The sequence below is a fragment of the Streptomyces sp. NPDC002698 genome (assembly GCF_042888945.1).
In the GTDB taxonomy this organism is placed as follows: Bacteria; Actinomycetota; Actinomycetes; order Streptomycetales; family Streptomycetaceae; genus Streptomyces.
In genome coordinates, this window is record NZ_JBIAQM010000002.1 from 7,197 (window position 1) to 64,867 (window position 57,671).

The window sequence follows — 57,671 nt, forward strand, 5'->3', positions numbered from 1 at the left end:
GGTACCGCCGTCGAAGTAGGTGCCCATGTTCTTGCGAACAGCGACGTTGCCGTCGGTGCCATGAACGATGAGATCGGCCTTGCCGTCACCGGTGACGTCGGCGAAGTACAGGCGGCCCATGTCGGTACCGGTGAGGAAACGGCTCCAGCCGGCGGACATGACAGTGCCGACACCGAAGCTGGTTCCGAGGTTGCGGTGGACGACGACGGAACCGTCGATGCGCTGCAGGACCAGGTCGTCCTTGCCGTCGCCGTCGATGTCCGCCGGTGTGACCTTCTCGCGGCTGAAGACTTCCTTGACCCAGCTGCCCAGATCGTCGACACGGGTGTCGATGGCGCCGGTGCGGGTTTCGGCGGGATCGTTGCCGAGGCATCCGCCTTGCCAGGAGCGTGAGTTGACGGCGACGAGCTCGGTGGTGCCGTTGACGGTGCGCAGGGCGGGACCGCCGGCGTCGCCCTTGCAGACGGTCGCGGTGTCGGAGCCGTCGAGGTCCACTGTCGTATTCGTGGTGGAGGCGACGGTGAACGTGCCGGTGTGGAGCTTGTCGGGCACCCACTCGGTCTTGGTGCGCCCGAATCCGGCCTTCGTCAGTTTCTCGCCCGCGGCGGCGGGAGTGGTCGCCAGCGGCACGGGCTTGATCGCGGGATCGGTGATCCGGGCGGCGAGCCTGACGAGGACCAGGTCGCGGTCGGCGTGCGGGATGAGCCAGAGGGCCTGCTGGACGCTGCCGCCCGTCTGGGTCAGGTCGGTGCGGCCGACGGTGACGGTGGTGGTGACGGCGGGTTTGCCTGCGGGGGGCCTGCCGTCCGCGGCGAAACAGGTGGCCGCGGTCAGGACCCACTGCGGGTCGACGAGGGTACCGGTGCAGGCGGCCTGTTCACCGACGTTGATCTTCGTGACGTAGTTCAGCTGTGCCGGGGCATCGGCCCCGCCGAGCGCGGTGGCCGAGCTGGTCGCGGCCGGAACGGCGCCCAGCGCGAGGGGGGCCGCGAGCAGGGCAGTGGCTAACGCGGAGAGGCGGGGGCGTCTGGAGAGGCGCATGTACGTGTATTCCTTGGCACGAGGGCCGCACGTCCGGCGGGAACCGGACCGCGGAGCGGTGAGCATGTCGGCGTCGGCTGCGGTTACTTGGAAGACCTGATCTCGACGAGCAGGTGATCGCGGCCCTCTTCGTCCGCGGCCTCACCCACCGGGGTCCAGGAGTTCTTGTTGATGTCGAACGACTTTTCCTCGGTGCCTACGGTCATGTCGACCTCGGTCGTGTAGTCGTTGCCCTTGACCGCGTAGACCGCCGGGATCTCCAGGGTCAGCCAGCCGGAGTCGCCCACCACCTTGAAGCAGATCTTGTCCGCCTTGTCGCGGGCCAGGATCTCCAGGAGCCCGGTGCCACCCGCACAGTCGGCCAGGGTGATGTGCCCGTCGCCGCGCTTGAGGACGATGTTCTTCTCGGCCAGGATCTTGTCCGCCAGCGGGTAGCTGAAGTCCTCCACCGCGTAACCAGGGGTTTCCCCCGCGACCAGTGCGGTGGGGCTCGTCTGCTGCGACGCCCCGCCGGGGATGCCCGTGGTCGCCGTGATCCAAGCCAGGGCGCCGACCGCGGCCGCGCCCAGTGCGCGCAGCGCAATCCGCTTGCGCTGCGGCTTCACGGACATTCTGCTGTATTCCTTCATTGCATCCCTAAGTTCGTCGCTGACGGCCGGATGTTCGTCACCGGTCTCGGATTTTCGGGTGCACGGGAATGCGATATCGGCATCGCTCTGCCGGGTGCTCCCCAACTCCCTTGGGGAGAAGTTCCCTTGCCTATCAAGGCGAGAAGCCCCCGTCCCGGTGATCATCATCCGCTTCGCCATGCAAACACGAAGTGACCCTCAGGTCGAGCGCGAAAAACCACGCATACTACGACAATCCCTATGATCCATTCGTGACCTCCGTCACACTTCATAAAGGTTGCATGAGGATTGTGAAGGACATGTAAAGAATCTCTTGATGATTCGTCAGGGGCTGTATTTCCAAAGCCTGTTGAGGCATGCGACTCCCCAATTAGCCTCTTCTGCATGGACAGTTGATATGGTCACGCACTACAAGTAACTCCGACCGCACGCTACTTCGCGTCCGTTGGCATTCCATCTTGCGGGCACGCCGGAAACCGCCCTGCCGGTGAGATCCGGCATGTCCTGTCAACAGCTCACACGAGGACAACTCTCTGATGCAGACAATCTTCTGGAGCCGGCGCCGCGTGCTCGGCGCGCTCGCCGCCTCCACCGCCGTGGCCTTCACCCCCTTAGCGCTCCTCCCCACGGCCGCCGCCGCGACAGAAGGCGCGGCACCCGAACCGGTGCCGCTGCCGGACACCGAGCGCGCCAAGGTCGTCAGGGCGTGGCTGACCGGTGGCAAGGGCGTCAAGGCCGCCGCCGCCGCGGCCCTCTACGGGTCGGACGCCGACGTCCAGACCTTCCTCGCCGAGACGCTGCCGAGGCAGACCGTGGAGGACAACCGGGTCGCGATCGTCCGCGGCCTGGACCGTGCGGGCAAGGGCCTGCGCCGGGAGGCCGTCGCCGCCCTCGAGGGCGGCGACGCCGCGATCGCCGCGTTCCTGAAGGACGGCTTCAGACCGGCCATTCTCGAAGATCTCCGGGTCGCCACCACCATCGTCTCGTCCACCGGGGACAAGGCGGTGGTGCGCAGCGCCAACACCGCCCTCGACACCGCCACCAACCCGGCTCTCACCGTCTTCCTCACCGACAAGCAGTACGACGCGCGTCTGGAGGACACCCGGGTCCAGGTCAGCGCCATGCTGGTGACCGCCGGCCCGGAGGTGCAGAAGTACGCGAGCCGTGCGCTCGAGGGCTCCGCGGCCGATGTGGAGTGGTTCATCGAGACCGGCCAGCACATCGCGCGTGCCCGTGACCAGGAGTCGGCGACCATCGAGGAGCTGGTGGCCCTCGTCGAACGCGAGGGCAAGCGCGCCCAGAAGGAGACCAACCTGGCCGTGGAGGCCTCGGCCCGCGCCGAGACCGCCGCCGAAAAGGCCAAGCAAGCAGCCGAGAAGGCCGCCGCCGAGGCGTCCGCCGCCCAGAACGATGTGAAGAAGTCGGCGGCGGCGGCCCGGAAGGCGGCGAGCGCGGCGAAGGGCGCGGCGGACGCCGCGCGCAACGCCATCAACGCCTCCAATGCCGCGGTGAACGCGTCCCGCCGCGCCTCCTGGGCGGCCACCGGCGCCGCTCAGGCCGCCTCGAACGCGGGCAGCGCCGCGTCCCGTGCCTACCGGGCCGCGATAGCCGCCTCCAAGGACGCGAGCAAGACGCAGGAGGCCAAGAACGCCGCGGTCGCCGCCAAGAACGCGGCGGCCAAGGCCCGTAGCGCCGCCGCGGCCGCCGACAAGGCCGCCGTCGCCGGCGATGCGGCCGCGTCCGCCGGCAGCGCCGCCGCCTCCGCCGCACGCAACTCGGCCGCCGCCGCCACGGCCGCCGCCCAGGCCGCCGCCTCCGCCGGCGTCGCGCAGTCGGAGGCGGCCGAGGCCAAGCGTCAGGCCGCCATCGCCACCAGTGCCGCCAACCGTGCCACCAACGCGGCCTCCGCCGCCCAGGCCCTGGCCGGCGCCGCCGCCGCCGCGGCCCGCACCGCCCGCGACGCCGCCAACTCCGCCGCCACCCACGCCGACAAGGCGGCAGCAGCCGCCGAGGAGGCCGTGAAGTACGCGGGCCAGGCCATCGACTACGCCAACAAGTCGACCGCGCACGCCGACGAGGCCGTGAAGGCCGCGAACGTCGCCACCAAGGCCGTCGCCGACGCCCTCGAGGTGGAGAAGAACGCCCGCGCAGCCGAGGCCCAGACCCTGGAGCAGGACAAGCAGAAAGCGATCGAGGAGGCGCAGCTGCTCGCCTCCATCGAGGCGACCGATCTGTCCGACGTCCGCGGCAAGCGGCTCCTGGCGGAGCGCACCACCCAGGAGATCAAGGACCTCACCACCAGGGCCGAACAGGCCCTGTACTCCGGCGATCTGGCGCTCGCCGCGACCTTGGGACGCAAGGCCGCGATCGGCCTGATCGAGTCCCGGGGCGCCTGGACCCGGCAGGCCGCCCAGCACGCCCTGGCGGGCTCCGACGACGACGTCTTCGCCTGGATCGACATCGACCGGGCCGTAGCCCAGGGCCAGGATGATCGCGAGACCACCCTCCACGTGGCGACGATCGCTGCGCCGAAGATCGCCGAGGCTGCCCAGCTCGCCCTGGAGAGTTCCAGCTCCAAGGCCGTCGGCGACTTCCTCACCAGCGGCATGAAGAAGGCCTCCGACGAGGAGCTGCGCGTCGCGATCGGCAGGATCCTCTCCGAGGGCGCGGGCAAGGCCGTCACCGCCGCCGCCAACAAGGCACTCGACACCAACACCACCGAATCCCTCAACTACTTCTTCGACCACGACTACCCGCTGGCGCAGAAGGAGGACGACAAGGTCCTCGCCGGCAAGCTCATCAGCACCGGTGGCGCCTTCACCAAGGCCTACGCCGAGGTCGCCCTCGAGGGCCCGGCGTGGATGCTCCGCAACTTCATCACCGTGGTCCAGTTCCGGACGGCCCAGCTCGACCACGACACCGCCACCCATGTCGCCGCGATCCGCGGTGCCATCGCCGCCGCCGCGAAGATCGCCGAAAAGGCGCAGGAGAACGCCGCGCGGGCGACCCAGGCCGCCTGGGAGGCCCGCAACAACGCCGCCAAGGCCCAGGAGTGGGCGAACAAGGCGATCGCCTCGTCCAAGAAGGCCGACAGTTACGCGGCCGAGGCGCGAGCGAACGCGGACGCCGCCGACAAGTCGGCCGCTGACGCCCAGGCTTCCGCCAACACCGCGAAGGCGGCCGCCGCGACCGCCCGTGGCGCGGCCCGCTCGGCCAACTACTCGGCCAACAAGGCGATGGACTCGGCGCGTGCCGCCCTCAAGTCCTCCGCCGCCGCCCAGGCCTCGGCCAACGCCGCCCGTGCCTCCATGCTCGACGCTCAGGCGGACGCGAAGGAGGCCGCCGCCGCGTACTCCGACGCCAAGCGGATCACCGCCGAGAAGCACCGGGCCGAAGTGGCCGCCATGGCCAAGGCAGCAAAAGAGAAGGCCCAGGCGGACCGCGAGGCCAAGCGTGACCCCGCCGCCAACGACCGTAACGACCAGGTCAACCCCAACGGCACCAAGGACCCCGCCGACTCCGACGAGTGGTGGAACGACGCCCAGTTCTACGCCGACGCGGCCAACGTGGTCAGCATCGGCGCCGGCTTCCTGGCCGCCGGCTGCACTCTCGCAGGATTCGTCTTCCCGCCGGCCTTCGCCGCGGCCGGCTTCTTCGCCGGTGTCTCCACGGGTGCGAGCGCCATCGGCACCGTCTTCACCGGCATCGAACACGGCTTCACCAGCAGCGAGTTCTGGTGGTCCGCCGCAGGCACCGGCCTGAGCCTGGTCACCTACGGCCAGACCAAGGTGATCGGTGCAGTCGGCGGCAAGCTCCTCAAGCCCGTCGTGGGCAAGATCGCGGACGTTGTCGAGGACGGAGCCTCCGCCATCACCAGGGACCTCTACGAACTGATCGGCTGACGCGCCCCTCGAACCCCTCCCCTGAGGACTCTGCTGCGCAATTCGGGCGGGCAACAGCGACCGGCGGCAAAGGCTTCGATGGCCATGCCCATCGCCGCAGGTCGAAGTCCGAGCCTCGGAACTGCCCCGGAATTGCGCAGCAGGGTCTCTGAGCAACGCAAAGTTCGAAACAGGAGACACACTGTGAGAAGACCGTCCAGGCCAACGTTGCTGATAGCAGCCCTCCTCGCCGTCGCCTCGACCGGCACCACCGGAGCCGGCATCAGCCAGGCCACACCAGCCGTCACCGCCGTCACCGCCGTCACCGACACGGCGACACCCGCCGCCGACGGCGCCGACGAAACACCCACGCAGAGCACCTCCTTCACCGCCGACACCAGCTGCAGCCCGATACCCGCCGAGGACCGCGCGGACGCGGGCGGCGCGGTCAAGGCATGCACACGTGTACAGTCCGCATCCACCGCGAAGAGCGACACCTCGAGCCGCCGGCTCGCCGCACCCGCCTCGACAGCGTCGGGCATCACCGCGGCTGCCGACGACGACCCGTCCGGCGACGGCATCAGCACGGAGTTCGAGCCGGACGCCGATGATCCCGAGCCGCCCGCGCCCTCCTGCACACTCACCAACCCGGGCCAGTGGACCTGGAGTCGCACCGGTGGCATGTGCCTGCGCGGCGTCGTCGTCAAGTACACGCTCTACAACCAGCAGGGCGTCCCCATCGGCACCGGCGAGATCGAGGTGAACTCCACCCTCGCCACCTCCTACAAGTCGCTCGACCTCAAGGAGACGATCACCGCCAAGCTGGCCCGTGTCTCCGGTGACGTGAAGAGCCTCACGGTACGCATGAAGGTCAGCTGCGGAGCCGGCTGCAAGACGGTGACCCAGCAGCCCTGGTTCGCCACCACCCTGGTGCCGGAGCAGGAGGTCTCGGGTTCCACCAAGTACAGCGGCGACGCCTTCGCCGCCGACACGACCCGCTCCTCCTTCCGGACCAGCTACGCGATGTACGTGACGATGCCGGGCACCGCGCCGATCGACCCGAACGCCTCCTGGTCCAGCCCCGCCAACGGTGAGATCCGCTGCGACAGGGAGCAGCCCCGGCTGCGCGGCTGTGTCATCCCCACCGACGACCTTCCGGTCCTGAGCTACTCCCGCTCGCACGCGAAGTACGGGATCGTCGTGCCCATCTACGAAGAGATCATCCAGCGCCGGGGCACCGACATCCTGCACGCGGTCAACCAAGCCCAGGCGGACATCAACCGCGCCGCGACCTGCACGCCCTTCAGCAACCTGTACCCGGGCACGCGCGGCGCGGACAGTTGTGACGAGTTCCCGATGGCCAGCACCAGGGAGGGTGGCCAGGACGGAAGCCTGTGTGCCGAGCTGACCCCGCAGGTCGTGAACAACGTCTGGTCCGCCCCAGCGACCTGGCCGACCCGTCCGGCCACGGGCACCGAGACCTGCCTGCGGCTGCACATCACCCAGCGGGCCAACAGCTCGGCGGGCGGTGTCCTCGGCTCACTCCGCAAGTACCAGCGCCTGGTGGAGAACGACCCCTTCCGTATCGAGTTCACGGCCTGAACGGGCATCATGATCCGGTCTCCGCACCGCACATCACGGGCGGTGCGGAGACCGGCGGCACTCAGCGGCACAAATCACGGAGGCAGAACATGGCAGCAGACGCGGACGCGCCCTCGCTCGACTGGGCGACGGCCTGGATGTGCGTCACCTTCACCCGGGATCTGACCGTCGAGAAGGTGCTCGCCCGGTACGGGGCCGACCCGTCCCGCTCCCGTCTCCTCGACGCGGACCAGGCGTCGGAACTGCCCACGGGCCACTTCGCAGACGGGGCGGTCTCGCTGCTGCGGTCCGGCAAGCTCGGCGACTGGACCTTCTGCATCGAGGAGGACGGCGTCATCGGCTCCTGGGCCGAACCGCTCGCGGCACTGTCCCGGGCTACCGAGACGTACAGCGTGCTGACCACCGAGGGCCTCAACGTCTTCCAGTACTGGCGCGACGGCGAGTGTGTCGAGAACTTCGAGCCGGGCATGCCGGGCACGGAGCACACCGGGCCCTGGCGGGACCGGGTCGAGACGGCACTCGCCGCGCACGAGGGCGAGGACGCCGGGATGGCACCAGTGGTGGCCCTCGTACTCGACCACCTCGGCATCATCCTGGACGACACCGCCCTCGCCGGCCCCTGGCCCAGCCTGACTCTCTCCGAAGACGACGCACCGTCGGCCCCGCGCGGCCACACCTACGCGGGTGAGGGCCCGGTCCCACCCCAGTCACCGACCGGGAACTGAGCGCGGTGCGGGCCGCATGAAGCTGTCTTCCGGCATGCACGAGGTCGCCTCGGTGCTGAAGTTCCCCCACATCCACATCGCCCTGGCCAACACCGGCCTGCTCGATCTCGAAAACTGATCTCCACCAGCGCGCCGTCGGGAGCCGGCATGAGTTTCACCACCCCGCCGCGGCCGCTCGACGCGACCGCGCTCTTCCCTCAACTGGCCTCCATGGCAAACACGGCGACCTGGTCCCCCGGCCCGGGTCGCCGACCGAGCCGTGGCCCCACCGCGAAGAGCCGCACGACGGTGAAGCGGCGGACGAGATGCGCTCTCCGGACGACATCCGGCTCCTGCGTCGCATCCGTGCGGCAGCGGCCGAACGACGGCTCCGCGACCCCCAGGCACTCGCGATCACGCCCGAGGAACGGGAGACCGAGCAGCGGCTCAGCGCGGGCCGCCCGTGGTTCGACGGCCCGATTCCCCTGATTCCGTGGCCCAGCTCCACGCCCGCGACGTCCCCCTCCCGGGCAGCCCTCCCGGAGCCGATCTCCTCCAGGTCCTGTGGTCCCTGCGACCACGCGGAGTTCGCACACTCCGGAACCGCCCTCCGCCGGCGCTCCTCCGACACCGTCACCGACATCCTCGACGCCCCGCCCGAACCGCCCGTGCTCCAGTTCGACTGGTACCTACCGAAACCGTGCCTCCTGGCACCGGAACAGGTCACCGAGTACCCCAACCCCATGGAACTGAGCAAGGAACTGCAACCGCGCCGGGCCGAGCGTGCGGGTGTGCGCCCAGGACGTGAACGATCCACCGGCCGCCGCCGGGGTACGGACCGCGGCGGCCACGGCGCACAGGGCGGGAGGCAGACCGGTACGCCGCTCGCCGAGCGGGGGCGGTCACCGCCCAGCAGTTCGTCGAGCCACGATCCGGCCGTGGGGCTCCGGTGCAGCACCTGGTAGCCGGCGTCGAGAAGGAGCGGTCCCGGGGCTGAGGGCGAGGGGGACCGCCACGCCTGCCGGGTCACATGGAGCCGTCGCAACGCGTCCCCCAGAGGCTGCGCGAGCGTCGCCGCCGTCGCGAGATCGACGTCGTCGAAGGCCGGAGCGTCACGTCCGCGGCCCAGGACCAGCGCGCCCCACACGCCGTGCCGGTCGCGGAGGGCCACACGCAACTCGTCGCGGTAGCCCAGGGGACGGACGATGTCCTGGTATCGGGGGCTGTGCGCCAGCAGATCACCGGCTTCGCGGCTGAGCAGTCCGACGGGGGACGGGCGCCGCGCCAAGTCCGGCAGCAGGTTGACATCGCCTTCGCGGTACTCGATGTCCAGCATCCGCGGCATCAACGACTCGGGCACGGCGTTGCGGTAGTTGCCGCCGGTGTTCATCAGGGTCGCGGGGTCGACGGTGACACCGGCCCAGATATCGGATGGGAGCAGCGGGGCCAGCGCGGTCATGACCACGTCGAAGAACTCCTCGACACTCCGCGCGGCCGTCGCCGCGCGTACGGCCACCCTCCGGGCTCGCCCGACTCGCCCCCCGTCCTCGGACATGGGCTCAGGGTAACCACGGCCACGGCGCATCGACAGTGACACGCACACGTCCAACCGTTTCCTCGAGTGCGGTGCAGGCCGCCGTACGGTACGCACCACTGCGCCATGTCGGGAGGACGGTCTTCCCGGCGACGGCCGGTCCCGAGAGCGTTGCGTGGCGGGCGGCACGGTCCCGGATTCCCGCCCTCCGCGCCCGGCTCCCGGCTCCCGGCTCCCGGCAGCGGACGCCGTGCGCCGTGCCGGGGCAGTGGCGCGGCCTGGCCCTACGGACGAACGAACTCGCCATCACCTACCAGGCCGCACTCCACGTCGCGTCCATCTTGATCCGGGTCCGGTGCTGAGCAGGTCGCTGGACCCTGACATTCGGATCGTCAGTTGCCGAGTGCCAGCCTGATACCGAAGACGCCGATGACGGTGCCGGTGATCCGGTCGAGCAGTCGGCGAGCCTGGGGCTTGCGGAGCCACCCCTGCAGGACGCGAGCGAAGCCGATGAGGACGGCAGACCAGAGCAGACCGATCAAGATGTGCACCATGGCGAGCAGGAGGCCCATGGTGAAGTGGCCGGTGCCTGGGGGGATGAACTGAGCCAGGACGGCGGTGCGTTCGCTGTTGCCGGTGCAGGGCCGTAGGCAGGCCCACTCGTCGAGCAGGGTCCGGTTGAAGCGTTCGACCTTGCCATCGGTCTGCGGCCGGTGGGCGCGGGTGAGCTTGCCGGTCGCGCCGAGGTCGGCCGGTACGGCCTTCCAGGCCAGACTCTTGCGACAGGCCCAGGCGTTGTCGGTCATGACCCGCTCGATGCGGGTGATGCCGTGCTCGGCCTGGGACGGCGGGACCGACCGGGTGGGCCGGCCCGCAGCCCGACGGTGACGCCGCCGGGTACCGAGGGAATACTCGGGACATGGCATTCCTCGTCTTCATGACCTTGCCCGGACTGGTCATCCTGCTGACCGCTCTGTCGTTCGTCGATCAGCTTCTGCTGCGCGCGAGCAAGGCCGGACTGCTGCCGTGGCGCAACGCGGCACGGCAGGGTCAGATATCGGCGACCGGGTTCGAGCAGTTGCACGCGAGCCTGTCGCCGGGCAAGCAGACCGAGCTGAAGGAACGCCAGTCCGCCCTGCTGCTGCGCGACGACGAGGAGGACGGGGCACCGCCGAACCGGACGACGGTGGATCTGGACGGAGGAACGGCGGTCATCCGCATGCCGGGCACCGGCCGGCGGTAGCCCGCCCCTGGTGCCGACGTGGTCGGTCGGGCAACTCTCTCGTGGGGTGGACAGCCCGGTGCGCGGGACGCCCGGTCGGCGGGCGAGTCGGTCCGGTTCGGCGCCGGTGCCGGACGTCGCGGCGTACGTGCACGGGGCGTCGCGGCGTACGTGCATAGGATCGCCGGCATGGCACTGCGACCTGTTCACGTGAATATCAAGGCCGTCGACAGCTCGGCGGTCGGCCGGTTCTGGGCGGAGGCGCTCGGCTGGAGTACGTACAGCCCCGGCGTGACCACCTACGTCGGGCCTCCCGGCGGTCCGGTCTGGCCGGACCCGGTCGTCCTCGGCATCGACGTCGTTCCGGTGCCGGAGCCCAAGACGGCGACGAAGAACCGTGTGCACCTCGATCTCGCCACCACCTCCGCCGCCCATCAGGCGGAGCTGGTCGACCGCCTGCGGACGCTCGGCGCGACGCCCGTCGACGTGGGCCAGGGCGACGTACCGTGGACGGTCCTCGCCGATCCGGAAGGGAACGAGTTCTGCGTGCTGGAGCCCCGGGAGGTCTACCGGGACACCGGGCCGATCGCCACACTGGTGGTCGACTGCGTGGATCCGCGGGCCATGGCCAGGTTCTGGGGTGAGGCGACCGACTGGACCCTGCACGAGGTGACCGACGACCACGCGAGGCTGCGGTCCGCCAAGGATGTCGGCCCGTACCTGGAGTTCCTCCGCACGCCGGGCGAGAAGACCGTGCCGGACCGCGTCCACATCGACCTGCTGCCGTACCCCGGCGACGACGAGGAGGCGGAGGTGGCCCGGCTGCGGGCCCTCGGCGCCACCGATCTCGACATCGGCCAGGGCGACGTACCGTGGACGTGCCTCGCCGACCCGGAGGGCCACGAGTTCTGCGTGCTCGCCCTGCCCTGACGCGGCCCTTCGGCGCCCTCGACCACACCTCGTCCGGCTCGCCGAGCCGGGCCTCGACGACCTCGTCCGGCGGCGACAGCGCGGTCCCCCGGTGGCGCTTGGCTAATGTGAGCGGTTCCGCGGCTCGACGCGCGCTCCCGGCCGGTGAGCGCGGGCGTCACGTCGTACGGCCGAGGTACGTCCCGACGACCTGGTGAGAGCGCAGGAACTGGTGTGAACGAGGTGTCGCCCGCGATTCCCGCTTCGGGAGAGGACCGGCATGCCACGTGGCTGGAACTGTTCTTCGACCTGAGCGAACGGCTGGGCCTGTTCGTGATCATCGTGCTCGGCGAGGGTGTCGCGCAGGTGATCGAGGCCGCCTCGGAAGCCACCTGGGACAGACGGCTCTACGGCCTCGCCGGCGCCGCGTTCTTCCTTCTGGTCGCCCTGTGGTCGCTGTCCTTCCGGCACGGCTACGCAGGGGTTCCGTATCTCACCGCGCGCTCCCTTCCGGCCCGCGCGGCGCTCCCGCTGCACTGCTTCGTGTCCGGCTGCCTGGCGGCTCTCGCGGCCGGACTGGGCGCGGCGACGGGGCACCTGCACACGCTGCCCGACAGCACGAGATGGCTGTTGTGCTCGTCTCTGGCCGGGTACTTCCTTCTCACCGGGATCGCCGCGCTGCGGCAGCCCGAGGGCGGGCGCCGCTGGATGCTGTCCGTGGTTCTGCCCTGCTGCGCGCTGCCGCTGCTGCTCGCGGGGTTCGGCGGCGGGCTCGGGACCGTGGCCCTGGTCTGGCTGCTCGTCGCGGTCACGTTGTGGCCGATGTTCTACGAGAGCCGGCGCGCGGAGCGCCCCGAGGCGGCGGCCCGACCGGAGGCGTGAGCTCCGTGGTTCACACCGCGCTCGCCGTGGCGGCGGCCGACGGATCGGACGCGAGCGGGACTCGGGCGCCGGTGCTCGCCGGACGCCCACGCCCCACTCGCGTCTCGTCACCGGCCCGGACGCGGCCGACGACGATTCCTCACCAGGTGTGCGCGACGTCGATCACCAGGCGATCGGAGAGCTGCGTCACCCGGAACGGCAGCCGGGCCCGAACACCGAGTCCCACCTGCGTGACTCCCTCGAAGCTGGCTCCGAACTTCGCGTCCCGGAAGGTCCGGTAGCCGGTCAGGTTGACGCCCGGAAGGGGCTGACCGCCCCGGCCGGGGTAGGTCGCGGTGCCGGTCTCCAGGTCGTACGAGGGTGCGGACACCAGGATCTCGAGGATCGCCCCGCCGGAGACCGGAATGCGAATGCCGGACGGGTCCTGGATGAAGGCGTCGACGTAGTGCACGGTGTACCCGATCGGCGTGGTGCCGGCGGTGGGTACGTCGAAGACCATGCGGTCGTAGCAGTCGTGCCGACCGGTCCTGATGTCGGTCAGCGACCCGGTGTCGGCGTCCGCCGCGGTCTTCGACAGGCTGCCCCAGCCGGTCGGGCACGCGACCGCCGTGGCCGCGCCCGCCGGTGTGGGCGCGGCCACGACCGCACCCACCCCGGCCATCGTCAGGGCGGCCAACACCGCCATGGATCGTCTCGTACGCATGGTTCCCCCTTGCGGTTGGGGCTCTCGATTGCCTGCCATGTACGACATGACCGTCACGGTTTTGGTTGTACGGACCGCCCCGAAACGAGTGGATCGCTTTCGCGCCCGGAGCCGGTTTCACCGGCCGCCCGCCCCAACCGGCCTTTCAGAAGGCCGAGTTGTCGAACCAGAGGGTCAGCAGGCCCTCGTCCCCGTCGTAGGTGATGGCCTCCGCTTCATGGGGGAGGCGGCCGTAGACGAGGAGCAGCAGGTCGGCCGCGGTTCCCCGAACGGTCGCGTCGGCGGATCCGGCCGCCGCCCCGGACGCGTCGAGCCCGAAGCCGTCGGACCGCAGGCGCACCAGCCAGTCGCCGTCACCGTCGGTCGCCCGGAAGCGGATGGTCCTGTCGGGACCGCGCAGGTTGGCGACCTTGGGTGCGAAGAAAGCGGCGAACGGCAGGTTGACGAGGAATTCGTCGATGCCGTCGACCGCCGACGGGCGGTCGATCGCGGGCGGCAGGCCGAGTGCCAGTTCGGCGTCGATCCGGTGCATCAGGGTCTCGAAGAGCATCCGGCGCGCCCAGAAGCGAGCGTGCTGGTCCACGCCCCACGCCCACATGGGAAGGTCCGGGTCGGTGGCCGCGAAGGCCTCCGCGGCCACCGTCGCGCTCTCGGCCAGCCAGTCGGCACAGCCGTCCCACCGGTCGGGAAGTCGCAGGTCCACGTCGCGACTTCGCGGGGGCTCCTGGACGCGGGCGTGCAGGAGAGCCGAGAACCAGCGCTGCACGCTGCCGGTGTGCCGGACCAGGTCCGCCAGCGTCCAGCCGGGGCAACTCGGCACCTCGGTGGCCGGATCGGCGTTCTCGAGCGCCGCGACGAACCGGGCGGTCTCCGCCGCGATCGCGGCACGGTGGTCGACCGGAGTCGCCCCGCGTTCGCGGCTGTCCGAGGACATCATCACTGGAGTGCCTTTCTACGAGGGGAAGTTCGGTTCCGCCGAGCAGCCGGCGGCACGGTCGTGACCGTGTCCGAACCGGCTGATACGCGCGGGGCGTTGAGCGGCGAGGGGCCGATCACACGGACGTGGCCTCGGCCCCGGCCGCCGCGAGCTCCGGGGTCTCGGGGGTGACGGGCTCGCGCATCACGGGTGTGCGCGGCGCGTGTGCCGCCTTGAGGCCGACGAGGGCGACGACGACGACCAGGACGAACGCCCCTCCGGCGATGGCGAAGCTCAGCGTGAACTGGCTCTCCTGGGGCAGGGCGGGCATGCCGGCCGGCAGCGGCACGGACTTCGACGCCAGGAGCGATGTGATCACCGCGCTCGCGACGGCGCTGCCGACGGAGCGGGAGATGGAGTTGATGCCGTTGGCGATACCGGTCTGGTGGGCCGGGACGCCGGCGACGATGAGGGCGGGCATGGAGGCGTAACCGAAGCTGATCGCCAGACCGATGAGCATGCCCGCGCCGATGACCGAGGCGCTGGTGTCGTGCGCGGCGGTCAGCCAGGTGAAGCCGAGCACTCCGAAGCAGGCCCCGGCGGCCAGCGTGACGCGGGCGCCGAGCCTGCGCACCAGCACCCCGCCGAACTGGGCGCCGACCAGGGAGACGAGCGTGGTGGGCAGCAGATAGACGACGGACGCGGCGAGCACCGAGGCGCCGAAGCCGTAACCGACCAGGTCATCGGGCATCTGCACGAGGTAGGAGACGCCGATGAACTGGGTGAACATCGCGAATCCCAGCAGCAGCCCCGCCAGGTTGGTGAAGAGAACGGGCCGGTGGACGAACATCTTCATGTCCACCATCGGTTCCTCGACCCGGTTCTCGGTGAACACCCACACACCCGCCATGACGACCGCCGCGGCGAACGTGCCGAGCGTCCGGCCGGACGTCCAGCCCCACTCGTGCCCCTGCGAGATGGGCAGCAGGAGGAGCACCAGCAGCATGCCGAGAGTCAGCGCGCCCAGCCAGTCCGTCCGTCCACCCGCCTTCGTCCGGGAAGCGGGCACCATGAACAGCACGCCCACCAGCGCCACCACGGCGAGGACGACCGCCAGCCAGAAGGGCCGGTGGTAGTCGGGGTGGGAACCCTGGGTGAGGAGGCCCGCGCCGACCAGGGCGAGTCCGCTGCCGAACGCGAGCGTGCCGCTGACCAGGGCCATCGCTCCGTGCAGCTTCTCCGGCGCGATCTCCTCACGCAGTACGGAGAGGGCGAGCGGGAAGATCGCGGTGGCCGCCCCCTGCATCACCCGCCCGACGATCAGCCAGGTCAGCGAGGTCGTCGTGGCGGCGAGCACCGACCCGGCGATCATCACGACCAGCACACCGACGAGCGTGGGCTTCTTGCCGTGCTGGTCACCGAAGCGGCCGAGGAGCGGGGTGAACACGGCGGCGGACAGCAGCGTGGCGGTGGTCACCCAACTGACACTCGCCGTGCTGGCGTTCAGGTCGCTCTGGATCATCCCCAGGATCGGGACGACCAGGGTCTGCATCATCGAGACGACCATGGCGGCGAGCCCGAGCACCAGGACGATCCCGGTGTGCCCGGAGGACCTCGACGACGCCGCTTGCTGTGTGTGAGACACGGAAAGTCTGCCCTAACTACTTAACAACCTCGATGCTTGAGAACTTCAAGCAATAGCTGACCGTAGCCGTCAATATTTGAGATGGTCAAACTTCCTGGCGTAAGGTGACCCACATGACAGGAACCAGCGGTGTGGACACGGACCAGCTCATGGAGCTCCTGTCGGTGTCGCTCGGGGCCTACTACGGCGACTTCACGGTGGCCGCGGCGAGCGAGAACCTCACCGCCAGCCAGGGCAAGACACTCAACGTGCTGCGCCGGGGTCCGGCCGCGATGCGCGCCCTCGCCACCATCCTGACCTGCGACGCCTCCAACATGACGGGGATCATCGACCGGCTGGAGAAGCGCGGTCTGGTACGGCGCGAGCCCAGCGCCACCGACCGGCGGGTCAAGAACGTCGTCCTCACCGCCGAGGGCGAACGCGTCATCGACGTGATCCGCGCGAAGATGGACACCACGCGCGCCGGCCTGGACAGGCTCAGCGAGGAGGAGCGGGACACCCTCTACGCCCTCCTGGAACGCGCCTTCACCGCACAGCCCGCCCCGCTCCGACCGAGCGCCTGAGCGTCCGAGGTTTCTCGCACCGGTCGGGGTGAACCCGCCGGCGTTCCGGCAGCCTTCGTCGGCCGGTGAACGACCGACGCCCGTCGGGGACGCAACCCTGGGCCCACCACTCGAAAATCGCACGCGCGTGCGACGACCGGGCTCTATGATCACCCCACCCCAGCGACCGCTGCGCCGGCGCACCCACCTTCGAGACAGGCCCCACGGACATGACCAGTACCGCCCTCAAGGCTCCCCGGACGCTTGCCCGCTGCGCGCAGACGGCGATCGGGGTCGCCGCCGTGGCGGACGTGTTCCGGGCGGTGGCACTCCGGGAGCACCACCTGCACCCTTCGGACGCGTCTTCGGAGACGGTCTCCAGGGTCTTCGTCTATCTGATGACCCTCGCGATCGTGCCGTTCCTCGCGTGGCTCGCCCGGGCCCGGCGCAACGCCGAGTCGCTGTCCCCTTCGAGCCCGGTGCCGACCGCGGGCTGGACGATCGGCGCCTGGTTCGTCCCGGTGGCCAACCTCTTCGCACCGCGCCGGTCGGTCCTCGACATCGGGCGCGCGAGTTCCCCGGTCTGGGAGGAGAAGCGAGACGCCCGACTGGTGACTCTGTGGTGGGCCGCCTGGATCGGGCACGGACTGGCGGTCGTGACGGCGACCCAGGCGGCCCCGGGATCGATGGCCCTGCTCGTGACGGCCGAGGCCCTCATGATCGCGGCGGCCGTGCTGCTGGGACTCGTCATCGAGCGCATCACGGCACTCCAGAGCGCCGCACTCCGCACCACCGCTCCCGTCGAACCCCTCCCCCTGGGGTGACTCGGGCTTCGCGGGAGCGATAGGCGGCGGACCCGGCGGAAGCGCCGTTCCCGATGGTCGCGGCGCCGGCACTCCGTGCGGCTCGGCCCGTCGTGGAGGTGAGGCGAGAACGAGCACAGGCCGGGTCGAGCGATTCCCCCTGGGCGGGAACCGCCGGACGTCAGGGGTCGCATCCACCGTCGGGGCCAACCACCGCAGCCCTCGGGGCAGTTGGTCAGCCTCCGGACGCACGGCGGTTTTTCGCCAATCGCATCGGGTCCATTGGTCCATACCTTGACTGGTACAGACCAAAGCGGTTGAGTGTGGCTCCACACCCCCCCACCACGGTCGCCCCGGACTGCGCGGCGCCGGCCAACGTCGGCGCGCGCACAAGGCTCCGCCTTGCCCCCCGGTGCGGCCTTGCCCCGCGAAGGACTGATCCCGTGCCACAACGCCGCATGTCTTCCGTCTTGGCCGCGCTGCTGATCGGAACCGCCGCACCGGTACTGCTGCCGGCCACGAGCGCCTCCGCCGCCTCCTGTGCGAGCTACCCGAGTTGGGCCGCCGGCACGTCCTACGTCACCGGCAACGTCGTCCGGTACACCGACGGCAAGACCTACATAGCCGAACACGACAACCCTGGCTACGACCCCGTCATCAGCACCTGGTACTGGGAGCCGTACGCCTGCGACAGCGGCCCGACGAACCCGTCCGGCGGGTCCTGTTCGAGCTACCCGGCCTGGGTCGCCGGCAGGTCCTACGTCACCGGCAACATCGTCCGGTACACGGACGGAAAGGCCTACATCGCGGAGCACGACAACCCCGGGTACGACCCCGTCATCAGCACCTGGTTCTGGGAGCCGTACTCCTGTGACGGCGGCTCGACCAATCCCTCCGACGGCTTCGTCGTGAGCGAGGCGCAGTTCAACCAGATGTTCCCGAGCCGGAATTCCTTCTACACCTACAACGGCCTCAAGGCCGCCCTGAGTTCGTTCCCCGGGTTCGCCAACAGCGGCAGTGACACCGTCAAGAAGCAGGAAGCCGCGGCGTTCCTCGCCAACGTGAACCACGAGACCGGCGGTCTGGTCTACGTGGTGGAGCAGAACACCGCCAACTACTCGCACTACTGCGACTGGAGCCAGCCCTACGGCTGCCCGGCCGGCCAGTCGGCGTACTACGGGCGCGGGCCGATCCAGCTCAGCTGGAACTTCAACTACAAGGCCGCGGGTGACGCGCTCGGCATCGACCTGCTGGGCAACCCCAACCTCGTCCAGACCGACGCCGCCGTCGCCTGGAAGACCGGCCTCTGGTACTGGAACACGCAGTCGGGCCCCGGCACCATGACCCCCCACAACGCGATGGTCAACAGCGCCGGGTTCGGCCAGACCATCCGCAGCATCAACGGCTCGCTGGAGTGCGACGGCAGGAACCCCGCGCAGGTGCAGAGCCGCGTCGACGCCTACCAGCGCTTCACATCGATCCTCGGCGTCACGCCGGGAGCCAACCTCTACTGCTGACAGACCGAGGCAGGAGCACGTGGAACCGGAGGTGCGTCGCCGCCGCGGCGCACCTCCGGCCTGCCGGGCCCTTCCCGACCGCGGCGCCGCTCGGAAACCGGAAAGCCCCACGCCACACGCGCGGCGGATGAGCGAGTGCCCTCGCACCGGGTAGTCGTTCGGTATGAACGCATACGATCCGGACACTTCCCTGGACACTCGGACGATTTTGGCGTCGGAAGGCGTCTCGGCCCGATGGCTGACCGGACTGGCCCGCATCGAGCGGTCGGAGGCGGCGGACCCCGTGATCCAGAAGTTGCAGCGGGGGATCCGCTCGCTGCCGCTGGGCGCGGCCCGCGATCTGCTGCACGGCAGGCCACTGGGTCATCCCCTGCATCCGGTCCTGGTGCAGGTCCCGATCGGCTGCTGGCTGTCGGCCGCCGTCATGGACGTCATGCCGGCGGGGCAGCGCGCCGCGACGACTCTGACGGCCGTCGGACTGGCCGGGATCGCCCCGGCGGCGATCAGCGGGTGGGTCGACTGGGCGGACCTGCCGCCCGAGCAGGCGCGCGTCGGACTGGTCCACGCCGTCGCGAACGTGGCCACGGTGGTCCTCTTCACCACGTCCCTGACGGCACGGCTCCGCCGCCGCACGGCGAGGGGGAGGCTGTGGTCGCTGGGCGGACTGGCGGCGGTCGCCGTCACCGGCGCGCTGGGCGGGCACGTGGCCTACCGACAGGCCGTGGGTGCGTGGCCGGCGGCCTAGGGTGGGTGCGTGGCCGGCGGCCTAGAACCTGACGTTCGATCGTGCGGCGGGACGCGGGGCACCTCGACGCCGCCCGACCCTAACGACAGGCTCCGGCCGCCCCCGCTCAGTGGCGGAAGTCGTGCCGCCCCGGTGGTGACGGTTCGCCAGGACGCCCGTGGGCGACGGTTCACGGGCGGGGGGAATCTCCGGCCCCGGACGCGTCCGCGTCCGCGAGCACCTCCTCGCGCAGGGAGGCGCAGCAGCTGCTGAGCAGGCGCGAGACGTGCATCTGCGAGACGCCCAGCCGCTCGGCGATACAGGTCTGCGTCATGTCACGGAAGAACCGCAGGTACAGGATCTTCCGCTCGCGCTCGGGCAGCCTGGCCAGGGCGGGTTTCAGGGCCTCTCGGTCCACGACGAGGTCGAACCCGGTGTCGGGTTCCCCCAGCGCGTCCGCCAGGGAGTATCCGTGGTCGCCGTCGGTGAGCCGGGCGTCCAGTGACAGGGTCGCGAAACTGTCCAGGGCTTCCAGACCCGCGCGCACGTCGTCCTCGCTCAGCTGCGCGTACTCGGCTATCTCGGCGACGCCGGGCTGTCGGTCCGAGTTCGTCGGCGCCAGGTCCTTCACGGCCCCTCGGACCTTGTTGCGCGCCTCCTGGACCCGGCGTGGCACGTGCACGGCCCACATGTGGTCGCGGAAGTGGCGCTTGATCTCACCGACGATGGTCGGGACCGCGTAGCTCTCGAAGGCGTTGCCCCGCCCGGGGTCGTACCGGTCCACGGCCTTCACCAGGCCCAGAGCGGCGACCTGGGTCAGATCCTCGACGGATTCGCCCCTGCCGCGGTACTTGCCGGCGATACGCTCCGCCATCGGCATCCAGGCTTCGACGATCTCGTCGCGCAGTGCCTGCCGCTCGCGCCCGTCCGGGAGTCCCGAGAGGTGCGAGAAGGCCGCGTCGGTTTCGGGGGCGTCGTCGTGCCGACGACGCTGCGTGGTCACAGTGCAGGTCATGTGCTGACAGCTCCCTCAAGGGCCGCTGACCGGACAGAAACACCGTGGGGGCGCACACGAGTTCAAGACACAGCCGTGCGCTGGGGCGCGCGCTCTCACGGACGTGCCTTTTATCCGAAGCACTGTTCTTCCCGTCCCCTGCCACCGGAACGATAAACCCATATCGGGGCAATATGACACGAAGGAGCCGACTGATCGTGAAGCGTGACGGCGGGGTCCGCGCCGTCCGGGTGTTTCCCGCGCACATTCCGGATCGTCACGGGAACTGGAGGGCTCACCCGTCCGACTGCTTCATCACACGGCCACGACAGGCCGCTGGAGGGACGCCGCGGCTCGGTCGTCTGCCGGGCGCCCGCCGTCTCGGACCGAGGAGCGGCGTCGCGCGTGGTCGACACAGAACGAGGTGGGATTTTGTCCGTCAACTCCGATGCCCCCGACCTGCCCGCCCCGAGCGAGGAGGGCACCGACATACCCGAGAGCGAGGACACCGCGGCCGTTGTGCCGAGACCGGCGCGACAGCCCTCGGGCTTCGGGCCGTTGATGGCGCGACTGCATTTCTACGCCGGAGTCCTGGTGGCACCTTTCCTTCTGGTCGCGGCGGTGACCGGTCTGCTCTACACCTTCACCCCCCAACTGGACTCGTTCGTCTACGACAAGGAGCTCACCGTCGCGCACACGGCCGACGCCTCCCGGCCCCTGGCCGAGCAGGTGGACGCCGCGCGGGCCAGTCACCCGAAGGGCACGCTCGTCGCCGTCCGCCCGGGAGCCGGGGAGGAGACGACGCAGGTGGACTTCGCGCTGCCCGAACTGGGCGAGCGGGCGCACACCGTCTACGTCGACCCGTACACCGGCAAGGTCACCGGACAGCTGACCACCTGGTACGGATCCACGCCCCTGAAGACATGGCTGGACGACCTGCACCGCAACCTGCACCTCGGCACGGCCGGCCGGTACTACTCGGAGATCGCGGCGAGCTGGCTGTGGGTCCTCGTTCTCGGCGGCCTGATCCTCTGGTGGCGCCGACAGCGCCGCAACCGGACCGCGCGACGTCTGCTGCTGCCCGACCTCGCCGCCAAGAAGGGCGTGCGCCGCACCCGTAGCTGGCACGCGGCGACGGGTGTGTGGCTCGCCGTCGGTCTGCTGGCCCTCTCCGCGACCGGCCTGACCTGGTCCCGTTTCGCGGGGGCCCACTTCGGTGAGGCCCTGGACGCGCTGCGTTCCGGCACGCCCGGTGTGTCCACCGCCCTGCCCGGCGCGTCCGCCGACGAGCAGGGCGGCCACCACCACGGTGGCGAGACGGGTTCGCGCGCCACGCAGGGTGTGGACCCGAAGGCGATCGACGGGGTTCTTGCCGCGGCGCGGCGCGACGGGCTGTCGGGCCCCGTGGCCATCGGCGTGCCGCAGGACCACACCACCGCCTGGACCGTGTCGCAGACCCGCGATCTCTGGCCGGTCGGACGCGACAGCGTCGCCGTCGACGCCTCGAGCGAGAAGGTGGTCGACCGGGTGGACTTCGCCGACTGGCCTGTCCTGGCCAAGCTGACGCGTTGGGGCATCGGCGCCCACATGGGCACCCTGTTCGGCCTCGTCAACCAGATCCTGCTGGCGGTGCTGGCCATCGGCCTGACCTGCATGATCGTCTGGGGCTACCGCATGTGGTGGCAGCGCCGTCCCGTCCGCGACGGCCACCGTGCCCTGTTCGGCACCCCGCCGGCCCGGGGTGCCTGGCGCGCGATTCCGTACGGGGCCCTGGCGGCCGGCGTCGTGGCCGTCATCGCGCTCGGCTGGGCGCTCCCCCTCTTCGGCGTGCCCCTCGCCGCGTTCCTGGCCGCCGACCTCATCGCGGGTGCCGTGCGGCGCCGCCGGCCGGTGACGCCGCCCACGGCCGGATCCGGCGCCGAGGGCTGACCCGAACGACGGACATCGATCACCCCCTCCCCCACCCCCCGGACGGCCTCCACCGACGCCCGGACCTCGCTCCCGACCCGGGCGGCGTCCTCGTACCAGGGCCGTTCCGGGAGACGGGCGCGCCCGGACCGCTCACCGAGTCTGTCTCCGCCCGGCTTCCTGAACGGCGATACTGGACAGGTCCTGGCGACGGTTGCCCTTCCCTGCCGGGGGAAGGGCACGTATCGGGAGCGGGAGATCCGTCGTTGCCGTCAGCCGGTCGTCCTGACGTCCGCGAGAAAGCTTCGGGAGCGAACTGTGGCAACGGCGGGAGAGCCGTCCGGGGTCGTGACCGGGGGACGGCTGGCGGCTCTGCGGGAGACCGGGCTGTCGGCTGCGGCGGACGCGGGAATGGACCGGTTCGCCCGGCTCGTGGCCGGCGTGATCGGTGTGCCCATCGCGCTGGTGTCCCTGCTGGAGTCCTCGCGGCAGGTGTTGCCGGGCATGGTGGGGCTCTCCGAGCCGTGGGCGGACACCCGCCAGACACCCTTGTCCCATGTGCTGTGCCGGCACGTCGTGACCAGCGGCCGGCCGCTGGTCCTGACCGACGCCCGCCAGGATCCCCTGACCTGCGCGAGCCCGGCCGTCCCCGACCTCGGGGTCATCGGCTACGCGGGGATGCCGCTGACCGACGGGGCCGGACATGTGCTGGGCTCGCTGTGCGCGATCGACACCCGTCCGCGGAGGTGGACCGCGCGGGAACTGGAACTCCTCCAGGACCTGGCGGCGGCGTGCAGCGCGGAGCTGCGGCTGCGGATCGTCTCGCGCCACCGTGAACAGGCCCGCGCCGCCGAGGCCAGGGCGCGGGCCGAGGCGGACGAAGCGACCAGGCGGCACCGCGCCGCGCTGGAGCGTTCCCGGCTGCTGCTGCGGGCCGCGGACGCGCTGGCCGACACCACCGGCCTGGCCGACGTACGCGAGCAGGTGCGGGACCTGGTCAGCAGCGACCTCAAGCCCGTGTACGTAGGGCTGGTGCTGGTGGAGGGAGGCACCACGAAGCGGCTGCGGCGCATGGTCGACGTGCTGGGCAGCACGTCGATGGAGCGCACGTACGAGACGTACACGATCGATGACGCCTGGCCGACCGCGCGGGCGGCCCGGGAGAACCGGATGATCACCGTCACGGACACGGAGCAGCTGGAGCGCGACTACGCGCCGGAGGCGGTCGCGACGTTCACGGCTCTGGGGCTGCGGACCGCGGTGTGCGTGCCGCTGCCGGGTACGGTTCTCCCGCTCGGCACGCTGGTACTGGGCTGGGATGACCGGCACGAGATCGACATCGTGGAACAGGCGGTGCTCTCCTCGTTGGCCGGGTACACCGCGCGGGCCGTGGAACGGGCGCTGTTCGTGGACAGCCGCATCGACGTGGCCCGGGAGATGCAGAAGGCCCTGCTCACCGATGTGCCCTCGGTACCGCGTCTGGACCTGGCCGCCCTCTACCGGGCGGCCGCGCGCACGGATCTGGTCGGTGGCGACTGGTACGACGCCTTCCTGCTGCCCGACGCCGCCCGGGACGGGGAGGACTCCGCCGAACCGGCCGTGCTGGTCCTGTCCATCGGTGACATCACCGGCCACGACATGCGGGCGGCCGCCCAGATGGGTCAGGTACGCAGCATGCTCCGCCAGGCCGACCTCGACCACCCGGGCGGCGGGCCCGCGCAGGCGGTCAGCGCGCTGGAACACGCCAACGCGGCCCTGGGTCTCGACGCGAGCGGCACCCTCGTCCACGCCCACCTCCGCCCCTGCCGGTCGGCCGAGGCGGGCAGCTGGGAGTTGACCTGGACCAACGCCGGACACCCGCCCCCGCTCGTCGTCCGGCCCGATGGTTCGGTCCACCGGCTGACCCGGCACGACATCATGCTCTTCACCGGCCTGGACGCGCCGCCCCGCAGCGAGCACCGGCTGCTCCTGCCGCCCGGCAGCCTGCTCATGTTCTACACCGACGGCCTGGTCGAACGCCCCGACGAGGACATGGACCTGGCCATCGACGCGGCCGGCCGCATGCTGGCCGCCCACGCCGGCCGTCCCCTGGACACGCTGCTGAACGAGATCACGGACCGGATCGCCGGTCCCGACGCCGTCGACGACATCGCCCTGCTCGCGTTGCGCGTCCCCGCCGTCCGAGCCGCGCGGGCGTAACACCAACGCACCCCCGCGGTTGACGGCCGTCGCGCACGCGGTGACGGTGGTCAGGTGGAGCCTCGCCGCGGCGGGGCTGAACCGCCTACCGCCGTGGGGTGAGTTCCCTGGACGGGGTGGCGACGTGGCGGGTCGCGGAACGTGAGCGCGCCGCGCGGTCTCCCCGCTGCCGCACGACGCGAACTCGCGCCCCGAGTGCAAGGGAGCACCGCACATGACCGAGGCCCGGCACGACCGCCCCGGACCGGACCGCCCTTCCGCCTCCCGCCCGGGGGCTTCGGTACCGCACCTGCCGCACCACTCGGACAGCCGTCCGGCGGCCCGGCCCGGAACGGTCTCCGACCTCCGCCGTGTCGGCATCTCCCCCGACCACTGGTACCCGGTGGCGACCTCGCGGAAGGTACGGCGCAACCGGACGTTCGCGGCCGTCTTCGCCGGTGAGCGGATCGTGCTGTACCGGGGGCGCAGCGGTGTCGTCCACGCGCTGGAGGACCGCTGCGCGCACCGTCAGGTGCCACTGAGCATGGGCGTGGTCGAGGGTGACATCCTGCGTTGCTGCTACCACGCGTGGGCGTACCGGGGCGACGGGCGGATCTCGCAGATCCCCTACCTGCCCAAGGGCTGCGAGCGGCCGCCGCGCGGGGTGCGCTCGTATCCGGTCCGCGAGGCCTACGGCCTGGTCTTCGTGTTCCCCGGCGACCCGGCGCTCGCCGAGGAGGCACCGTTCCCGTTCCTGCCCGAGTACCACTCCGCGACCCACCGCACCATGACGTTCTCCCGCACCGTGCGCTGCCACTACTCGTTCATGCACGAGAATCTGCTCGACATGAACCATCAGTTCCTGCACCGCAGTGTGCTCGGCCGGATCCGGCCGGAACTGCTGGGGTACGACGCCGGGCCACGGCACGTGGAGGCCCGCTATCTCTTCGTCCCCGCCGGAGGCCGCAAGGACCGGGGCGCGGGGCTGCTGTCGGCGGAGGGGATCGGGGGCCAGGACCGGCCCGATGTCATCACGATCCGCACCGAGTACCCGTACCAGACCCTGCGGGACGTCCCCGAGGGCAGCGACCTTCCGGTGTTCTCGCTGTGGGCCGCCTACGTCCCGAAGGACGCGGAGCAGCGGGTCAATCACGCCTACGGCCTGCTCACGATCGCGAAGCCGTCGGTCCCCGGGGCGCTCCATCTCGCCTGGCCGCTCATCCGCCGTTTCACCGAGCGGGTCTTCGCCCAGGACCGGATGGCGGTCGAGGCCGAGCAGCGCGCCTGGGACGAGCAGGGCGAGGACCACAACCACGAGGTGTTCCCGCTCATCCTCGACCTCCGCGACGTACTGCGCGACAACGGTGTGCCGCTGCGTCCGGAGCAAGCGTCCGGCTGTACGCCGTGCGGGATGGCCGCCCCGTCGCACCACTCCGCCGCCGGTGCGGGCGCCGCCGGTGCGACGGACCCTGCCGGACCGGCACCGTCCGCGGGCCCGGCCGTGGAGGGCGTCGGCAGGCCCGAGTAGTCCCGCCGGCCCGCCGGGCCGGATGCGCTGCCGGGGAGGGCGGCGCATCCCGGTCGACGCGTCAGTCCGCGGCGGGGACCGGCGTCTCCTGTCCGGCCACGGGCGACGCCTGCGTGATCACTTCGGAGCGCCGGTGGCCCCTCTCCATGAATCCGCCCGTGAACGCGAGTCCCAGACCGGCCACGGCGAGCGCGGCGCCGACCAGGTTGGGAGCCGCCCAGCCCCAGCCCGCCGAGATGACCAGGCCGCCGAGCCAGGCGCCACCCGCGTTGGCCAGGTTGAAGGCCGAGTGGTTGGAGGCCGCCGCCATCGTCGGGGCGTTCTTCGCCTTGGCCATGAGCAGCATCTGGATGGGGGTGGTGATGAGGGACCCCATCGCGCCGATGAACGTGATCGTCACCAGTGCGGGCACGGTGCTGTGGACCGCGAAGTAGAACACCACCAGTGCCGCGGCGAGCAGGACGAGTCCCCAGTACATCGTCGGACGCAGGGCGCGGTCCGTGAGCGGTCCGGCGATCAGGGTGCCGAGCGTCATGCCGACGCCGTAGAGCGCCAGGACCCAGGTGGTCGAGGAACCGGAGAGGCCGGTCACGTGCGTGAGCATCGGCACGAGGTAGCTGTAGACGGCGAAGAATCCGCCGAAGCCCACCACGGCCGTGGCCAGACCGATGGCGACCTGCTTGTTGCCCATGGCCCGCAGCTCGTGCCGGATGCCGGACTGGTTCCCGCGCGGCTGGTGCGGGACGAAGGCGGCCAGGGCGGCCAGGGCGACGAGTCCGATGACGGCGACCGCGCCGTAGGCGGAGCGCCAGCCCAGGTGCTGGCCGAGGGCGGTGGCGGCCGGAACGCCGATGATGTTGGCGATGGTGAGGCCGAGGAACATCTTCGAGACGGCGCGTGCGGCCCTGTCCGGTGCGACCAGGCGCGAGGCGACGACGGCGCCGACGCCGAACAGCGCGCCGTGCGGCAGGCCGGCCAGGAAGCGGGCGGCGAAGAGGGTGCCGAAGTCGGGGGCGACGGCGGACGCCACGTTGCCGATCACGAACAGCCCGGTCAGGAGCAGCAGCAGCCGCTTGTGCGGGACACGCGCGCATATGCCCGTCAGCAGCGGCGCGCCGACGACGACACCGAGCGCGTAGGCCGACACGACGTTGCCGGCGTGCGGTACGGACACACCGATCCCGTCGGCGATCTGGGGCAGCAGCCCCATCGTGGCGAACTCGGTCGTGCCGATGCCGAACGCGACGACAGCCAGGGCCAGCAGAGCCAAGGGCATGGTGCAGGAGAACCTTTCGAAGACAACGGGCCGGGGACCGGGGAGCGGGGCGATGCGATCTCGCCCGCGGTTTCCACGCCCCGTCGCGCCGGGCATCGAGACCCGGAGCACCCCGGGAAGAGGGTGAGCCCGTAGGGAGTGCAGCAACGGCGCGAGGGCATCCATTCCAAGATCGCCCCGCGGTATGCGGCATCGGGCCGGGCCCCGTCCCCCGGCTGCGGCGGTCGGCCCCGGCCGGTGAGCAAGGGGCAAGAATAGCCGCTGCGGCCACGGCCTCGTCCGGGCAGGGGCGAGGTCGGACAGGCGCGGGCGGGGCCACGGCTCGGATGCGTCACGGCTTGCCCGCACGGGCTCGCGACGGGCCGTGTCGTTCGTGCGCGGCGCCAGGGCCTCGGTGCACGACCCCTGTCAGGCGGCGAAGCCTACGTTGGTGACGTACTCGTACTGGCCCCACTGGCTGCCGAGGTCGACGACCTGGTCCACCCACGCGTCGTCGAGTTCCTGCTCGTCCCCGGCGGCCCAGGCGGCGACGATGCGGTCCCAGCGGCGCACGTTGAGGGTGCGGAACTCCACCACCCGCTGGCGCGGCCGGTCGACCTGGGACTGGTTGAGCGGGTGGATCTCGACCCGGGTGCCCCGGCCCGCGCGGTTGAGGCGGGCGGTCAGATAGCGGGCGACGTTCTCGCGCCGCACCGTCCGGTACACCCGCTCGATCCGCTCCAGGTTCTTCTTCGACGGCGAGCGCGTGCCGTCGAGCCAGGCGCGCAGGGTGCGGCCGGTGACGGTCAGACCGGCCGCGCGGGCCGCGGCGCGGGCGTGGTCGGTGCGGGTGAGGTAGTGCAGGCGGGCGAGCAGGCCGCGGCGTGCGGTGACGGGGGTCGCGATGTAGCCGGCGAGGTCGTCCAGCCGGCGGGCGACGGCCTCGTGACCCCTGAGGCCGCGGGCGCCGTACTTGCCGAACTCGATGTTCCGCTCTGGCATCGTCTCTTCCGGTCCTCGGGTAGGTGGATCACTGTACGGGCCGACGCGGGCCGTGCGCAGCCGAGCGCGGGCACTACGCGGGGACAGGACTCAGGGACGGTCTTCCGGGGGCCGCGCGGCCTCGGGCCCCTCGGCGCCGACGGTGTAGACGTCCTTGACCTTCACCTCGGTGAGGCCCCGGCCCTCGGCGAACACCGCACGCCAGTCACCGACGACGTGCAGTTCGTCGGTGCCCATGGCGCGGACCACCATGAGGCCTTCGTCGTAGGCGCGGTGGGCCTTCCACCACAGGTTCGTGAACGCCTGGGAGCGGATGGTGTGCATCCAGTCGGTGCGGTACAGCTCCCGGTTGTAGTTCGACTCCCCCAGTGTGGAGACGAACTTGGAGTACATCTGCTTGACGTACTCCAGCGTCACGTCGTCGTCCTCGGCGATCGCCCGGTCGCGGGCGTCCTTCAGCGCGACACGGAACTTCTCCAGCAGGCCCTCCGTCGCTCCCGAGGTCCAGGACTCGTGGATCCGGGGCGGGTCGCACAGCGCGTGCTTCGGGCCGGACAGGCGCAGCAGCAGACGCAGGACGGGCTCGGTGACCCACAGGGGGCCGGGTTCGTCGCGGTGGCCGATCGGGTTGGGCAGGACCGCGTCGTGGTCCCAGTCGGGCGGGGTGATCAGGTGGACGCCGGCGCGGCGGCGGTCATGGTGGTCGCCGGTGGAGTGTTCGAGCTGCCCGATCGGCAAGTGGGTCTTCAGTGCCGACAGGTAGGCGCCGTTGATGTCGAGGGCCGTCACCTCGTGCGGGCCCGCGGGCAGCTCCGGGCGGGTCCACTTCGGGCGGGCCTCCCAGATCTGGTCGGCGCCGCGCGCGGTCTGCTTGCGCAGGATGTCCGGGAGCCACGGGTGAGCCACGATGTCGTACCGGCCGCCCCTGCGGGTCTGGTCCAGCAGCGCCATCGCGTCCGGGATCGCCCGCTTGACCAACGCGGCCGTCGCCGCCTCGGCGTCGCCCGCGTGCTGGGCGAGGACGGCCGCGACCGCGGAGCCGATCGGGTCCGGCACGTCGGAAGCCGCCTGCGCCCGACGGCCGACGGGCACGACTCTCACGCCGGACGGCTCCTGGTCATGCCGTCCGCCGCGTGCCGGCTGCCGTACAGCCTGCCGGGACACGGGCTTCTCCGGCTTGGCCGGTTCCATGGCCTGTACGGGCTGCGCGGGCTCGGGGAACTGTACGGGCTCGGCGCTCTGTACGGGCTCGGCGCTCTGTACGGGCTGCGCGGGCTCGGGCGTGCCGCATTCGGCGGGGTCCAGATGCTGGGGAAATCCCGCGAGCTGGTGGCGGGCGGGCTGCCCGCACAGCACGCACGGCCGGGGAGCGGCGAGCACATCGTCGTCGTCCCGCCCGGAGTCCTCGCCGGTCCCCGCGGGAACCTCGGCCCGGCCCGGATCCTCCCCGTCGTCCTCCGCCTCGGTGTCGTCCGGCGGCTCTTCGTCCGGGGCGTCGTGTGCCGTCGGTCCGGCCAGTCTGTCCCGCGCTCCCTCGATGAAGTACGCGTACTTCTCCCGGACTTCGCCGCTCGGGTCGCGTCCGGACTCCCAGCCTCCGACGGTGGAGGCCGCGACGCCGAGGGCGCGCGCGAGCTGGGCGCGCGAGAGGTTCAGTGCTTCACGCAGCGCGCGCCGTTCCCCGGCGGGCGGAAGCGGGACCTCTTCCTTCACTCCGGCGAGCAGGGCGTCGATCGCGTCGAAGCCGTTCATCGCGCTCCCCTCTCGCGCGCCACGGCCGCACGGGGGGCACTGGTGTGGCGGCGGGGAACACGACGGCGGCCGGCGGGCAGCGCTTCCGTGGCCCTGGTCGGTCCCGCCAGGAGTTCCAGTACGTCGATTCCGTAGTGAGCGGCGACCGCCTCACAGTCGGCCAGACTCCAGGCCGCGGTGCCGGACTGACGCCGGCTCACCTGAGCCTGGCTCACCCCCAGGGCGGCGGCGAGGTCGGTCTGCGACTCGCCCGCCGCGTGCAGGAGTGCCGCCAGCGCGGCCCGCACCCGCTCCTCGAGGCTCATACTCATGACGTCGAGTCTAGCGTTCCCAGCTCATCTCTGATGCGTCATACGCATGAGGATGCCCACCGACGCACACGAGCGCCCGCGTTCCCGAAGGACGCCGGGCCGGCGGAGCGGGCGCCGGGCACGGAGGTGCCGGTGCCGTCCACGCGGATGTCCTTGAAGCGGACGCCCCGGATCGCGTACTTGCCCTTCACCGGGAAGTCGGAGACGAGCACGGCCGCGTTGCAGGTGTCGTCGGGGAAGCGGTCGCCGACATGAACTCACCGATCCGGAGCGGGAGTTACTCGCTCCGCTCATACCGCGTGCCGCGACGGGACGGCCGCGTGGTGTCGGACCGGCAGGTCGTCAACGGGATGGTCTGCCCGCGTCCGCCGTCGCCGTCCGGGCGCTCCGGGTACGGACGCCGACCGGCTCGAAGTCGAGCGGGCCTTCAGCCGGACGCGGCACCGTGCGCCGTCACCTCACCGCCGGCGCCACATCACCTGTGCGAGCCGAACTCGCCATCTTCTCGGCGGCCGCCAGGGCGGTGAGGCCCTGGATCTCCTCCCCGGCCTCGATGACCGCACGCTTGACTTCAAGGGTCAGGCCGACCGACGTCTTGATGACGCCTCGCACCAACGGTTTCGCCACTCTTTTGGCCAGAGGCGCCGCAATCACGCCGACGAGGAAGGGAGGAACAGCAGGGAGCATGTGTGAACCCTCTTCTTGTGTACACAGCACGACTGCCGACGCCGCACGAGCCGATACCGTCTGGCCGACAAAGCCGGGCAGGAATTTCACCCCCCACCAAAAACACGATAGTCGGACCTCGGCCGCCGCGCCCGTAGACGCCGACGCTGTTCATTCGGTCGGGTGGAAGCCCGCCGGAGCGGGCCGTGGCTGCGCAACGGGATCAGAACGGCTTCGGCGCCCCCGGCCCGCACTGGTCCAGCAGCGAGTCCACCACCTGCACAACGAACTCGGGTACGCGGTCCGGGAAGTCGTGGCCGGTTCCCTCCGGGGTGTAAACCCTCCGCCCCCTGCTGGAGGCCGCGAGGAACCGTTCTCTCACGGTGAGGAAGAAGTGCCGGACCCGGGCGCTCTCCTGCGGATCGTCAACCGCGTCGAAGATCTCGCCACCGCCCGTCAGATCGCGTGGCGCCACGAGGAGGAGAGGCAGCGAGCCGAGTTCGCCATCGTGTACGGCCGTCTGCCAGCCGTCTCGGGTGATGCCGTCCGGTGACAGCTCTCGCAGGATCGACGCCGCGGCGCAGCTCGCCTTGCTCCTGAGTTCGATCATGGTGAGAACCTGCGTCGGGTCATCGGAGGTGTGTGTCTCCTTCTTGCCCGCGAGAGGGTGGAGGCCGAAGAGGTGACGCAGCGCGAGGACGGTCTGGTCCCTCGGGGCACGTCGCAGGGCCGGAAGCGCCGGGCCGAAGGCGACGGCATCGGGCGGGGTGGGATCGAGCAGCACCAGACCGGCCACCAGGTCAGGGCGGCGCCTGGCGGCGTTGGCCATGAGCAGCCCCCCGAACGAGTGCCCCACGAGGACGTAGGGCCCTTTTTCACCGGCCCGTTCCAGCGCCGTGAGCAGTTCGACGGATTCTGCCGCCGTCGTGCGCGGGAACGGACCCGGGTCGCTCCAGCCGGACCCCGGACGGTCCACCAGGACCGAACGCATCTGTTCCCGCGCCAGCGCGTGCAGCCGGTACATGGCGTATCCGCCGGCATGGCCGCCCGGCATCCAGACCACAGTGGGCCTCGGCCCGACGTCTCCCTCGGCCAGGACGTGCATGCGGTAGCCGCCCACGTCGACCATTCGCCCGGGTGGCGGGTACCTCACCCGTACCCGGCCCACATGCACCAGATGGCGGAACGACCCGAGACCGAGCGCGAGGGCCACGGCCCACAGCACACCGCCGGGAATCCGCCGGCCGGTACCCCTGGATACACACCGCGCGCCCGCGGCCGCCGGCAGCAGAGCGATGCCCAGCCCGGCCCAGTCCCGGCTGAGCAGCCGAAGTATCGCGTCGGCGGCACGTCTTCCCGGTCGCATGGTCCTTCTCCGTCCCGGCCTTCGCGGCCGCTGCCGGGGACACCGCACGTCTCAGCGCCCGGTACGACCATCGTCCCCTGGGAACCCCGCGGGCGCCATGCGCGGTGCCGGGACCCCGCCTTCCGTCACAGCGGGGCAGCCGCCGACACCGTACGGCCCCGCCAGGAGCCGACCGCGCACGGTCCGGGAGCTGTGGGTGTGTGCCGTGGACTTCCAGGTTCTCGATACGGGCGTTCGCCGTCGGGCCTGACCGGCGCCTCACACGCGCGTGAGGCGTGCGGCCACGTCCGCGACCACTTCGGTCTCCCGGGCTGCGAGGTAGAAGTGGTCCCCGGGGAACGGGCGCAGCTCGAAGGAGCCCGGGGCGGTGAGGCCGGACCAGGCGAGGACCCCGTCGAGCACGCAACTCGGGTCGTCCTGGCCGACGTACGCGGTGATCGGCGCCTTGACCGGAGCCGGATTCGGGGGGTGGTAGCCCTCGATCAGCCGGTAGTCCGAACGGAGGGCGGGCAGCAGCAGGTCACGCAGCTCCGGGATGTCGTAGGCCTCCGAGTGCAGGTCTCCGAGGTGCCGGACGTGGGTGATCAGGGTTTCGTCGTCGGCGTCGTGCAGCCTGGCGTGTTCGGCCCGTTGGGGAGCTTCGTGTGCGGAGACCAGCAGGTGCGCGGGGACGATGCCCCGGGTCTCCAGTCTCAGGGTCACCTCGTAGGCGACGCAGGCGCCCATGCTGTGCCCGAAGAGCGCCAACGGCCGGTCGAGATGGGGCCGCAGTGCGTCCTCGATCGTGTCGGCCAGGGTGGCCATGTCCTCGATGCAGGCTTCCGCGAGCCGGTCCTGGCGGCCGGGGTACCGCACAGCGAGCACCTCGACGTCCTCCGGCAGCAGCGCGGGCCAACCGTGGAACAACTGTGCCGTGCCGCCGGCGTGCGGGAAACACAACAGTCGGAGCCTGGGGTCCGCCGCACGCGGGTGGACACGGAACCACTTCTTCGCGTCGGTCGCCGTCATCGCCGACGGATCCCGCGCAGGTACGGGGAGCCGAGCTTGGCGAGAAAGGCGGGAAGCCGCTCCATCGCCTTCGTGGATACGTATGCGGGTCGCACGGTGTGGCGCGGGCGATCGGTCACGACGGGTTTGCAGGCACCGCCTTCCTGAATGAATTCCGGGGAATACAGGGGGATTCCGGTCGCAGACATCTGACCTGCCTCCATCAGGGTGTCGTGATGGTCGATACGGCGCGGCCCACCATGCCGCCGGTGGCGCGGCGGTCTCACGCGAGAGGCCGGGACTTGAAAGTCTCGACCGGTTACGCAGACGAAAACGTGGGCGTGGCATCGGGACGAGACAGAACCACATGGAGAGTCTATGGGCAGACTCAGCGAGCCTTGGCGGCGCACGAAGAATCGACGGGCGGACTCAGTGCGCCTTGGTGGCGACCGAACCGTCTCTACGGGCCTTGGCGGCGGCCGAACCGGCGCTACGGGTCTTGCCGACGGGCTTGGCCTGACGGCCGGTCCGCCCCTCGTGGGCCCCTGCCGCTGCGCGCGCCGACTTGGCGGCCGCTCCGGCCCGGCCCGCGGTGCCGTCCTCCGGGGCGCGGACGCCGTGTCCGGATCCCGGTGCCGTCTGGGCTGCGAGCACCTCGGCGGTCGCCTCGGCGGCGAGATCATGGATTCCCTCGCCGGCTTCGTGGACGGCCTTCTTGACCTCGATTCCCAGGCCCACCGACGCTTTGACGACCCCTCGCACCAAGGGCTTGCCCAGCCTCTTCACCAGGGATGCGGCGATCAGACCGATCAGGAAAGGAGGTACTACAGGCGGCATGGCACAACATCCTTCTCTTCTGTCGAGGAGATGATGATCAGATGGACGCACTCCGCTTCAGCGGACCCGCACACTCCATCACAGAGAGTATCCGAGGCCGGGCAAGCGGCTACGAACTCCCCGCGGCTTTCACTCATTCGAGTAGAGCGGCTTTCCCTGGAATTCCGTTCGGCCGTATGCCCCGTGCAGTTCTCTCGCCACCCGTCGGCGCAGGACGGGAAACGGCAGCGCGCCGCCGGCCAGAACGGTCTCGTGAAAGGCGCGCACGTCGAACGCGGCACCGGCGTCACGTTCGTATGCCGTCCGCAATGCCGTGAACTCCGCATGACCCGCCCGGTACGTCAGCGCCTGTCCCGGCAGATCGGTCGCGTAGCGCAGCGACTCGGTCGTGATCTGTCCCTCGGACTCGGCTGCCGCGTGGGCGCGCATGAAGGCGCGCGCCTGCTCCAGCGTCATCGTCCCGAGGTTGAGGCCGGTGTCGACGACGAGGCGCTGCGCGGTGAACCGTTCATGGGCCAGGCGTCCGTACGCGTCCCACGGGTCGTCGTACAGCCCCATCTCCCAGGCGAGCCCTGCCGCGTACTCCGCCCAGCCCTCCTCGAACCCGCTGAAGGCGGACAGTTCGCGTCGCAGGTCGGGCAGCGCGGTGTTCTCGGCCTGGCGGGCGAGGTGGAAGTGATGTCCGGGCGACAGCTCGTGGTAGATGAGCGCGGCCGCGCCGAGCAGTGACCGATGTGCCAGGTCCGAGGCGTTGTAGCGGTAGCGTCCCACCGGTTGCGCGGCGGTCGGCGCTTCGTAGTAGCCGAACGTCATCGACCCCTCCAGCGCCGGGTCGAGGCGGGCCACGTCGTAGGGGGCGCGGGGCAGGACCGCGAACCAGCGCGGCAGCAGCGGCGTGAGGCGGTCGAGGTGTCCGCGGTAGCGGGCTTCGACCTCCTCCGGGGTGGCGGCGTACAGGCGCGGCTCGGTCGTAAGCCGTTCGTGGAACTCCGCCTCCGTCCCCGCGAAACCGAGCGTGTCGCGCATCTCCCGCATCCGCTCGCCGAGTTCGCGGCAGTGCTCCCGGCCGAGTTCGTGGAGGCGTTCGGGTGGTGTGTCGCCGGATGTGTACGTCCTGACGAAGGCCCGGTACGCCGCCTCGCCTTCCGGGTAGCGGGCCCAGCCGACGGCCCCCGGTGCCCGCCGGAGGTAGTCCGGGTCGCCCACGAGGGCGACGAGGCGGTCGAACGCCGGCTCCAGTTCGGTGGCCACGAGCCGCTCGACCGTGTCGCGCAGGTGCCCCCGGCTCGCCGCGTCGAGCCGGGTGAGCCGCTCGGCGTCCGCCCGGACGTGCCGTGCCGACGAGGCCCGCAGACGGGTGAGTGTGGTGTGGACGCCGGTCAGGGCGGGAGCGGGGATGTGAAAGCCCCGCTCCGCCTGCCCGGCGACCTTGTCGCCGATCGTCGCGACGCAACGGACCAGGTCCCGTACGAGGGTCACGTACCGGTCCGCGTCGGCTCGGTGCTCGAAGCGGAACGGGCGGAAGACGGTGTCGCCGTATTGCTGGAGGCGGAAGAGCTGGTACGGCGTGGCGGTGGGGGTGAGCCAGTGGAAACGTCCCGCCTCCGCCTCCTGTTCGGCCAGTGCCCGGAGGAAGCCCGCCGTGTCGGCGGCGGGACCGGACAGCTCCGCCGGTCGCAGCGCGCGCAGCCGGTTCAGCACCCCTGCCGCGAACCCGGCGCGCTCGTCGGCCTCCCCCGCGGACACCCCCGGCAGCGACTCGACCGGCAGCCCGCGGCGTGCGCGCAGCGACGGCTCGCGTGCGAGCAGGAAGTCCCAGTACGAGGTCGCGAGTCGGTCGATCTCTCGCGCCGTCGAGCCGTCCGGGGAGCCCCCTGGATTGATGACCATGTCGCCAGTGTGCGCCTTGAGGTGACGCAGCGTAAGCAACGGGGCCGTGAACCGCGCGTCGGGCGGTCTCACTCGGGCGGGGGGAATGGTCCCGCATGGGAACACACCGGCGTCGTCGTCGGCCTGGGTGCTTTCTCCCGCGGACGGCCTCCGGCCGAGGGTGCTGCCTCTCGGACCGTCATGAGCTGGCGTCCGGCCGTCAGCGCCCGTTCACGGAGCCGGTGCCGTCCGGCGGTCGATGTGCGGGACGGCACCGGCCTCATTGATCCGCAAGCGGTCTACCAGCGGCCACGTGCCGACGCCGAGCCGAGCTTGGAACTCAGCACCGACAGGAAGGCCGGAAGCCTGGCCACCGCGGATTCGGGAACCGGGGTGACTTGTACCGTGTCCCGCACCACGTCCTGCACCACGAGCTTGTAGGTGCCGTCTTCCCGGACGAGTTCAGCGGCGTAGAGCAGTGTTTCCACCAGAGGTCCTTCGGTTGTTGTCGTACGACGGGTCAGGCGCCGTTGAGCCAGGCGTTCCAGGCCTTGGTGGCCAGCTCCTCGTCCGCGTCCTCGGCGAACAGGTGGTGGCCCAGCCAGATCGGCCAGTTCCAGGAACTGCCGTTGAAGAACCGGTACAGCGCGTCCGGGCCCCGCAGGCCGACGAAGTCGGGGCTCAGCCAGTCCACGACCACCTCCGTCGGGCCGCCGTCCGTACCCGGGAGGTCGAGCGACAGCCGGTCGCCGACGGCCGCGTCGTCGTCGAGGCCGAGGCGCCGGCGCAGGGCGGCGAAGTCGGCGGGGTCCTCGGTGCGCTCGGCACGGGCGGCCCTGACGTAGACGGCGGGGCGGCCGGCGAAGTGCCTCAGGTACTCGGGGAGGGAGTGCTGGTAGAAGTCGACGTGCTTCTCGGCCGCGTCCGCCTTGGTGTCCCAGTTCCAGCTGTCGTCGACGACGCCCGTGTGCACCCAGTGGATTCCCATCCGCAGGTGGCTCGTGCCGCCGTCGGCCGGCTCGATGCGGTAGGTGAGCGTGTTGGAGAACCCGCCGTCCTGGGTCGCCCGGACCGCGAAGTGGTGCGGCGGCTCCCACGCCACGACGGTGCTGTCACCGCGCGTGGCCTTTCCGCCGACGCCCGGCTCGACCTCCATCGGGTAGAGCCAGCCGAGGTTGCCGGCACCTGTGGCGACCGCGTCCCAGACCTGTTCGGGCGTGGCGGGCAGGTCCTGTTCCCGGCGGACCTCGAGCTCTCGGGCCATGGCCATTTCTCCTTCGTCGTCGTTCATGGGTCAGTAGGTGAGCGGAAGCGCGGTGAGCCGCCGTTGCAGCGGGTTGGGCCGCCAGTCGAGGACCGCGCCGTCGGCCAGGCGCAGGTGCGGGAGCCGGCGGACCAGCGTGCCGACGGCCACCTCCGCCTGGAGCCTGGCCAGCGGGCCGCCGAGGCAGAAGTGCGGGCCGTTGCCGAAGCTGAGGTGCCGGTTGCCGGGGCGGGTCAGGTCGAGGCGGTCGGGGTCCTCGAAGCGCTCGGGGTCCCGGTTGGTCGCGGCGAGGAACAGGTACACCAGCTCGCCCTCGCGCAGCGTCCGCCCGCCGATCCCGACGTCCTCGGCGACGACCCGGACGATCGCCTGGGTCGGCGTGTCGTAGCGGGCGAGTTCCTCGACGGCGGTGCGGACCAGCGCCGGGTCGGCGCGCAGCCGGGCCAGTTGGCCGGGGTGGCGCAGCAGCGCGAGCATGCCGTTGCCGACCAGGTGGGTGGTGGTCTCGTCGCCGGCGGTGATCAGGACGAAGCAGGTGGACAGCAGCTCGGAGTCGGTGAGCCGGTCGTCCTGCGCCTGGGTGGCGACCAGGGCGCTGATGAGGTCGTCGCCGGGGTCGGCCCGGCGTCGGCGGACGAGCCGGGCGAGGTACTCCTCGTACTGCTCGATCGCCGCCTCGGACTTGTCGATGTCCTCGCTCAGCCGGCCGAAGCGCTGGAACCAGGTCTTGACCTGCGGGAGGTCCTCGGGCGGGATGCCGAAGAGCTCGCAGACGACGGACATCGGCAGCGGGGAGGCGACCGCCTCGATCAGGTCCATGGTCGGCCCGGCCGCGACCGCCTCGTCGATGAGCCGGTCGACGATCCGCTGGATGCCGTCGCGCAGGGCTTCGACGCGCCGGGCGGTGAAAGCCCGGTTGGCCAGCTTGCGCAGCCGGGCGTGGTCCGGCGGGTCGGTGTTGCTCATCACCCGGCCGAGCCGGTCGGTGAGCCGGCTGAAGGCCTTGAGGTCGCCGCCGAGCGCGCTGTAGGCGCGGGTCATCCGGTCCCGGTCGTTGGACAGCCGCAGGTCGCCCAGGGCGGCCTCGACGTCGGCGTACCGGGTGAGGTACCAGATGCCCTGGGCGCTGCGGTGGACCGGGTCCTCGCGGCGCATGCGGGCGTAGAACGGGTACGGGTCCCGGCGGGCCCCGGGCGTGAGCAGGGCCGCGGCGAGGTCGTCGGACCGGGCGAGGCCCGCGCTGTCGCGGGCCTCGTCGGTGGTGTCGGTCAGGTTCACTGCGAGCCGCGCTATCGCTGGGCGTTCATGGCGTCGGCGAGGCTCTTGGGCCGCATGTCGGTCCAGGACCGCTCGACGTACTCCAGGCAGGCGGCGTGGGTGTCGGGTCCGTGGGCGACGCTCCAGCCGTCGGGGACGTCCGCGAACTGCGGCCACAGCGAGTGCTGGTTCTCGTCGTTGGTGAGCACGAGGAAGGTGCTGTCCTGGTCCTCGAACGGGTTGGTCATGGGTCAGTCCTCCTGGTGGGAAAGGGTGGTGTCACCGGTGGCCTCGGCGAGGCGGGCGGCCAGGATCGGTCCGATCTGGGCCAGCGAGCCGGCTTCGGTCATCCGGTTGTGCCGGGTGGTGATCTCGTGTGATTCGATCCGGCCCGCGATGTACGGGCGCCAGGTGTCGGGTCCGGCGTCGTTCCCGTCGCGGTCGATCGTGGAGTTGAACAGCAGCAGGTCGCCGTCGAACCCGGCGGGGACGAAGTCGACCGCCAGCTTCGAGTTGTTGATCATGATGTGGACGATGACCTCGATCTGCTGCTCCGTCAGGCCCTGCAGCGCGCTGCCCCGCCGGTTCAGGACCTCGGCGACCTCGGCGTAGGTGAGCTCCCGGTCGCCCAGTTCGTCCGGGTCGACGTCGAGCACACCGACGAGCACGTCCCGCTCGGTGGGCACGGGCATCTCCTCGAACCGCACGTCCTTGACCGGGTAGGCGTCGAGGATGGCAAGCAGCGCGGTCCGCTCGCCGCGCGCCTGCAGCTCGCAGGCGAGCGCGTGGGCGATCAGTCCGCCGGCGGACCAGCCGAGCAGCAGGTACGGGCCCTCGGGCTGGATCTTGCGGATCTGGTCGGCGTAGTCGGCCGCCATCTCCTCGAAGGACGCCGGCAGGGGTTCGGGGCGGCCGAGGCCGCGCGCCTGGATCGCGTAGACCGGGTGCTGGGGACCGATGTGGTTCAGCAGCCCGCTGTACGACCAGCTGATGCCGCCGCCGGGGTGGACGCAGAACAGCGGCGTGCCGGTCCCGGTCGAACGCAGGGGCAGCACCACGTCCAAGGCGTCGTCGGGGTTGTCCATGACCAGGCGCTCGGTGAGACCGGCCACGGTCGGCGCCTCGAACAGCATGCGCAGGCCCAGCTCCAGGCCGAGGGTCTCGCGGACGCGGGAGGCCAGGCGGGCGGCCAGCAGCGAGTGCCCGCCCAGATCGAAGAAGTTGTCGTCGATGTGCACCTGTTCCCGGCCGAGGACCTCGGCGAAGAGGCCGCACAGCAGCTGCTCCCGCGGTGTCCGGGGGCCGCGTCCGGTGCCCTGCGCCCCGTACTCGGGGGCGGGCAGGGCGGCCCGGTCCAGCTTGCCGTTGGCGGTGAGCGGCAGCGTGTCCAGGGTGACGAACGCCGACGGCACCATGTAGTCGGGCAGTTCACGGCGCAGTCGCCCGGAGAGCTCGCCCGCCTCGGGCACGCCCCCGGGGGCTGGCACCAGGTAGGCGACGAGCCGCTTGTCGCCGGGCCGGTCCTCGCGGGCGACGACGGCCGCCTGGGCGACGCCCGGGCAGCTCGCGAGGATCGCCTCGATCTCGCCGGGCTCGATCCGCAGGCCGCGGAGCTTGACCTGGTGGTCGGTCCGTCCGGCGAACTCCAGTGTGCCCTCGGCCGGCCACCACGCCAGGTCGCCGGTGCGGTACATCCGGCTCCCGGGCGGCCCGTACGGGTCGGCGGTGAAGCGCTCCGCGGTCAGGCCGGGCCGGCCGAGGTAGCCGCGGGCCACGCCTGTTCCCGCGAGGTACAGCTCGCCGACCAGGCCCGTGGGCACCGGCCGCAGGCGGTCGTCGAGGACGTAGGCGCGCATGTTCGCCATCGGCCCGCCGATCGGCACGGTCGCGGCGTTACCGGGGAGGCCGTGCACCGGGTGGCGGGTGGCCAGGGTCGTGGCCTCGGTGGGCCCGTAGCCGTTGACCACCTCGATGCCCGGGCAGACCTCCAGCACCCGGGCGACGGCGGCCGGGGAGACCACGTCGCCGCCGGTCCACACCTCGCGCACCCCCGCGAGCAGGGCCGGCCGTTCCTCGGCGACCAGGCGGAACAGGCCCGCCGTCAGCCACAGTCCGGTCACCCCGTGCGTGCTGATCGTGTGCTGGAGCAGGTCGAGGTCGAGCCGCTCGGGCGGTGCGACCACGACCCGGCCGCCGTTGAGCAGCGGCACCCACAGCTCGTAGGTCGAGAGGTCGAAGGCGGTCGGGGAGTGCATCAGCACCCGCTCGTGTCCGCCGCCGCGGTACTCGGGGGTGAGCGCGAGGCCCACCACGTCGCGGTGGGTGACGGCCACGCCCTTCGGCCGGCCGGTCGAGCCGGAGGTGTACATCACGTACGCCAACTGCCGCTGATAGCAGCGCACTTCGATGTCGGACGAGTCGCGCTCGCCCTCGATCGACGCGGCCAGCACGTCCTCGGTGAGCACCAGCGCGGCCCCGGCCTCCTGGAGGATCAGGTCGATCCGGGACCGCGGGAAGCGCGAGTCGAGGGGCGTGTAGGCGCCGCCCGCCTTGATGATCGCCAGGAGCGCCACGACGAGGTCCGCCGAGCGGTCCAGCAGCACCGCGACCGGTGTCTCCGGCCGTACGCCCCGGCGGATCAGTGCCCGCGCCAGGCGGTTGGACCGCTGGTCGAGTTCCCGGTAGGTCAGCTCGGTGGCGCCCGCCACGACGGCCACCGCGTCCGGGGTGGCGCGCACCTGGCGGGCGAACAGCTCCGGCAGCGCGGCCTCGGGCAGCTCGAACGCGGTACCGGTGGACCGGGACAGCAGCTGGCGACGTTCCTCGCCGGACATGATGTCGATCCGGCTGATCGGCCGGCCGGGGTCGGCGACCGCCGCGCGCAGCAGCCGCGCCCAGCGCTCGAACAGCAGCTCCACGGTGGCCGGTTCGAACAGGTCGGTGGCGTACTCCACCGCGCCGACCAGGCCGTCGGGGCCGCCGTCCGGGCGGAACTGCTCGGCCAGGCTGAACGTCAGGTCGACCCGCGAGGTCCCGGTCGACGCCTCCAGGTGGCCGGTCGACAGGCCCGGCAGCGCGAACTCGCCCACCGGCGCGTTCTGCAGGGCCAGCATGATCTGGAACAGCGGGTGGTGCGACAGCGAACGGGCCGGGTTGACCACCTCGACCAGGTACTCGAACGGCACGTCCTGGTGGTCGTAGGCGGCGAGCGCCTTCTGCCGCACCCGGCCGAGCAGTTCGGCGAAGCCGGGGTCGCCGCTCGTGTCGGTGCGCAGCACCAGGGTGTTGACGAAGAAGCCGACGAGGTCGTCCAGCGCCTGGTCGGTACGGCCGGCGATCGGACTGCCCACGGGGATGTCCGTACCGGCGCCGAGCCGGGTGAGCAGCGCGGCGAGGCCGGCCTGGAGCACCATGAACATGCTGGCGCCGCGTGCGGCGGCCAGATCTCGCAGCGCCTGGTGCAGTTCGGGGTCCAGCCGGACCACGACCCGGCTGCCCCGCTGGGAGGCCACCGGCGGCCTGGGCCGGTCGGCGGGCAGCTGCACCTGCTGCGGAATGCCCGCCAGCTCGTCCTTCCAGTAGGCCAGTTGCCGGGCGAACAGGCTGTCCGGGTCGGCGGTGTCGCCGAGCAGGTCGCGTTGCCAGCAGGTGTAGTCGGCGTACTGCACCGGCAGCGGGGACCACTGCGGCTCCTCGCCCCGGCAGCGCGCCGTGTAGGCGGCCGCGAGGTCGCCGGAGAGCGGCCCCATCGACCAGCCGTCGGCGGCGATGTGGTGGACCACGACCAGCAGCACGTGCCGGTCGGGCGCGAGCACGTACAGCTCCGCCCGGACCGGCGGCTCCGCCGCCAGGTCGAAGCCTCGCCGGGCCGTCCGCGCCAGCCGCTCGGCCAGCCGGCTCTCGTCGAGCTCGACCACCGGCAGCTCCGGGTGTGCCCGCGAAGCGCTCAGCACGACCTGGTAGGGCACACCGTCCGTCTCGCGGAAGACCGTCCGCAGGCTCTCGTGCCGGGCGATCACGTCCGCGAGCGCGGCGTGCAGGGCCGGGCGGTCGAGTTCGCCGGTCAGGCTCAGCGCGAGCGGCATGTTGTAGGTGGCGCTCGGCCCGTCCATCCGGTGCAGGAACCACAGGCGGCGCTGGGCGAAGGACAGCGGGACCTTTTCGGGTCGCGGCCGGGTGGTCAGCGTGGGCCGCGCCGTGCCGGAGCCGTCGAGGCGGGCCGCGAGGCCGGCCACGGTCGGCGTCTCGAACAGCGTCCGGACCTCGAGCTCCGCGCCGAGGACCGCCCGGACGCGGGAGGCCAGGCGGGTCGCCAGCAGTGAGTGTCCGCCCAGGTCGAAGAAGCTGTCCTCGACGCCGACCTGGGCCAGGCCGAGCACCTCGGCGAACAGCTCGGCGAGGAGCTGTTCCTGCGGGGTGCGCGGCGCCCGCCCGGCTCCGGCCGGGCCGAGGTCGGGCGCGGGCAGCGCGCGGCGGTCGAGCTTGCCGCTGGCCGTCAGCGGCAACGTCTCCAGCGCCACGAACGCCGACGGGATCAGGTAGTCGGGCAGTCGCCCGCGCAGCCATGCGCGGAGTTCGCCGATGAGGGCGCCGGTGCCCCGGCTGCCGGTCGGGCGGTTGGTCAGCGACGACAGCGGCCTGTCGGCGGTCCGGGCCGACCGGTACGGCTCGACCGGGGAGGCGTGCCGCGCCCGCGGGTCGGCGAAGACGACGTCCAAGGCGTCGGCCGCGGTCGCCGACCAGGTGACGCCCACCCAGCGGTCGAACTCCAGCCCGAGGGCCCGGAAGTCCTCCGGATCCGGGAGTTCGCTCCCCTCCGGTCCGTGCAGCCGCTCCAGCAGCTCGGCGAGCGAGCCGTCGCCGTTCTGCACCGCCCGGGAAAGGGCGGTCTCGCGCAGCACCCGACGGTTCGGCACTCCGGTGATCCGCAGCACGTCGGCGGTCGGCCGGGCGAGGAGTTCGCGCAGCTCGGCCGGTCCGGTGACCTGCCGCCCCCACTCCAGGTCGGCCGTCCGGCCCGGGGCGGCCGGAACGACCGGGGCCTTGTGCAGCGTCACGTCGTAGCGGTAGCGGGTCAGTTCGTTGTGGTGGCGGCCGCGCTTGACCTCCACGGCCACCGCGCCGATGTCCGTGCCGTGCTCCCGCAGGACAGTGAAGAAGTCCGGGTCGACCAGGAGTTCCTTCTCCACCCTGACGGTCTGCTCCACCGCGCGGCGCACCGCCGCGAGGTCGCCGTCGGCACCGGTGCGGTGCAGCTGGACCGCGGTGGCCAGCGGGCGCAGCAGCCGCAGGTTGCGGACATCGCCGACGAAGAGCGCCCCGCCGGGGGCGAGCAGCCGCATCAGCTTCCCGATCACGTCCGCGAGGTAGTCGGCGGACGGGAAGTACTGCACCACCGAGTTGATCACGACGGTGTCGAACCACCCGGCCGGCAGACCGTCGGTGTCGTGCGCCGGGCGGGTCCCCAGCACCACCCGCTCGGCCAGGTCGTGCTGCCGGGCGACCTGCGCGGTCAGCGCGTCGACCGCCGTGGCGGAGAAGTCCGTCGCCCAGTAGGTCTCGCAGTGCGGCGCGATCCGCGAGAGCAGCAGTCCGGTGCCGACGCCGACCTCCAGCACCCGGCGGGGGCGCAGGGCCAGGATGCGGGCCACGGTGGCGTCCCGCCACTCCCGCATCTGCTCGACCGGGATCGGACTCGCGTCGTAACTGCTGTTCCAGCCGACGAAGTTCTGGCCGAAGTCGGCTTCCTCAGGGGTGATGGGCAGGGCGTCGTAGATGTCCTTCCACTCGCCCACGTGGTCCGCTTCCAGACCACTGTCCCGGGTCTCGTCCTGGTGCGGGACGACATAGCCGACGAGCCGGTCGTCCTGGGCGAGGACGGCGGCCCGGGCGACGGCGGGGTGCTCGGCCAGCGCCGCCTCGACCTCGCCGGGCTCGACCCGGAAGCCACGCACCTTCACCTGGTCGTCGGCACGGCCGACGTACTCCAGCTCTCCCCCAGCCTCCGGCCGGGGGGACCCCCAGCCCAGCCGGCGCACCAGGTCTCCGGTGCGGTACATGCGCTCACCGGCCCCGAACGGGCAGGCGACGAACCGTCCGGCCGTCAGGCCCGGCCGGTTCAGGTAGCCGCGCGCCAGTCCCGCGCCCGCGACGTACAGCTCCCCCGCCACGCCCGTCGGCACCGGCCGCAGCCGCTCGTCCAGCACGTACACCCGGGCGTTGGCGATCGGACGGCCGATCGGCGGCACGCCCGTCCCCGGGGACAGCGGGTCGCTCATGGTCGCGCACACCGTGGTCTCGGTCGGACCGTACGCGTTGATCATCCGGCGCCCGGACGCCCAGCGGTCCACCAGTTCCGGCGGGCACGCCTCACCCGCCACCACCAGTGTCGGCACGTGCACCGAGCCCTCCGGCACGGCGGCGAGGACGGACGGGGGCACGGTCACGTGGGTGACCGCGAGGTCCCGGTCGGTCAGCGCGGCGACCGGGTCCGCCGTCGGGGGAAGCACCAGGGCCGCGCCGCGCAGCAGGGCGGTGTAGATCTCCGACACCGAGGCGTCGAAGCTGGGCGAGGCGAACTGGAGCACCCGGCTGTCGGGTTCGATCGCGAAGCGCTCGATCTGCGCGGCGACCAGGCTCGCGACGCCGCCGTGGGCGACCACGACGCCCTTGGGGCGCCCGGTCGAGCCCGAGGTGTAGATGACGTATGCCGGGTGCCGGACGTCGAGCGCGACCACGGGGTCGGTCTCCGGCCACGCGGACACCTCGGTCACCAGCGCCGGGTCGTCGACCATCAGTGCCGGCCGGGCGTCGTCCAGCATGTACGTGATCCGCGCCTGCGGGTACGCCGGATCCACGGGCAGGTACGCGGCCCCGGCCTTGAGCACGCCCAGGACGGCCACCACGGACTCCACCGAGCGCGGCAGGGCCACGGCCACGGTCTGCTCCGGACCGACACCCCGATCGATCAGCGCGTGCGCGAACCGGTTCGCCCAGGCGTCGAGTTGACGGTACGTCAACTCGACATCGCCGCAGACGAGCGCGACCGCGTCCGGTGCCGCCGCCACCTGCGCCGCGAACGCCTGCGGCACCGGGACGGCATCCACCTCCCGGGCGGTCGCGTTGCCCCGCTCCAGCAGACGGTGCCGCTCGTCGGCGTCGAGGATCTCGATCCGTCCGATCGACCGGTCCGGGTCGGCGGTGACCGCCTCCAGCAGTCGCGTCCAGCGCCTGGCGAGCGCCTCGACCGTCGAGCGGTCGAACAGGTCGGTGGCGTACTCCACCGCGCCGACGATCCCCGCCGGGCCGCCGTCCGGAGCGAACTGTTCGACGAGGCTCACACCGAGGTCGAACTTGGCGGTTCCGGTGGCCACCGCGTAGGTGGCGACGTCCAGGCCGGGCAGGGAGAACCGGCCCATCGGAGCGTTCTGCACGGCCAGGATGGTCTGGAACAGCGGGTGGTGGGACAGCGAGCGGGACGGGTTGAGCACCTCCACCAGGTGCTCGAACGGCACGTCCTGGTGCGCGTACGCCGACAGCGCCGTCTCCCGCACCCGGCCCAGCAGTTCGGCGAACGTCGGATCACCGCTCGTGTCGGTGCGCAGCACCAGCGTGTTCACGAAGAAGCCGACCAGATCGTCCAGCGCCTCGTCGGTACGTCCCGCGATCGGAGACCCGATCGGGATGTCCGTGCCCGCGCCCAACCGCGTGTACAGCGCCGCCAGCGCCGCCTGCAGCACCATGAACAGGCTCGCGCCCGACTTTCGGGCCAACTCCACCAGGGCCGCGTGCAGTTCAGGGCTCAGCTCCAGGCCGACATGGTCCCCGCGCCAGCCGGCGACGGCCGGCCTCGGCCGGTCGGCGGGCAGCTGGAGCAGTTCCGGCAGGTCGGACAGCTGATGCTTCCAGTAGTCGAGCTGCTCGGCGAACCGGCTCTCCGGGTCGGCGGTGTCACCGAGCAGGTCGCGCTGCCACAGCGTGTAGTCCGCGTACTGCACCGACAGGGCCGGCCAGTGCGGCGCGCGGCCCTCGCAGCGGGCGGCGTACGCCTCGGCCAGGTCGCGTGCCAGCGGGCCGGTGGACCAGCCGTCACCGGCGATGTGGTGCATCACCAGCAGCAGCACGTGCTCGTCCGGCGCGAGCGCGAACAGCTCCGCCCGCAGTGGCGCTTCGGCCTCCAGGTCGAAGGGCCGCCGTGCGAACTCGGCGAGCCGCTCGAACAGTTCGGCCTCCGGCACCTCGGTCAGCCGCGCCCGGGGCCGGGCCTCGGCCGGGTCCAGGACGAGCTGGCGGGGTACGCCGTCGACCTCCGGGAAGACGGTGCGCAGGCTCTCGTGCCGGGCCATCACGTCGGCCAGCGCCTCGTCCAGCGCCGCCCGGTCGAGCGTCCCGGTCAGCCGGAGCGCCAGCGGGATGTGGTAGGTCGCGGCGGTGCCGTCCATGCGGTGCAGGAACCAGAGCCGACGCTGGGCGAAGGACAGCGGCACCGCCTCCGGCCGCTCGTGCGTGGTCAGCGCCGGGCGTACGCGGCCGGCCCCGGCCAGCGCCTCGGCCAGGCCGGCCACGGTGGGCGCCTGGAACAGCGCGCGCAGCCCCAGCTCCACTCCGAGCACCGAGCGCACCCGCGCGGCCAGCCGGGTGGCGAGCAGGGAGTGCCCGCCCAGGTCGAAGAAGCCGTCGTCGAGCCCGACCCGCGGCACGCCAAGGACCTCGGCGAACAGCTCGCACAGGATCTGCTCCTGCGGGGTGCGCGGCGCCCGCCCGACCTCGGCCGGGCCGCGATCGGGAGCGGGCAGTGCCGCCCGGTCCAGCTTCCCGCTCGGTGTCAGCGGCAGCACGTCCAGCACCCCGAAGACAGCCGGTACCAGGTAGTCGGGCAGCCGGTCCCGCAGGTACGCCGCCAGCTCCGCCGGACGTACGACCGTGCCGGGACGGGACGCGACGTAGCCGATGAGCCGGTCGTCCCGGGCGAGCACGGCGGCCTGGGCGACGGCGGGGTGTTCGGCCAGCGCCGCCTCGACCTCGCCGGGCTCGACCCGGAAGCCGCGCACCTTCACCTGGTCGTCGGCACGGCCGACGTACTCCAGCTCTCCCCCAGCCTCCGGCCGGGGGGACCCCCAGCCCAGCCGGCGCACCACGTCCCCGGTGCGGTACATGCGCTCACCCGCCGGGCCGAACGGGCAGGCGACGAACCGTCCGGCCGTCAGCCCGGGCCGGTTCAGGTACCCACGCGCCAGACCGGGGCCGGCGACATACAACTCCCCCGCCACCCCCGGCGGCACGATGCGCAGCCGCTCGTCGAGGACGTACGCCCGGAAGCCCGCGACCGATCGGCCGATCGGCGGTACACCGCGCCCCGGGGTCAGCGGGTCGCTCATGGTCGCGCACACCGTGGTCTCGGTCGGACCGTACGCGTTGATCATCCGCCGGCCCGGCGCCCACCGGGCCACCAGCTCCGGCGTGCAGGCCTCACCGGCCACCACCAGGGTGGTGGCCGTGAGGTCGGCGCTCTCCAGCGCGGCCAGCGCCGAGGGCGGAAGCGTCACGTGGGTGACGCCGAGCCGGCGGTCCGTCAGGGCCTCCAGCGGGGCCTCGGACGGGGCCAGGACCAGGGTGGCGCCGGTGAGCACGGCACCGCACAGATCCCAGAAGGACGCGTCGAAGCTGGGCGAGGCGAACTGGAGAACCCTGCTGCCCGGCGCCACGCCGAGCCTCTCGGCCTGCGCCGCCACCAGGCCCGACACGCCGGTGTGGCTCACCACGACGCCCTTGGGCCGGCCTGTCGAGCCCGAGGTGTAGATGACGTATGCCGGGTGCCGGACGTCGAGCGCGGTCCGCGGGCCGGTGTCCGGCCAGTTCCCTTCGGTCACCGCCGCCGGATCGTCGATCACCAGCGTGGGCCGCGCGTCGTCCAGCATGTACGTGATCCGTGCCGCCGGGTACGCCGGATCCACGGGCAGGTACGCGGCCCCGGCCTTGAGCACGCCCAGGACGGCCACCATGGACTCCACCGAGCGCGGCAGGGCCACGGCCACGGTCTGCTCCGGACCGACACCCCGATCGATCAGCGCGTGCGCGAACCGGTTCGCCCAGGCGTCGAGTTGACGGTACGTCAACTCGACATCGCCGCAGACGAGCGCGACCGCGTCCGGTGCCGCCGCCACCTGCGCCGCGAACAGTTCCGGCAGGCTCACCCCGGCCGCCCGGCCCTCGACGGCGGGCAGCAGCTCGCGGCGCTCCCCGTCGGACAGCAGGTCGATCGCGCCGATCGGCCGGTCGGGCGCGGCGGCGACCGCGGCCAGCAGCCTGGTCCACCGGGCGACCAGGACCTCGACCGTCGAGCGGTCGAACAGGTCGGTGCTGTACTCGACCGCACCGCCGATCCCGGCCGGCGCGCCGTCGGGCCCGTGCTCCTCCGCGAACCCGAAGGTCAGGTCGAGCCGCGCGGTCCCGGTGAGCACGGTCACCCCGGAGACCCGGAGACCCGGCAGCTCGAAGTCACCGCCCGGCGCGTTCTGCACGACCAGCCCGGTCTGATACAGCGGGTGGTGGGACAGCGAGCGGGACGGGTTCAGTGCCTCCACCAGGTGCTCGAACGGCACGTCCTGGTGCGCGTACGCCGACAGCGCCGTCTCCCGCACCCGGCCCAGCAGCTCGGCGAACGTCGGATCACCGCTCGTGTCGGTGCGCAGCACCAGCGTGTTGATGAAGAAGCCGACCAGATCGTCCAGCGCCTCATCGGTACGTCCCGCGATCGGAGACCCGATCGGGATGTCCGTGCCCGCGCCCAGCCGGGTGTACAGCGCGGCCAGCGCCGCCTGCAGCACCATGAACAGGGTCGCGCCCGAGCGTCGCGCCAACTCCACCAGCGCCGCGTGCAGTTCGGCGTCGATCCGGAGTTCCAGCAGGTCGCCGCCGTACGACATGGTGGCCGGGCGCGGCCGGTCGGCGGGCAGCCGCAGTTGCTCGGGCAGCCCCGCCAGCGCCTCGGTCCAGTAGGTGACCTGACGGGCGAACACGCTGTCCGTGTCGTGCTCGTCGCCGAGGATCTCGTGCTGCCACAGGGTGTAGTCGCCGTAGGTGACCGGCAGCGGCGGCCAGGCCGGCGCCCCGCCGCCCCGCCGGGTGGTGTAGGCGGTGGCCAGGTCACGGGCCAGCGGGCCCATGGACCAGCCGTCCCCGACGATGTGGTGCATCACCAGCAGCAGCACGTGCTCGTCCGGCGCGAGCGCGAACAGCTCCGCCCGCAGCGGTACTTCCGAGGTCAGGTCGAAGCCGCGCACCGCCGCCTCGCGCAGCAGGGCGGGCAGCTCCGCCTCGCCCGCCGCGCGTACGGTCAGCGGGACGGCGGCCTCGGTGGTGTCCAGCACCCGCTGGTACGGGACTCCGTCGGTGTGCGGGAAGACCGTGCGCAGGGTCTCGTGCCGGGCCACCACGTCCGCGAGCGCGGCGCTCAGCGCGGCCCGGTCGAGGTCGCCGGACAGCCGCAGGGCGAGCGGCATGTGGTAGGTCGCGCTCGGCGCCCCGAACTGCTGGAGGAACCAGAGCCGGCGCTGGGCGAACGACAGCGGCATCGGTTCGCGGCGGGGCCGGGGAACGAGGGCCTGCCGCGCGGTGCCGGCGTCGTGCAGCCCGGCCGCGATCCCGGCGGGCGTCGGCGCCCGGAACAGGCTGCGCAGTTCCAGCTCGACACCGAGGGTCGCCCGGACCCGTGAGACCAGCCGGGTGGCGAGCAGGGAGTGCCCGCCCAGGTCGAAGAAGCCGTCGTCGACCCCGACCCGCGGCACGCCAAGAACCTCGGCGAACAGCTCGCACAGGATCTGCTCCTGCGGCGTGCGCGGAGCCCGGCCCGTCGGCGTGGCCACCGACTCGGGCACGGGCAGCGCCGCCCGGTCCAGCTTCCCGTTCGGCGTCAGCGGCAGCGCGTCGAGCAGCACGAACGCGGACGGCACCAGGTGCTCCGGCACCCGGTCGCGCAGGTACGCCGCCAGCGCCGCCGCGGTCGCCCCGGTCCCGGCCGGGGGAACGACGTACGCGACGATCCGGGTCTCGCCCGGACGGTCCACCCGGGCGAGCACCGCGACCTGGGCGACACCCGGGTGCGCGGCCAGCTCGGCCTCGATCTCGCCCGGCTCGACCCGGAACCCGCGGATCTTCACCTGGTGGTCCACCCGGCCCGCGAACTCCAGCTCGCCGTCGGCGCGCCAGCGGACCAGGTCGCCGGTGCGGTACATCAGCGCGCCGGGCGGACCGTACGGGTCGGCGACGAACCGCGTGGCGGTGAGCCCGGGCCGGTTCAGGTAGCTGCGGGCGAGTCCCGCCCCGGCGAGGTACAGCTCACCCAGCACGCCGGGGGCGACCGGTCGCAGCGCCGAATCCAGCACGTATACCCGGCAGTTGGCGATCGGCCGGCCGATCGGTACCGGCAGCGGGCAGTCGGCGGGGTCGGCCGGCAGCGGGTAGGCGGTGATCACATGGGTCTCGGCGGGGCCGTAGTGGTTGTGCAGCTCCCGGCCCGGCCGCCGGGCCTGGAAGCGGCGTACCGCACCGCCCAGCCGCATCGCCTCGCCGGCCTGCGCGACCATCCGCAGCTTCGGCAGTTCGAGCCCTGCCTCCTCGGCGGCCTCGGCCAGCGCCTCGACCACCAGGTTGGGCGCGAACAGCTCCTCGACCCCGTGCCGGTCCAGCCAGCGGGCGAACAGCTCGGCGCTGCGGCGCTGCTCCTCGGTCGGCACCACGAGGGTCTTGCCGTACAGCAGCGCGGAGAGCGTCTCCTGTACCGAGACGTCGAAGCTGATCGCGGTGAACTGCGCGGTACGCGTGCCGGGTTCGCCGCCGACGGACCCGTGGTGCCACGCCAGCAGGTTCAGCAGCCCGGCGGCGGGCATCACCACGGCCTTGGGCCGGCCGGTGGAGCCCGAGGTGTAGATGACGTAGGCCGGGTGCCGCGGGTCCGCGGCGACGGCCGGATCGTGCTCCGGCAGGTCCCCGTCCGGTGTGACGGCCGCGAGGTCGTCGAGCACCACGGCGGGCCGGGCGTCGTCCAGCATGTACGCGATACGGGCGGCCGGGTAGTCCGGGTCGACCGGAAGGTACGCCGCGCCCGTCTTGAGCACCGCGAGGACGGCGACCACCAGCTCGGTCGACCTCGGCAGCCGCAGGGCGACGACCTGCTCCGGCCCCACCCCGCGCGCGATCAGCGCGTGCGCCAGGCGGTTGGCCCTGCGGTTCAGTTCGCGGTAGGTCAGCACGGTGTCCTCGAACACCACCGCCGGGGCCTCCGGGGTCGCCCGGACCTGCGCCTCGAACAGAGCGGGCAGGCCGGCGTCGGGAGCCGGGCGGGCGGTGTCGTTGCGTACGACCAGCAGCTCGTGCCGCTCCTCGGCGGTGAGGACGTCGATCCGGCTCAGCGGCCGGTCCGGTTCGGCGACCACCGACGCCAGCAGCCGCAGCCACCGGGCGACCAGTGCCTCCACCGTGGCGGGGTCGAAGAGGTCGGTGCTGTACTCGACCCGCCCGGCGATGCCCTCGGCCGGCCCGCCGGTGCCGCCGCGCTCCAGCAGGTGGAAGCCGAGGTCGAACATCGCCGTCGGCGTCCGCACCAGGACGATCTCGGCGGCCAGACCACTCAGGGCGAACTCGGTGCGGGGCACGTTCTGCAGCGCGAGCAGCACCTGGAACAGCGGCTGACGGGCGAGCGACCGGGACGGGTTGAGGGCCTCGACGACGTGCTCGAACGGCAGGTCCTGGTGTGCGTACGCGGCCAGCGCGCCCTCGCGGACCCTGACAAGGAGCTCGGCGAAGGTCGGGTCGCCGCCGGTGTCCGTGCGGAGCACCAGGGTGTTGACGAAGAACCCGACAAGGCCGTCCAGGGCCTCGTCGGTCCGGCCCGCGATCAGGCTGCCGACCGGGATGTCCTCTCCCGCGCCGAGCTTGTCCAGCAGCGACGCCAGGGCGGCCTGCAACACCATGTACACGCTGGCGCCGTGCTCCCGGCCCAGCCGGACCAGCCCGGCGTGGAGTTCGGCGTCCAGTTCGATCGCGAGGTGGCCGCCGGAGCAGGAGGGGGTCGCGGGGCGGGGGCGGTCGGCGGGGAGCCGGATCTGCTCCGGCAGGTTCGCCAACCGCTCGGTCCAGTAGGCCTGCTGGCGGGCGAACAGGCTGTCCTGGTCGGCCGGGTCGCCGAGCAGCTCCTGCTGCCACAGGGTGTAGTCGGCGTACTGCACGGGCGGTGGCGTCCACCGCGGTTCCTCGCCCTGGCCGCGTGCCGCGTACGCGGTGGCCAGGTCGGCGGCCAGCGGGCCCAGCGACCAGCCGTCACCGGCGATGTGGTGCATCACCAGGAGCAGCACGTGCTCGTCCGCCGAGACCTCGAACACCTCGGCGCGCAGCGGCGGTTCGGCCGCGAGGTCGAATCCGCGCGCCGCGGCCCCCGTCAGCAGTTCCGGCAGGTCCGTCTCGTCGGCCGTGGTGACCGACAGCCTCGGGCGCGCCTCCGCGGTGGCCAGCACCCGCTGGTGGGGCACGCCGTCCGCGGCCGGGAAGACCGTGCGCAGGGTTTCGTGCCGGTCGACGACATCGCCCAGCGCCGCCTCCAGGGCCGCCAGGTCCAGTGGCCCCGAGAGCCGCCACGCGAGCGGCATGTTGTAGACCGAGTCGGCGCCCTCCAGCTGGCGCAGGAACCACAGCCTCCGCTGAGCGGACGACAACGGCACCAGCTCGGGCCGCTCCGCCCGCTCCAGGGCGAGCCGGGCCCGGTCCGCGCCGCCCAGCCCGGCGGCCAGCCCGGCCACCGTCGGGGTCTGGAACAGGGTGCGCAGCGCAAGTTCCACGCCCAGGGCCGCACGGACCCGGGCGACCAGCCGGGTGGCCAGCAGGGAGTGCCCGCCCAGGTCGAAGAAGTCGTCGTCGACACCGACCCGCGGCACGCCAAGGACCTCGGCGAACAGCCCGGCCAGCACGTGTTCCTGAGGAGTGCGCGGGGCCCGGCCGACCCGCGACCCCGCGTACTCGGGCTCGGGCAGGGCGCGCCGGTCCAGCTTGCCGCTGGCGTTCAGCGGCAGGACGTCGAGGGAGACGAACGCGGCGGGCACCATGTAGTCGGGCAGCCGCCCGCGCAGGTGCGCCCGCAGGTCCTCCGGCCGAAGCTCCGCCCCGGTGGCGGGCACCAGGTAGGCGACCAGGCGGGTGTCCCCCGCCCGGTCCTGCCGGACGGTCACGGCGGCCTGCGCGACCCGCGGGTGTTCCGCCAACTCCGTCTCGATCTCGCCGAGTTCGATCCGGAAGCCCCGGAGCTTGACCTGGTCGTCGGTGCGGCCGAGGAACTCCAGATTCCCGTCCGGGCCCCACCGCACCAGGTCACCGGTGCGGTACATCCGCGAACCGCCGGGACCGAACGGGTCCGCGACGAACCGTCCCGCGGTCAGGCCCGGCCGGTTCAGGTAACCGCGCGCCAGCCCGGCACCGGCGATGTACAGCTCGCCCGGCACGCCCTCGGGCACCGGCTGCAACGCGGCGTCGAGCACGTGCAACCGGACACCCCCGAGCGGCCGGCCGATCACCTGGCGCGGGCTCGACTCCAGCGGTGCGAAGGTCGAGTCCACCGTGCACTCGGCCGGCCCGTAGTAGTTCAGGGCGAACACCCCGTCGGCCGCCCGCAGCCGTTTCCACAGCCGCTCCGGAACGGTCTCCCCGCCCAGCCCGACCAGCGACGGACGCCACCGCGGGTTGTCCAACAGCCCGTGATCGACGAGGACTTGCAGGTAGGACGGGGTACCGCCGACCGTGTCCAGCCCGACCCGCGCCGCGTACTCGAGGTAGGCGTCCGGATCGGTCCAGGTCTCCTCGTCCAGGACGTGCAGCTCGTGGCCGGCGTACAGGGCGAACATCTGGTCGCAGGAGGCGTCGAACGACACCGACGTGGTCAGCCCCACCCGCAGCCGCTCCCCCGTCCGGAACATCAGCGGACCCTGGTCGGCGAACAGGTTGCGCAGGCTGCCGTGGGTCACCACCACGCCCTTGGGCCTGCCGGTGGAACCGGAGGTGTAGATGACGTAGGCCGGATGGCGCGGGTCGACGGCCACCATCGGGTCGGCCGCCGGGCAACCCGCCAGCAGCGCGGTCGTCTCCGGGTCGTCGGCCACCAGCCATCCGGCGGGACCGGTGTCCGGCAGGCGGTCCCGGGTGCGGGCGTCGGTCACCACCAGGACCGGCCGGGTGTCGTCGAGCATGTACGCGATCCGCGCGGCCGGGTACTCCGGATCGACCGGGACGTACGCGGCGCCGGTCTTCAGCACCGCGAGGATCGCCACCACCAGCTCCGCCGAGCGCGGCAGCGCCACCGCCACCAGCCGCTCCGGCCCCGCACCCCGCGCGATCAGGGCGTGCGCCAGCCGGTTCGCCCGCGCGTCCAGCTCCGCGTACGTCAGCGACGCTTCCGGCCCCACCAGCGCGACGGCGTCCGGAGTCGCACGCACCTGAGCCCGGAAGAGCTCCGGCAGGCTCTCGGTGAAGGTCTGGGCCGCGGGGCCGGTACCCAGCGCCGTCAGCTCACCCTGCTCCTCGGCGGTGAGCAGGCCGAACCGGCTGAGCCTCCGCCGCGGGTCGGCCACCACGGCGCGGAGCAGCCGCTCCCACCGCTCGATCATCGTCTCGACGGTGGCCGGGTCGTACAGGTCGCCGGTGTACTCGACGGACCCGTCGATCCCCTCCGGGGAGCCGTCCTGCGCGTGCCGCTCGGACATGGTGAAGATCAGGTCGAGCTTGGCGGTGGTCGACGTCGACGGCATGTCGCCGACGCTCAGCCCGGGCGGCGCGAAGTCGGCCCGGGGCGCGTTCTGCAGCACCAGCATGACCTGGAACAGCGGGTGGTGCGCCAGCGACCGGACCGGGTTGAGTGCCTCGACCAGGTACTCGAACGGGAGGTCCTGGTGCGCGTACCCGGCCAGCGCGGTCTCCCGGACCCGGCCCAGCAGTTCGGCGAACGTCGGATCGCCCGAGGTGTCGGTACGGAAGACCAGGGTGTTGACGAAGTAGCCGACCAGCTCGTCCTGCGCCTGGTCGGTACGGCCCGCGACCGGGCTGCCGACCGGGATGTCGTCGCCCGCGCCGAACTTGCTCAGCAGCACCGCCAGCCCTGCCTGGAGCACCATGAACAGACTGGTGCCGTGGGCGCGGGCGAGTTCGCGCAGCCCGCGGTGCAGCTCGGCGTCCAGCCCGGCGCGCACGGAACCGCCCCGGTGCGAGGCGACCGCCGGGCGGGACCGGTCGCCGGGCAGCTGGAGCTGCTCGGGCAGATCGGCCAGCTGCCGGGTCCAGTAGGCCGCCTGGCGGGCGAACAGGCTGTCCCCGTCGGCCGCGTCGCCGAGCAGTTCGTGCTGCCAGAGGGTGTAGTCGGCGTACTGCACCGGCAGCGGCGCCCACTGCGGCTCCTCGCCGCGGCGGCGCGCCGTGTAGGCGGTGGTCAGGCCCTGCGCGAGCGGGCCCAGCGACCAGCCGTCACCCGCGATGTGGTGGAGGACCACCTGGAACACGTGCTCGTCCGCCGCCAGCTCGAACAGCCCGGCACGCAGTGGCACATCGACCGCCAGGTCGAACCGACGGGCCTTCGCCTCCGCCATGACGTCTGGCAGCTCGGACTCGGTGGTCCGGCTGACGAGCAGCCGCGGGCGGGACGCCTCGACATCCAGCACCTGCTGGTACGGCACTCCGTCGACCGCCGGGAAGACGGTGCGCAGGCTCTCGTGCCGCTCGACCACATCCGCCACCGCGGCTTCCAGGGCCCGCAGGTCCAGATCCCCGGACAGCCGCCAGGCCAGCGAGATGTGATAGTTCGCGCCTGCGCCCTCCAGCTGGTGCAGGAACCACAGCCGCCGCTGCGCGAACGACAGCGGGATGGCCTCGGGACGTTCGCGCCGTGCCAGGGCGGTCTGCGCCGGTCCGGCCGCCACCAGGGCGGCGGCCAGGCCGGCCGGGGTCGGCGCCTCGAACAGGGTGCGCAGCGGCATCTCCACGCCGAGCGTCGCGCGGATCCGGGCGGCCAGGCGGGTGGCCAGCAGCGAGTGCCCGCCCAGGTCGAAGAAGCCGTCCTCGACGCCGGCCGACGCCACGCCCAGGACCTCGGCGAACAGCTCGCAGAGGACCTGTTCCTGCGGGGTGCGCGGCGCGCGGGCGGAGGCCGCCGGGGCGAGGTCGGGGGCGGGCAGGGCCCGGTGGTCCAGCTTGCCGTTGGCGGTCAGCGGCAGCGTGTCCAGCACGACGAACGCCGACGGCACCATGTGCTCCGGCAACCGCTCGCGCAGGTGCCCACGCAGGTCGGCCGGACCCGGTGCGGTACCCGCGGCCGGCACCAGGTACGCGACCAGCCGGGTGTCGTCGGCCCGGTCCTGCCGGGCCAGGACGGCGACCTGGGCGACCTGCGGGTGTTCCGCCAGCACCGTCTCGATCTCGCCGAGCTCGATCCGGAAGCCGCGTACCTTCACCTGCTGGTCGGCCCGGCCGACGTAGCGCAGGCCGCCGTCCGCCGCGCGGCGCACCACGTCGCCGCTGCGGTACATCTGCGATCCCGGCGGCCCGAACGGGTCGGCGACGAAGCGCCCGGCGGTCAGGCCGGGCCGGTTCAGGTAACCGCGCGCCAGTCCGGCGCCCGCGACGTACAGCTCGCCGGGCACGTCCGGGGCCACCGGCCGCAGGTGGGCGTCCAGCACGTACGTCCGCAGGTCCGGAACGGCCGTGCCGATCCCACCGGCGGCGCCGCCGGACCGGTCGAGCGCCGCGTACGTGACGTGCACCGTGGTCTCGGTGATGCCGTACATGTTGACCAGCAGCGGCGCGTCGTCCGGGTGCCGCTCGTACCAGCTCGCCAGCCGGGCGTGATCCAGCGCCTCACCGCCGAACACCACCGTGCGCAGCGCGAGCGGGCGGCCGGTCTCCGGGGCCTCCGCGTCCGCCTGCATCAGCTGGTAGAACGCGGACGGCGTCTGGTTGAGCACGGTCACCCGCTCGCGGGCGAGGAGCTCCAGGAAGCGGCCGGGCGAGCGGCTGGTCTCGTGGTCCACGACCACCAGACGGCCGCCGTGCAGCAGCGGACCCCACAGCTCCCACACCGAGAAGTCGAAGGCGTAGGAGTGGAAGAGCGTCCAGACGTCCTCGGCGGAGAAGCCGAACAGCTTCTCGGTGGTGCCGAACAGCCGCACCACGTTCCGGTGCGAGACCACCACGCCCTTGGGGTTGCCGGTGGAACCGG

Annotated in this window: 34 protein-coding genes and 3 pseudogenes (1 of these 37 only partly in view); 15 read left to right on the forward strand and 22 right to left on the reverse strand. The window is 72.1% G+C overall.

Features of this window, described 5'->3' with window-relative positions; genetic code table 11:
• A partial coding sequence (locus ACFYW9_RS02455; RefSeq protein WP_389143644.1) for a trypsin-like serine protease occupies window positions 1-1,041 on the reverse strand: 1,041 nt, incomplete at its 3' end.
• A gap of 83 nt (window positions 1,042-1,124) precedes the next feature.
• Window positions 1,125-1,652, reverse strand: a complete 528-nt coding sequence (locus ACFYW9_RS02460) for a hypothetical protein (protein ID WP_389143647.1) — start codon at window positions 1,650-1,652, stop codon at window positions 1,125-1,127.
• A gap of 554 nt (window positions 1,653-2,206) precedes the next feature.
• Between ACFYW9_RS02460 and ACFYW9_RS02465 the strand changes: the two genes are divergently transcribed.
• From ACFYW9_RS02465 to ACFYW9_RS02480, 4 genes are all read left to right on the forward strand, one after another.
• Window positions 2,207-5,572: an ALF repeat-containing protein gene (locus tag ACFYW9_RS02465; RefSeq protein WP_389143650.1), complete on the forward strand. Its 3,366-nt coding sequence runs from the start codon at window positions 2,207-2,209 to the stop codon at window positions 5,570-5,572.
• Between the two features lie 207 nt (window positions 5,573-5,779).
• Window positions 5,780-7,153: a hypothetical protein gene (locus tag ACFYW9_RS02470; RefSeq protein WP_389143653.1), complete on the forward strand. Its 1,374-nt coding sequence runs from the start codon at window positions 5,780-5,782 to the stop codon at window positions 7,151-7,153.
• A gap of 89 nt (window positions 7,154-7,242) precedes the next feature.
• Complete coding sequence (locus tag ACFYW9_RS02475) at window positions 7,243-7,878, forward strand: DUF6461 domain-containing protein (protein WP_351876211.1); 636 nt, start codon at window positions 7,243-7,245, stop codon at window positions 7,876-7,878.
• A 305-nt stretch (window positions 7,879-8,183) separates the two neighbouring features.
• A complete protein-coding gene (locus ACFYW9_RS02480) occupies window positions 8,184-8,822 on the forward strand; it encodes a hypothetical protein (protein WP_389144821.1) in 639 nt (212 codons plus the stop codon).
• A gap of 92 nt (window positions 8,823-8,914) precedes the next feature.
• Here ACFYW9_RS02480 and ACFYW9_RS02485 read toward each other — a convergent pair.
• A pseudogene (locus ACFYW9_RS02485) lies at window positions 8,915-9,442 on the reverse strand (GAF domain-containing protein); the annotation flags it as partial.
• Window positions 9,443-9,657: 215 nt separating this feature from the next.
• Between ACFYW9_RS02485 and ACFYW9_RS02490 the strand changes: the two are divergent.
• Window positions 9,658-9,753: pseudogene (locus ACFYW9_RS02490) on the forward strand (IS5/IS1182 family transposase); the annotation flags it as partial.
• A 30-nt stretch (window positions 9,754-9,783) separates the two neighbouring features.
• Here the strand turns inward: ACFYW9_RS02490 and ACFYW9_RS02495 are convergent.
• Window positions 9,784-10,221: pseudogene (locus ACFYW9_RS02495) on the reverse strand (LysE family transporter); the annotation flags it as partial.
• A gap of 89 nt (window positions 10,222-10,310) precedes the next feature.
• Here ACFYW9_RS02495 and ACFYW9_RS02500 point away from each other — a divergent pair.
• The 3 genes from ACFYW9_RS02500 to ACFYW9_RS02510 all read left to right on the forward strand — a co-directional run bounded on the left by ACFYW9_RS02500 (window position 10,311) and on the right by ACFYW9_RS02510 (window position 12,404).
• Entirely contained in the window at window positions 10,311-10,634 is a 324-nt protein-coding gene (locus ACFYW9_RS02500; RefSeq protein ID WP_326783598.1) for a DUF6191 domain-containing protein, read from the forward strand.
• A gap of 168 nt (window positions 10,635-10,802) precedes the next feature.
• Window positions 10,803-11,543 (forward strand): VOC family protein, encoded by a 741-nt coding sequence (locus ACFYW9_RS02505; RefSeq protein ID WP_389143658.1) that lies wholly within the window; start codon window positions 10,803-10,805, stop codon window positions 11,541-11,543.
• A 213-nt stretch (window positions 11,544-11,756) separates the two neighbouring features.
• Complete coding sequence (locus ACFYW9_RS02510) at window positions 11,757-12,404, forward strand: low temperature requirement protein A (RefSeq protein WP_389143661.1); 648 nt, start codon at window positions 11,757-11,759, stop codon at window positions 12,402-12,404.
• Between the two features lie 139 nt (window positions 12,405-12,543).
• On the opposite strand, the gene ACFYW9_RS02515 is transcribed toward ACFYW9_RS02510, so the two are convergent.
• From ACFYW9_RS02515 to ACFYW9_RS02525, 3 genes are all read right to left on the reverse strand, one after another.
• Window positions 12,544-13,107 (reverse strand): hypothetical protein, encoded by a 564-nt coding sequence (locus tag ACFYW9_RS02515; protein WP_389143664.1) that lies wholly within the window; start codon window positions 13,105-13,107, stop codon window positions 12,544-12,546.
• 145 nt (window positions 13,108-13,252) lie between these two features.
• Window positions 13,253-14,044 carry a maleylpyruvate isomerase family mycothiol-dependent enzyme gene (locus ACFYW9_RS02520; protein WP_389143667.1) on the reverse strand — a complete coding sequence of 264 codons (792 nt, stop codon included), beginning with the start codon at window positions 14,042-14,044 and terminating at the stop codon, window positions 13,253-13,255.
• A gap of 115 nt (window positions 14,045-14,159) precedes the next feature.
• The gene (locus tag ACFYW9_RS02525) at window positions 14,160-15,668 is read right to left on the reverse strand and encodes an MFS transporter (protein WP_389143670.1); all 1,509 of its coding nucleotides are present in this window, start codon (window positions 15,666-15,668) and stop codon (window positions 14,160-14,162) included.
• Window positions 15,669-15,781: 113 nt separating this feature from the next.
• Between ACFYW9_RS02525 and ACFYW9_RS02530 the strand changes: the two genes are divergently transcribed.
• From ACFYW9_RS02530 to ACFYW9_RS02545, 4 genes are all read left to right on the forward strand, one after another.
• Window positions 15,782-16,231 (forward strand): MarR family winged helix-turn-helix transcriptional regulator, encoded by a 450-nt coding sequence (locus ACFYW9_RS02530; protein WP_389143673.1) that lies wholly within the window; start codon window positions 15,782-15,784, stop codon window positions 16,229-16,231.
• A gap of 209 nt (window positions 16,232-16,440) precedes the next feature.
• Window positions 16,441-17,034 carry a DUF4328 domain-containing protein gene (locus ACFYW9_RS02535; protein ID WP_389143677.1) on the forward strand — a complete coding sequence of 198 codons (594 nt, stop codon included), beginning with the start codon at window positions 16,441-16,443 and terminating at the stop codon, window positions 17,032-17,034.
• 422 nt (window positions 17,035-17,456) lie between these two features.
• A complete protein-coding gene (locus ACFYW9_RS02540; RefSeq protein ID WP_389143680.1) occupies window positions 17,457-18,530 on the forward strand; it encodes a glycoside hydrolase family 19 protein in 1,074 nt (357 codons plus the stop codon).
• Window positions 18,531-18,738: 208 nt separating this feature from the next.
• A complete protein-coding gene (locus tag ACFYW9_RS02545; RefSeq protein ID WP_389143683.1) occupies window positions 18,739-19,275 on the forward strand; it encodes a DUF2231 domain-containing protein in 537 nt (178 codons plus the stop codon).
• Window positions 19,276-19,444: 169 nt separating this feature from the next.
• Here ACFYW9_RS02545 and ACFYW9_RS02550 read toward each other — a convergent pair whose 3' ends face one another.
• Window positions 19,445-20,269: an RNA polymerase sigma factor SigF gene (locus ACFYW9_RS02550; RefSeq protein WP_389143686.1), complete on the reverse strand. Its 825-nt coding sequence runs from the start codon at window positions 20,267-20,269 to the stop codon at window positions 19,445-19,447.
• Between the two features lie 411 nt (window positions 20,270-20,680).
• Here ACFYW9_RS02550 and ACFYW9_RS02555 point away from each other — a divergent pair, with 411 nt between their 5' ends.
• The 3 genes from ACFYW9_RS02555 (at window position 20,681) to ACFYW9_RS02565 (ending at window position 25,862) form a co-directional block, all read left to right on the forward strand.
• The gene (locus tag ACFYW9_RS02555) at window positions 20,681-22,177 is read left to right on the forward strand and encodes a PepSY-associated TM helix domain-containing protein (protein WP_389143689.1); all 1,497 of its coding nucleotides are present in this window, start codon (window positions 20,681-20,683) and stop codon (window positions 22,175-22,177) included.
• A 297-nt stretch (window positions 22,178-22,474) separates the two neighbouring features.
• Window positions 22,475-24,355 carry a GAF domain-containing SpoIIE family protein phosphatase gene (locus tag ACFYW9_RS02560; RefSeq protein WP_389143692.1) on the forward strand — a complete coding sequence of 627 codons (1,881 nt, stop codon included), beginning with the start codon at window positions 22,475-22,477 and terminating at the stop codon, window positions 24,353-24,355.
• Window positions 24,356-24,569: 214 nt separating this feature from the next.
• Window positions 24,570-25,862, forward strand: coding sequence for a Rieske 2Fe-2S domain-containing protein (locus tag ACFYW9_RS02565; RefSeq protein ID WP_389143696.1), 1,293 nt, complete (start codon window positions 24,570-24,572; stop codon window positions 25,860-25,862).
• 61 nt (window positions 25,863-25,923) lie between these two features.
• Here the strand turns inward: ACFYW9_RS02565 and ACFYW9_RS02570 are convergent, their stop codons facing one another.
• The 14 genes from ACFYW9_RS02570 to ACFYW9_RS02635 form a co-directional block, all read right to left on the reverse strand.
• Window positions 25,924-27,138, reverse strand: a complete 1,215-nt coding sequence (locus ACFYW9_RS02570; RefSeq protein ID WP_351864706.1) for an MFS transporter — start codon at window positions 27,136-27,138, stop codon at window positions 25,924-25,926.
• A gap of 408 nt (window positions 27,139-27,546) precedes the next feature.
• The gene (locus ACFYW9_RS02575; RefSeq protein WP_351864703.1) at window positions 27,547-28,119 is read right to left on the reverse strand and encodes a transcriptional regulator; all 573 of its coding nucleotides are present in this window, start codon (window positions 28,117-28,119) and stop codon (window positions 27,547-27,549) included.
• 90 nt (window positions 28,120-28,209) lie between these two features.
• Window positions 28,210-29,871 (reverse strand): helix-turn-helix domain-containing protein, encoded by a 1,662-nt coding sequence (locus tag ACFYW9_RS02580; RefSeq protein ID WP_389143701.1) that lies wholly within the window; start codon window positions 29,869-29,871, stop codon window positions 28,210-28,212.
• A complete protein-coding gene (locus ACFYW9_RS02585) occupies window positions 29,868-30,182 on the reverse strand; it encodes a helix-turn-helix domain-containing protein (protein ID WP_389143704.1) in 315 nt (104 codons plus the stop codon). The genes ACFYW9_RS02580 and ACFYW9_RS02585 overlap by 4 nt, the downstream gene beginning before the upstream one ends.
• 453 nt (window positions 30,183-30,635) lie before the next feature.
• Entirely contained in the window at window positions 30,636-30,959 is a 324-nt protein-coding gene (locus ACFYW9_RS02590) for a DUF5132 domain-containing protein (RefSeq protein WP_389143707.1), read from the reverse strand.
• A 112-nt stretch (window positions 30,960-31,071) separates the two neighbouring features.
• The gene (locus ACFYW9_RS02595) at window positions 31,072-32,214 is read right to left on the reverse strand and encodes an alpha/beta fold hydrolase (protein WP_389143710.1); all 1,143 of its coding nucleotides are present in this window, start codon (window positions 32,212-32,214) and stop codon (window positions 31,072-31,074) included.
• A 258-nt stretch (window positions 32,215-32,472) separates the two neighbouring features.
• Complete coding sequence (locus tag ACFYW9_RS02600; RefSeq protein ID WP_389143713.1) at window positions 32,473-33,222, reverse strand: thioesterase II family protein; 750 nt, start codon at window positions 33,220-33,222, stop codon at window positions 32,473-32,475.
• Between the two features lie 408 nt (window positions 33,223-33,630).
• Window positions 33,631-34,038, reverse strand: a complete 408-nt coding sequence (locus ACFYW9_RS02605) for a DUF5132 domain-containing protein (protein ID WP_389143716.1) — start codon at window positions 34,036-34,038, stop codon at window positions 33,631-33,633.
• Between the two features lie 129 nt (window positions 34,039-34,167).
• Window positions 34,168-35,928, reverse strand: coding sequence for a DUF885 domain-containing protein (locus tag ACFYW9_RS02610; RefSeq protein ID WP_389143719.1), 1,761 nt, complete (start codon window positions 35,926-35,928; stop codon window positions 34,168-34,170).
• A gap of 278 nt (window positions 35,929-36,206) precedes the next feature.
• Entirely contained in the window at window positions 36,207-36,395 is a 189-nt protein-coding gene (locus tag ACFYW9_RS02615; RefSeq protein WP_351864683.1) for a hypothetical protein, read from the reverse strand.
• A gap of 32 nt (window positions 36,396-36,427) precedes the next feature.
• On the reverse strand, window positions 36,428-37,171 hold the full coding sequence (locus ACFYW9_RS02620; protein ID WP_389143723.1) for an SRPBCC family protein: 744 nt from the start codon (window positions 37,169-37,171) through the stop codon (window positions 36,428-36,430).
• A gap of 30 nt (window positions 37,172-37,201) precedes the next feature.
• The gene (locus ACFYW9_RS02625; protein ID WP_389143726.1) at window positions 37,202-38,449 is read right to left on the reverse strand and encodes a cytochrome P450; all 1,248 of its coding nucleotides are present in this window, start codon (window positions 38,447-38,449) and stop codon (window positions 37,202-37,204) included.
• Window positions 38,450-38,460: 11 nt separating this feature from the next.
• Window positions 38,461-38,676, reverse strand: coding sequence for an MbtH family protein (locus tag ACFYW9_RS02630; protein ID WP_389143729.1), 216 nt, complete (start codon window positions 38,674-38,676; stop codon window positions 38,461-38,463).
• Window positions 38,677-38,679: 3 nt separating this feature from the next.
• A protein-coding gene (locus ACFYW9_RS02635) for a non-ribosomal peptide synthase/polyketide synthase (protein ID WP_389143732.1) crosses the window boundary here: on the reverse strand, window positions 38,680-57,671 show its 3' portion. 5,008 nt of this gene lie beyond the right edge of the window; only the last 18,992 of its 24,000 coding nucleotides appear in the window; its start codon lies off the right edge, out of view — the gene reads right to left on this strand; it ends in the stop codon at window positions 38,680-38,682.

Excerpts from the sequence above, each read along its gene's own strand:
- ACFYW9_RS02575 (WP_351864703.1), bottom strand. The coding sequence starts at position 28,119 with ATGCCAGAGCGGAACATCGAGTTCGGCAAGTACGGCGCCCGCGGCCTC.
- ACFYW9_RS02620 (WP_389143723.1), bottom strand. The coding sequence starts at position 37,171 with ATGGCCCGAGAGCTCGAGGTCCGCCGGGAACAGGACCTGCCCGCCACG.
- ACFYW9_RS02465 (WP_389143650.1), top strand. The coding sequence starts at position 2,207 with ATGCAGACAATCTTCTGGAGCCGGCGCCGCGTGCTCGGCGCGCTCGCC.
- ACFYW9_RS02515 (WP_389143664.1), bottom strand. The coding sequence starts at position 13,107 with ATGCGTACGAGACGATCCATGGCGGTGTTGGCCGCCCTGACGATGGCC.
- ACFYW9_RS02500 (WP_326783598.1), top strand. The coding sequence starts at position 10,311 with ATGGCATTCCTCGTCTTCATGACCTTGCCCGGACTGGTCATCCTGCTG.
- ACFYW9_RS02610 (WP_389143719.1), bottom strand. The coding sequence starts at position 35,928 with ATGGTCATCAATCCAGGGGGCTCCCCGGACGGCTCGACGGCGCGAGAG.
- ACFYW9_RS02585 (WP_389143704.1), bottom strand. The coding sequence starts at position 30,182 with ATGAGTATGAGCCTCGAGGAGCGGGTGCGGGCCGCGCTGGCGGCACTC.
- ACFYW9_RS02600 (WP_389143713.1), bottom strand. The coding sequence starts at position 33,222 with ATGACGGCGACCGACGCGAAGAAGTGGTTCCGTGTCCACCCGCGTGCG.
- ACFYW9_RS02570 (WP_351864706.1), bottom strand. The coding sequence starts at position 27,138 with ATGCCCTTGGCTCTGCTGGCCCTGGCTGTCGTCGCGTTCGGCATCGGC.
- ACFYW9_RS02520 (WP_389143667.1), bottom strand. The coding sequence starts at position 14,044 with ATGATGTCCTCGGACAGCCGCGAACGCGGGGCGACTCCGGTCGACCAC.
- ACFYW9_RS02565 (WP_389143696.1), top strand. The coding sequence starts at position 24,570 with ATGACCGAGGCCCGGCACGACCGCCCCGGACCGGACCGCCCTTCCGCC.
- ACFYW9_RS02605 (WP_389143716.1), bottom strand. The coding sequence starts at position 34,038 with ATGCCGCCTGTAGTACCTCCTTTCCTGATCGGTCTGATCGCCGCATCC.
- ACFYW9_RS02475 (WP_351876211.1), top strand. The coding sequence starts at position 7,243 with ATGGCAGCAGACGCGGACGCGCCCTCGCTCGACTGGGCGACGGCCTGG.
- ACFYW9_RS02460 (WP_389143647.1), bottom strand. The coding sequence starts at position 1,652 with ATGTCCGTGAAGCCGCAGCGCAAGCGGATTGCGCTGCGCGCACTGGGC.
- ACFYW9_RS02480 (WP_389144821.1), top strand. The coding sequence starts at position 8,184 with ATGCGCTCTCCGGACGACATCCGGCTCCTGCGTCGCATCCGTGCGGCA.
- ACFYW9_RS02535 (WP_389143677.1), top strand. The coding sequence starts at position 16,441 with ATGACCAGTACCGCCCTCAAGGCTCCCCGGACGCTTGCCCGCTGCGCG.
- ACFYW9_RS02580 (WP_389143701.1), bottom strand. The coding sequence starts at position 29,871 with ATGAACGGCTTCGACGCGATCGACGCCCTGCTCGCCGGAGTGAAGGAA.
- ACFYW9_RS02630 (WP_389143729.1), bottom strand. The coding sequence starts at position 38,676 with ATGACCAACCCGTTCGAGGACCAGGACAGCACCTTCCTCGTGCTCACC.
- ACFYW9_RS02505 (WP_389143658.1), top strand. The coding sequence starts at position 10,803 with ATGGCACTGCGACCTGTTCACGTGAATATCAAGGCCGTCGACAGCTCG.
- ACFYW9_RS02530 (WP_389143673.1), top strand. The coding sequence starts at position 15,782 with ATGACAGGAACCAGCGGTGTGGACACGGACCAGCTCATGGAGCTCCTG.
- ACFYW9_RS02550 (WP_389143686.1), bottom strand. The coding sequence starts at position 20,269 with ATGACCTGCACTGTGACCACGCAGCGTCGTCGGCACGACGACGCCCCC.
- ACFYW9_RS02595 (WP_389143710.1), bottom strand. The coding sequence starts at position 32,214 with ATGCGACCGGGAAGACGTGCCGCCGACGCGATACTTCGGCTGCTCAGC.